The organism is Saccharothrix sp. BKS2 (genome assembly GCF_047689505.1).
GTDB lineage: Bacteria > Actinomycetota > Actinomycetes > Mycobacteriales > Pseudonocardiaceae > Actinosynnema > Actinosynnema lopnurensis.
Genome location: NZ_JAUQOL010000012.1, coordinates 281959 through 338362, shown reverse-complemented (window position 1 = coordinate 338362; position 56404 = coordinate 281959). Strand labels below are relative to the sequence as shown.

55 protein-coding genes and 1 riboswitch (2 of these 56 running past the window's edge) are annotated in these 56404 nt (G+C 74.5%); of the genes, 32 read left to right on the top strand and 23 right to left on the bottom strand.

Going from position 1 to position 56404, the window contains the following annotated elements; genetic code table 11:
• Positions 1-495 carry the 3' portion of a tryptophan--tRNA ligase gene (gene trpS, locus Q5530_RS26325; protein WP_415365437.1) on the top strand. It extends 471 nt beyond the left edge of the window, so only the last 495 of its 966 coding nucleotides appear in the window; its start codon lies beyond the left edge, outside the window; it ends in the stop codon at positions 493-495.
• Positions 496-664: 169 nt separating this feature from the next.
• Here trpS and Q5530_RS26320 read toward each other — a convergent pair whose 3' ends face one another.
• From Q5530_RS26320 to Q5530_RS26310, 3 genes are all read right to left on the bottom strand, one after another.
• Positions 665-1480 carry an NUDIX domain-containing protein gene (locus Q5530_RS26320; protein WP_380643443.1) on the bottom strand — a complete coding sequence of 272 codons (816 nt, stop codon included), beginning with the start codon at positions 1478-1480 and terminating at the stop codon, positions 665-667.
• Between the two features lie 181 nt (positions 1481-1661).
• The gene (locus tag Q5530_RS26315; RefSeq protein WP_415365436.1) at positions 1662-2927 is read right to left on the bottom strand and encodes a sensor histidine kinase; all 1266 of its coding nucleotides are present in this window, start codon (positions 2925-2927) and stop codon (positions 1662-1664) included.
• Positions 2924-3652: a response regulator transcription factor gene (locus tag Q5530_RS26310; RefSeq protein ID WP_380643439.1), complete on the bottom strand. Its 729-nt coding sequence runs from the start codon at positions 3650-3652 to the stop codon at positions 2924-2926. The genes Q5530_RS26315 and Q5530_RS26310 overlap by 4 nt, the downstream gene beginning before the upstream one ends.
• A gap of 132 nt (positions 3653-3784) precedes the next feature.
• On the opposite strand from Q5530_RS26310, the gene Q5530_RS26305 reads away from it, so the two are divergent.
• From Q5530_RS26305 to Q5530_RS26295, 3 genes are read left to right on the top strand one after another with little or no spacing between them, the layout of a single operon-like run.
• On the top strand, positions 3785-4924 hold the full coding sequence (locus Q5530_RS26305) for a LolA family protein (RefSeq protein WP_415365434.1): 1140 nt from the start codon (positions 3785-3787) through the stop codon (positions 4922-4924).
• Entirely contained in the window at positions 4921-5949 is a 1029-nt protein-coding gene (locus Q5530_RS26300) for an ABC transporter ATP-binding protein (protein WP_415365432.1), read from the top strand. Before Q5530_RS26305 ends, Q5530_RS26300 begins: the two co-directional genes overlap by 4 nt.
• Complete coding sequence (locus Q5530_RS26295) at positions 5946-6779, top strand: ABC transporter permease (protein WP_415365430.1); 834 nt, start codon at positions 5946-5948, stop codon at positions 6777-6779. Before Q5530_RS26300 ends, Q5530_RS26295 begins: the two co-directional genes overlap by 4 nt.
• 152 nt (positions 6780-6931) lie before the next feature.
• Here the strand turns inward: Q5530_RS26295 and Q5530_RS26290 are convergent, their stop codons facing one another.
• Positions 6932-7798 (bottom strand): alpha/beta hydrolase, encoded by an 867-nt coding sequence (locus Q5530_RS26290; protein ID WP_415365429.1) that lies wholly within the window; start codon positions 7796-7798, stop codon positions 6932-6934.
• Between the two features lie 329 nt (positions 7799-8127).
• Here Q5530_RS26290 and Q5530_RS26285 point away from each other — a divergent pair, with 329 nt between their 5' ends.
• Positions 8128-10566: a LuxR C-terminal-related transcriptional regulator gene (locus Q5530_RS26285; protein WP_415365427.1), complete on the top strand. Its 2439-nt coding sequence runs from the start codon at positions 8128-8130 to the stop codon at positions 10564-10566.
• 100 nt (positions 10567-10666) lie between these two features.
• On the opposite strand, the gene Q5530_RS26280 is transcribed toward Q5530_RS26285, so the two are convergent.
• The 3 genes from Q5530_RS26280 to Q5530_RS26270 all read right to left on the bottom strand — a co-directional run bounded on the left by Q5530_RS26280 (position 10667) and on the right by Q5530_RS26270 (position 14357).
• A complete protein-coding gene (locus Q5530_RS26280; protein WP_415365425.1) occupies positions 10667-11638 on the bottom strand; it encodes an ABC transporter ATP-binding protein in 972 nt (323 codons plus the stop codon).
• The gene (locus tag Q5530_RS26275) at positions 11638-13197 is read right to left on the bottom strand and encodes an ABC transporter permease (RefSeq protein WP_415365424.1); all 1560 of its coding nucleotides are present in this window, start codon (positions 13195-13197) and stop codon (positions 11638-11640) included. Before Q5530_RS26275 ends, Q5530_RS26280 begins: the two co-directional genes overlap by 1 nt.
• 125 nt (positions 13198-13322) lie before the next feature.
• Entirely contained in the window at positions 13323-14357 is a 1035-nt protein-coding gene (locus Q5530_RS26270; RefSeq protein WP_415365423.1) for a thiamine ABC transporter substrate-binding protein, read from the bottom strand.
• Positions 14347-14461, bottom strand: a riboswitch (TPP riboswitch). It overlaps the preceding gene by 11 nt.
• Positions 14462-14485: 24 nt before the next feature.
• On the opposite strand from Q5530_RS26270, the gene Q5530_RS26265 reads away from it, so the two are divergent.
• Entirely contained in the window at positions 14486-14785 is a 300-nt protein-coding gene (locus Q5530_RS26265) for a 4a-hydroxytetrahydrobiopterin dehydratase (protein WP_415365421.1), read from the top strand.
• On the opposite strand, the gene Q5530_RS26260 is transcribed toward Q5530_RS26265, so the two are convergent.
• Both Q5530_RS26260 and ychF read right to left on the bottom strand, forming a co-directional pair.
• Positions 14741-15937, bottom strand: coding sequence for a mannosyltransferase (locus tag Q5530_RS26260; protein WP_415365419.1), 1197 nt, complete (start codon positions 15935-15937; stop codon positions 14741-14743). The two genes, Q5530_RS26265 and Q5530_RS26260, sit on opposite strands and share 45 nt — an antisense overlap.
• A gap of 481 nt (positions 15938-16418) precedes the next feature.
• Positions 16419-17498, bottom strand: coding sequence for a redox-regulated ATPase YchF (gene ychF, locus Q5530_RS26255; RefSeq protein ID WP_415365417.1), 1080 nt, complete (start codon positions 17496-17498; stop codon positions 16419-16421).
• A gap of 79 nt (positions 17499-17577) precedes the next feature.
• On the opposite strand from ychF, the gene Q5530_RS26250 reads away from it, so the two are divergent.
• Positions 17578-18846 (top strand): DNA-3-methyladenine glycosylase 2 family protein, encoded by a 1269-nt coding sequence (locus Q5530_RS26250; protein WP_415365451.1) that lies wholly within the window; start codon positions 17578-17580, stop codon positions 18844-18846.
• The gene (locus Q5530_RS26245) at positions 18843-19355 is read left to right on the top strand and encodes a methylated-DNA--[protein]-cysteine S-methyltransferase (protein WP_415365415.1); all 513 of its coding nucleotides are present in this window, start codon (positions 18843-18845) and stop codon (positions 19353-19355) included. Before Q5530_RS26250 ends, Q5530_RS26245 begins: the two co-directional genes overlap by 4 nt.
• Before the next feature lie 37 nt (positions 19356-19392).
• Here Q5530_RS26245 and Q5530_RS26240 read toward each other — a convergent pair whose 3' ends face one another.
• Together Q5530_RS26240 and Q5530_RS26235 are read right to left on the bottom strand one after the other, a co-directional pair.
• Positions 19393-20226 carry a DUF6542 domain-containing protein gene (locus Q5530_RS26240; protein ID WP_415365414.1) on the bottom strand — a complete coding sequence of 278 codons (834 nt, stop codon included), beginning with the start codon at positions 20224-20226 and terminating at the stop codon, positions 19393-19395.
• A 48-nt stretch (positions 20227-20274) separates the two neighbouring features.
• Positions 20275-21222, bottom strand: a complete 948-nt coding sequence (locus tag Q5530_RS26235) for a DNA recombination protein RmuC (protein WP_415365450.1) — start codon at positions 21220-21222, stop codon at positions 20275-20277.
• Between the two features lie 89 nt (positions 21223-21311).
• Between Q5530_RS26235 and Q5530_RS26230 the strand changes: the two genes are divergently transcribed.
• The 3 genes from Q5530_RS26230 to Q5530_RS26220 are packed head-to-tail and all read left to right on the top strand — an operon-like array spanning position 21312 to position 26368.
• Positions 21312-22457, top strand: a complete 1146-nt coding sequence (locus tag Q5530_RS26230) for a metallophosphoesterase family protein (RefSeq protein ID WP_415365413.1) — start codon at positions 21312-21314, stop codon at positions 22455-22457.
• Complete coding sequence (locus tag Q5530_RS26225; RefSeq protein WP_415365411.1) at positions 22454-25339, top strand: AAA family ATPase; 2886 nt, start codon at positions 22454-22456, stop codon at positions 25337-25339. The genes Q5530_RS26230 and Q5530_RS26225 overlap by 4 nt, the downstream gene beginning before the upstream one ends.
• 12 nt (positions 25340-25351) lie before the next feature.
• The gene (locus Q5530_RS26220) at positions 25352-26368 is read left to right on the top strand and encodes a pentapeptide repeat-containing protein (RefSeq protein WP_415365410.1); all 1017 of its coding nucleotides are present in this window, start codon (positions 25352-25354) and stop codon (positions 26366-26368) included.
• A 6-nt stretch (positions 26369-26374) separates the two neighbouring features.
• On the opposite strand, the gene Q5530_RS26215 is transcribed toward Q5530_RS26220, so the two are convergent.
• Together Q5530_RS26215 and Q5530_RS26210 are read right to left on the bottom strand one after the other, a co-directional pair.
• The gene (locus Q5530_RS26215; protein ID WP_415365409.1) at positions 26375-27340 is read right to left on the bottom strand and encodes a DUF1883 domain-containing protein; all 966 of its coding nucleotides are present in this window, start codon (positions 27338-27340) and stop codon (positions 26375-26377) included.
• A 109-nt stretch (positions 27341-27449) separates the two neighbouring features.
• Positions 27450-29345 (bottom strand): ABC transporter ATP-binding protein, encoded by a 1896-nt coding sequence (locus Q5530_RS26210; RefSeq protein WP_415365408.1) that lies wholly within the window; start codon positions 29343-29345, stop codon positions 27450-27452.
• Positions 29346-29638: 293 nt separating this feature from the next.
• Here Q5530_RS26210 and Q5530_RS26205 point away from each other — a divergent pair, with 293 nt between their 5' ends.
• Entirely contained in the window at positions 29639-30559 is a 921-nt protein-coding gene (locus Q5530_RS26205; protein ID WP_415365407.1) for a hypothetical protein, read from the top strand.
• A gap of 47 nt (positions 30560-30606) precedes the next feature.
• On the opposite strand, the gene Q5530_RS26200 is transcribed toward Q5530_RS26205, so the two are convergent.
• A complete protein-coding gene (locus Q5530_RS26200) occupies positions 30607-31551 on the bottom strand; it encodes a 4-hydroxy-3-methylbut-2-enyl diphosphate reductase (RefSeq protein ID WP_380642899.1) in 945 nt (314 codons plus the stop codon).
• A gap of 62 nt (positions 31552-31613) precedes the next feature.
• Here Q5530_RS26200 and Q5530_RS26195 point away from each other — a divergent pair, with 62 nt between their 5' ends.
• From Q5530_RS26195 to Q5530_RS26160, 8 genes are all read left to right on the top strand, one after another.
• The gene (locus tag Q5530_RS26195) at positions 31614-32201 is read left to right on the top strand and encodes a lipid droplet-associated protein (protein ID WP_415365406.1); all 588 of its coding nucleotides are present in this window, start codon (positions 31614-31616) and stop codon (positions 32199-32201) included.
• Positions 32194-33495: an exodeoxyribonuclease VII large subunit gene (gene xseA, locus Q5530_RS26190; protein ID WP_415365405.1), complete on the top strand. Its 1302-nt coding sequence runs from the start codon at positions 32194-32196 to the stop codon at positions 33493-33495. Before Q5530_RS26195 ends, xseA begins: the two co-directional genes overlap by 8 nt.
• Complete coding sequence (locus Q5530_RS26185) at positions 33476-33880, top strand: sugar ABC transporter substrate-binding protein (RefSeq protein WP_415365404.1); 405 nt, start codon at positions 33476-33478, stop codon at positions 33878-33880. Before xseA ends, Q5530_RS26185 begins: the two co-directional genes overlap by 20 nt.
• Entirely contained in the window at positions 33877-34116 is a 240-nt protein-coding gene (locus Q5530_RS26180) for an exodeoxyribonuclease VII small subunit (protein WP_415365403.1), read from the top strand. The genes Q5530_RS26185 and Q5530_RS26180 overlap by 4 nt, the downstream gene beginning before the upstream one ends.
• A 94-nt stretch (positions 34117-34210) precedes the next feature.
• Positions 34211-35260, top strand: coding sequence for a class II fructose-bisphosphatase (gene glpX / locus Q5530_RS26175; RefSeq protein ID WP_415365401.1), 1050 nt, complete (start codon positions 34211-34213; stop codon positions 35258-35260).
• Between the two features lie 134 nt (positions 35261-35394).
• Positions 35395-36162: a S1 family peptidase gene (locus Q5530_RS26170; RefSeq protein WP_380642888.1), complete on the top strand. Its 768-nt coding sequence runs from the start codon at positions 35395-35397 to the stop codon at positions 36160-36162.
• A 199-nt stretch (positions 36163-36361) separates the two neighbouring features.
• A complete protein-coding gene (locus tag Q5530_RS26165; protein WP_415365400.1) occupies positions 36362-36685 on the top strand; it encodes a L,D-transpeptidase in 324 nt (107 codons plus the stop codon).
• The gene (locus Q5530_RS26160) at positions 36682-37119 is read left to right on the top strand and encodes a L,D-transpeptidase (RefSeq protein WP_415365398.1); all 438 of its coding nucleotides are present in this window, start codon (positions 36682-36684) and stop codon (positions 37117-37119) included. The genes Q5530_RS26165 and Q5530_RS26160 overlap by 4 nt, the downstream gene beginning before the upstream one ends.
• A 45-nt stretch (positions 37120-37164) precedes the next feature.
• On the opposite strand, the gene Q5530_RS26155 is transcribed toward Q5530_RS26160, so the two are convergent.
• Positions 37165-38136 (bottom strand): NAD(P)/FAD-dependent oxidoreductase, encoded by a 972-nt coding sequence (locus tag Q5530_RS26155; RefSeq protein ID WP_415365397.1) that lies wholly within the window; start codon positions 38134-38136, stop codon positions 37165-37167.
• A 65-nt stretch (positions 38137-38201) separates the two neighbouring features.
• Between Q5530_RS26155 and Q5530_RS26150 the strand changes: the two genes are divergently transcribed.
• From Q5530_RS26150 to Q5530_RS26140, 3 genes are all read left to right on the top strand, one after another.
• A complete protein-coding gene (locus Q5530_RS26150) occupies positions 38202-39596 on the top strand; it encodes a class II fumarate hydratase (RefSeq protein WP_415365396.1) in 1395 nt (464 codons plus the stop codon).
• Positions 39597-39743: 147 nt separating this feature from the next.
• Positions 39744-41309, top strand: a complete 1566-nt coding sequence (locus Q5530_RS26145; protein ID WP_415365395.1) for an ATP-dependent DNA ligase — start codon at positions 39744-39746, stop codon at positions 41307-41309.
• 53 nt (positions 41310-41362) lie between these two features.
• On the top strand, positions 41363-42802 hold the full coding sequence (locus Q5530_RS26140; protein ID WP_415365394.1) for a GuaB1 family IMP dehydrogenase-related protein: 1440 nt from the start codon (positions 41363-41365) through the stop codon (positions 42800-42802).
• Between the two features lie 81 nt (positions 42803-42883).
• On the opposite strand, the gene Q5530_RS26135 is transcribed toward Q5530_RS26140, so the two are convergent.
• Together Q5530_RS26135 and Q5530_RS26130 are read right to left on the bottom strand one after the other, a co-directional pair.
• A complete protein-coding gene (locus Q5530_RS26135; protein ID WP_380642876.1) occupies positions 42884-44173 on the bottom strand; it encodes a PhoH family protein in 1290 nt (429 codons plus the stop codon).
• 497 nt (positions 44174-44670) lie between these two features.
• Complete coding sequence (locus Q5530_RS26130; protein ID WP_415365393.1) at positions 44671-45906, bottom strand: DUF885 domain-containing protein; 1236 nt, start codon at positions 45904-45906, stop codon at positions 44671-44673.
• A gap of 234 nt (positions 45907-46140) precedes the next feature.
• Between Q5530_RS26130 and Q5530_RS26125 the strand changes: the two genes are divergently transcribed.
• A complete protein-coding gene (locus tag Q5530_RS26125) occupies positions 46141-46476 on the top strand; it encodes a hypothetical protein (RefSeq protein ID WP_415365392.1) in 336 nt (111 codons plus the stop codon).
• Between the two features lie 622 nt (positions 46477-47098).
• Positions 47099-47431, top strand: coding sequence for a hypothetical protein (locus Q5530_RS26120; RefSeq protein WP_415365391.1), 333 nt, complete (start codon positions 47099-47101; stop codon positions 47429-47431).
• 204 nt (positions 47432-47635) lie between these two features.
• Here the strand turns inward: Q5530_RS26120 and Q5530_RS26115 are convergent, their stop codons facing one another.
• Positions 47636-48382, bottom strand: a complete 747-nt coding sequence (locus Q5530_RS26115; RefSeq protein ID WP_415365449.1) for an isoprenyl transferase — start codon at positions 48380-48382, stop codon at positions 47636-47638.
• A gap of 168 nt (positions 48383-48550) precedes the next feature.
• On the opposite strand from Q5530_RS26115, the gene trhA reads away from it, so the two are divergent.
• Positions 48551-49177 (top strand): PAQR family membrane homeostasis protein TrhA, encoded by a 627-nt coding sequence (gene trhA / locus Q5530_RS26110; RefSeq protein WP_415365448.1) that lies wholly within the window; start codon positions 48551-48553, stop codon positions 49175-49177.
• A complete protein-coding gene (locus Q5530_RS26105) occupies positions 49174-49512 on the top strand; it encodes a hypothetical protein (RefSeq protein WP_415365390.1) in 339 nt (112 codons plus the stop codon). The genes trhA and Q5530_RS26105 overlap by 4 nt, the downstream gene beginning before the upstream one ends.
• Here the strand turns inward: Q5530_RS26105 and Q5530_RS26100 are convergent.
• The 3 genes from Q5530_RS26100 to mca form a co-directional block, all read right to left on the bottom strand.
• Positions 49509-50507 carry a M1 family aminopeptidase gene (locus Q5530_RS26100; RefSeq protein ID WP_415365389.1) on the bottom strand — a complete coding sequence of 333 codons (999 nt, stop codon included), beginning with the start codon at positions 50505-50507 and terminating at the stop codon, positions 49509-49511. The two genes, Q5530_RS26105 and Q5530_RS26100, sit on opposite strands and share 4 nt — an antisense overlap.
• 298 nt (positions 50508-50805) lie before the next feature.
• On the bottom strand, positions 50806-51096 hold the full coding sequence (locus tag Q5530_RS26095; protein WP_415365388.1) for a hypothetical protein: 291 nt from the start codon (positions 51094-51096) through the stop codon (positions 50806-50808).
• Entirely contained in the window at positions 51093-51974 is an 882-nt protein-coding gene (gene mca / locus Q5530_RS26090; protein ID WP_380642862.1) for a mycothiol conjugate amidase Mca, read from the bottom strand. Before mca ends, Q5530_RS26095 begins: the two co-directional genes overlap by 4 nt.
• A gap of 111 nt (positions 51975-52085) precedes the next feature.
• Between mca and Q5530_RS26085 the strand changes: the two genes are divergently transcribed.
• On the top strand, positions 52086-52496 hold the full coding sequence (locus Q5530_RS26085) for a DUF4307 domain-containing protein (protein ID WP_380642860.1): 411 nt from the start codon (positions 52086-52088) through the stop codon (positions 52494-52496).
• Between the two features lie 186 nt (positions 52497-52682).
• A complete protein-coding gene (greA, locus tag Q5530_RS26080) occupies positions 52683-53177 on the top strand; it encodes a transcription elongation factor GreA (RefSeq protein WP_380642911.1) in 495 nt (164 codons plus the stop codon).
• 72 nt (positions 53178-53249) lie between these two features.
• Here greA and Q5530_RS26075 read toward each other — a convergent pair whose 3' ends face one another.
• Positions 53250-53744, bottom strand: coding sequence for an Lrp/AsnC family transcriptional regulator (locus Q5530_RS26075; RefSeq protein ID WP_415365387.1), 495 nt, complete (start codon positions 53742-53744; stop codon positions 53250-53252).
• 73 nt (positions 53745-53817) lie between these two features.
• Between Q5530_RS26075 and hppD the strand changes: the two genes are divergently transcribed.
• From hppD to Q5530_RS26060, 3 genes are all read left to right on the top strand, one after another.
• Positions 53818-54999: a 4-hydroxyphenylpyruvate dioxygenase gene (gene hppD / locus Q5530_RS26070; protein ID WP_380642857.1), complete on the top strand. Its 1182-nt coding sequence runs from the start codon at positions 53818-53820 to the stop codon at positions 54997-54999.
• A gap of 209 nt (positions 55000-55208) precedes the next feature.
• Positions 55209-55442 carry a hypothetical protein gene (locus tag Q5530_RS26065; protein ID WP_380642855.1) on the top strand — a complete coding sequence of 78 codons (234 nt, stop codon included), beginning with the start codon at positions 55209-55211 and terminating at the stop codon, positions 55440-55442.
• 45 nt (positions 55443-55487) lie between these two features.
• Entirely contained in the window at positions 55488-55760 is a 273-nt protein-coding gene (locus tag Q5530_RS26060; RefSeq protein WP_380642853.1) for a DUF2277 domain-containing protein, read from the top strand.
• A gap of 99 nt (positions 55761-55859) precedes the next feature.
• On the opposite strand, the gene Q5530_RS26055 is transcribed toward Q5530_RS26060, so the two are convergent.
• Positions 55860-56404 carry the 3' end of a cystathionine gamma-synthase gene (locus Q5530_RS26055; protein WP_415365386.1) on the bottom strand. 607 nt of this gene lie beyond the right edge of the window, so 545 of the gene's 1152 nt are visible here — the last part of the coding sequence; its start codon lies off the right edge, out of view; it ends in the stop codon at positions 55860-55862.

Genomic DNA, 56404 nt, shown 5'->3' with positions numbered 1-56404 from the left:
TTCAACGGCACGTACGGGGAGGTGTTCGCGGTGCCGCGCGCGGTGGTGCCGCCGACCGCCGCGCGGGTCCGGGACCTGGCCGACCCGAGCCGCAAGATGGCCAAGTCGGCGACCGACGCGGCGGGCACGGTGTTCGTGCTCGACCCGCCGGACCTGGTGCGGCGCAAGATCCGCCGGGCGGTGACGGACGAGGTGGCGCGGGTGCGCTACGCGCCCGAGGAGCAGCCGGGCCTGGCGAACCTGCTGGAGATCCTGGCCGCGTGCACGGGCGGGGAGCCGGCGGCCCTGGCGGACGGCTTCACCGGCTACCACGACCTGAAGGAGGCGACGGCCGAGGCGGTGGTGGAGGAGCTGCGGCCGGTCCGGGAGCGGACCCGGCAGCTGCTGGACGACCCGGCCGAGCTGGACCGCGTCCGCGCCCACGGCGCCGAGCGCACCCGCGACCGCTGCCGCCACCGCCTGGACGCCGCCCTGCGCCTCTCCGGCCTGGGCTGAAGCCCGTTCACCCCCCGCGAGTCGAACGTTCGGGACCACCGTGTCGAACGCTCGGGACCGGTGAGTTCCGCACTCGCGTTCGCCGGGCGGCGCCGTGAGCGGTCCCGAGTGTTGAACTCGGGGGTCCTGAACGTTCGACACGGTGGTCGTGAGTGTTCGACTCGCGGGGTCAGGGGGTGAGGAGGGGGTGCAGGGCCGGGAGGAGGACCCGGTCGGCGGGGAGCCAGTCGAGGGTGGCCAGTTCGGTGGGGCCGATCCAGCGGACGGCCTGGTGGTCCACCGGGGTGGGGGTGCCGGTGTCCAGGTGGGCGGTGTAGGCGCGGAGGAGGAGGTCGGGGCGCAGGGGGACGTCCGGGCTCAGGGGTGCGTCGGGGGTGACGGTGACACCCAGTTCCTCCCGGCACTCGCGGACGAGGGCGTCGTGGTCGGTCTCGCCGGGTTCGACGCGGCCGCCGGGGAGTTCCCAGCGGCCGGCGGCGTCGGGCGGGTAGGCGCGCTGCTGGGCCAGGAGGAGGCCGTCGCGGATGATGGCGGCGCCCACCACCACGCGGGCGTCGAGGAGTTCGACGGAGCGGTGGGAGAGGGCTCGGGCTCGGGCCTGGAGGACCTTCAGGGCCAGGCCGCGACCCACGACGACGTCGGCCAGGCGGCCTACCGGGCCGCCGGGGCTGGTCCACTCGACCGAGTCGACGACCATGGTGCCGCCGCCGGTGTGCAGGAGGTCGGTGGTCAGGGTCAGTGCCGGCAGGGGGCCGCCCACCAGTTCGGCCGAGACGCCGGTGGTGTCCGCGCGGGTCACGACCAGCACGCCGGTGACCGGGCCCACGGAGCCGGTCAGGGAGGCGCCCCGGTAGAGGACGGGTTCGCCCGAGATCCGGACGCCGAGGCCCCGGACCGCGCGGGCCAGCAGCAGGCCGTCCAGCAGCGCGGCGGCGACGGTGCGCAGGGGCGCGTCGACCAGGGTGGTGTTCCTCAGCTCGGGCACGGCCGGGATCTTCCCACCCCGGAGGGGGATGTAGGGAGGACGTGGGAAGACGTCGGGAGGGATGTGGGAGGACGGCGGGGGGGCGTCGGGAGGGCGTCGGGGGACGTCGAGGGAGGGCGTCGGGAGGCGTCGGGAGGACGGCGGGGATTGCCGGTGGGCGGGTCGGTGGTGGAGCGGGTGGTCAGCGGTAGGCCGGCCAGCGGACCTCCAGGCGGGCGCCGCCCTCGGGTGACTCGGCCGCCCGCACGGTCCCGCGCCGCCGCTCCACCAGGTGCGCGACCAGCGCCAGGCCCAGGCCGGAGCCGCCGGTGGCGCGGCCCCGGTCCGACTCGACGCGGTAGAAGCGGTCGAACACCTTGCGGCGGTGCTCCTCGGGGATGCCGTGCCCGTCGTCGTCCACGACGAGCCGCACCTCGCGCGCGGCGGGCAGCACCGAGATCCGGATGAACGTGCGCGCGTGCCGGGCGGCGTTGCGCAGCAGGTTGTCCACCACCAGTTCGACCTCGGTGCGCGCGGCCGGGATCAGGCAGGCGCTCATCGGGGCGGCGACCTGCACGAGCAGGTCCGTGTCGAGCCGGTCGACGGCCGCCTGGACCTGGAGCACCAGGTCGACCGGTTCGGCGCGCGGCAGTTCGCCGGTGTCGGCGCGGGCGAGGATCAGCAGGGCGTCGACCAGCGCGGACAGCCGCTGGGACTCCTCGACCACGGACTCCAGCACCTCGATGGAGAAGTCCGGGTCGGGGTGGGCGACGGCCACCTCCGCCTGCGCCCGCACGGACGTCACCGGGGACCGCAGCTCGTGCGCGGCGTCGCCGGTGAACCGCCGCAGCCGCTCGGTCGCCTCGTCGCGCCGCGCCAGCAGCGCGTTGAGCGCCACGGCGAGGGCCTGCAACTCGTCGCGGGCGGCGGGCACGGGCAGCCGCCGGCCGCGCGGCAGCTCGGCCGCCGCCACCCGCATCCGCTCCACCGGCCGCAGCGACGAGCGCACCGAGAGCCAGGTGGCGATGCCCACCAGGCCCGCCACCAGCACGGCGGCCAGCAGCAGCCACCGGGTGCCCAGGCGGTTGGCCTCCCGGTAGCCGAGCAGGGTGTGCCCGGCGACGTGCAGCCGGGGCGTGCCGTCGGCGGCGAACACGACCCGCCCGGTCCACCGGTGGGCGCTCGCGCCGTCGACGCGCAGCACCGGCTCCCCCGACTTGAGCGCCCGGATGTCGGCGGTGGTCAGGCCGGTGGGCGGGCCGCCGTCCATGGGTGCGCCCGCACTGTCGAGCACGCGCACCGACCCGGACCGCGCCAGCTCCGCGTCCACCGCGCTGACCTGCACCAACCCGATGAGCCGGGGGGCGAGGAGGGTGAACGCGAGCAGGCACAGCAGCGCCACGCCGGTGGCCACGACGGTGATGCGGAACCGCAGCGTGCGGCGCAGCCACCAGCGGCGCGGGCTCACCTGCGCCTGGCCGAGCCCAGGGCCGCGTCGAGGTCGGGCGTGGACGCCAGGTAGCCGTGGCCGCGCACGGTGCGCACGACCTCGTCCGCGCCCATGGCCTCCAGCTTGCGCCGCAGGTAGCCGACGTAGACCTCCACCGCGTTGCGGGTGGCGGCCAGCTCGTCGCCCCAGACGGTGCGCAGCAGCTCGTCCTTGGTGACCACGGACCCGGCGCGGCCGGCCAGCACGTCGAGCACCGCGTACTCGCGCGGCGACAGCGACACCGGCTCGCCCGCCCAGCTGACCTCGCGGGCGGCCCGGTCCACGACCAGTTCGCCGAGCTTGAGCCGCCGCCGCGCCAGGTCGACCGAGTTGCGCCGCAGCAGGGCCCGCACCTGGGCCACGAGGACCACGAACGAGAACGGTTTGACCAGGTAGCCGTCGGCGCCCAGGTCGAGGCCGTCGGCCTGGTCGACCTCGCCGTCCTTGGCCGACACCATGAGCACGGGGGTGCGCACGCCCTCGGCGCGCATCCGCTGGAGCACGCGGTAGCCGGACAGGCCGGGCAGCATGATGTCCAGCAGCACCACGTCGAACGCGCCGGTCAGCGCCACGCGCAGGGCGTTGGGGCCGTCGGCGGCGGTGACGACCTCCATGCCCTCGGCGGACAGGCCGCGCTCCAGCGCCCGCCGCACGCCCACCTCGTCGTCCACTACCAGCACCCGTGGTCTCACGCCCCACAGCATGCCCGGTCGGTGGGACGATCGGAGTGCGCTCTCAGTGCTCTCTCAGGCTCTCAGCCCCGTCTCAGGCCCGGAGGGGGAAGGTCGGTGCTGTCGGGCCGCACGGAGCGGGCCGGCGCCCAGGAGGAGGGGTTCATGAACCGCAGGAGGGTGACCGTGGCCGTGGCGGCGGCCGGTGTGGTCGCCGGGGCCACGGGGCTGGGGGTGCTGGCGATGCCCGCCGGCGCGGGCCCGGCTCCGGTGCTGCCGGACGTCACGGCCGAGTCCCTGGTCGAGTCCGTGATCACGGCGGAGCCCGCCGCGTTCGGCGGCGCCGTCGAGGTGGACAACGACCTGGGCGTGCCGGCCCTGGCCGGGATGCCGCAGCTGTCCGACGGCGCCAGTTCGCTGCGCATGTGGACCGACGGCGCCGGCCGGGTGCGGGTGCAGCTGCCCGCGGGCGAGTCGGAGAAGACCTTCGTCGACGACGGTCGGACGTCGTGGCTGTGGGACTCGGCCGAGCAGACCGTCCAGAAGGTGTCGCACGGCGGCGTCGCGGCGCACGAGCGCGTGGAGGGCGCGCCGAGCGACCCGGTGACGCTGGCCCGCGACGTCGTGTCCCGGGTGCAGGAGTTCAGCGACGTCACCGTGGACGGCACCGCGCGGGTGGCCGGTCGGGCCGCCTACGAGCTGGTGCTGACGCCGAAGCCGACCGAGCGGACCGTGCTGCGGGAGGTGCGGGTGGCGGTCGACGCGGAGCTGCGCGCGCCGCTGCGGGTGTCCGTGCTGACCAACGGCACGAACGCGCCCGCCGTCCAGGTCGGGTTCTCCGACCTGGAGGTCGGCCCGCAGGACGCGGCGCTGTTCGCGTTCACCCCGCCCGCCGGGGCCGAGGTGACCGAGGTGCGGCCGGAGGACGTGACCGCCGAGGACCGCTCGGCCGTGGACCGGGCGCTGACGGAGGCGGACCCGAGGGTCGTCGGCGAGGGCTGGGACACCGTGCTGGTCGCCCGCGTGCCCGCGGACGCGCTGGCGAACCTCGACCAGCGGCCCTCCGGCGAGGACGGCCAGGACGGCCAGGACGGCGAGAACGGCGAGTGGGAGGGCCACCGGGAGCGCGGCGTCGACGTCCAGGGCCTGCTGCGGCAGCTGGGCAAGCAGGTCAGCGGCCCGTGGGGCTCGGGCACGCTGATCACCGCCCGGGTCGGCGGCGTGCTGATCGCCGACGACGGCCGGGTGGCCGTGGGCGCGGTGCCGGAGCAGGTGCTGACCGAGGCGATCGGCCAGGTGAAGTGACCACCTCGACCAGCGCGCGGGTGGAGCCGGTGACCGCCGGCTCCACCCCGGTCCTCGCCGCCCGGACGCGGGGGCTGCGCAAGGTGTACGGGCGGACGGTCGCGGTGGACCGGGTGGACCTCGACGTGCCCGAGGGGGCGGTGCTGGGGATGCTCGGCCCGAACGGGTCGGGCAAGACCACCACGATCCGGATGCTGCTGGGGCTGGTGCGGCCGACCGGGGGCGAGGTCGAGCTGCTGGGGCAGTCCCTGCCCGACGGCGCGGGCGCCGCGCTGCCGCACGTGGGCGCGCTGGTCGAGGGTCCGGGGTTCCACCCGTTCCTGTCGGGGCGGGAGAACCTGCGGCGGGCGGCGGCGTTCGAGCCGCTGCTGGCCACCGGTTCGCTCCGGCAGGCGGTGGAGGACGCGCTGGAGCGGGTCGGGCTGGCCGCCGCCGCGCACCGCCGCTACCGGGGCTACTCGCTGGGCATGAAGCAGCGGTTGGGCCTGGCCGCGGCGCTGCTGGTGCCGCGCCGGCTGATCGTGCTGGACGAGCCGACCAACGGCCTGGACCCGGCGGGCACCCGCGAGGTGCGCGGCGTGATCGCCGACCTGCACGGGGCGGGCAGCACGGTGCTGGTGTCCTCGCACCTGCTCAGCGAGATCGAGGCGACCTGCACGCACGTGGCCGTGCTGCACCGGGGCACCGTGGTGGCGCAGGGCGGGCTGGCCGAGCTGCTCCAGGCCGACAGCAGCTCGCTGCTGGTCACCACGCCGGACGTGGAGCAGGCGCTGTCCGCGCTGCGCGCGGGCCGGATCTCGGCGCGGCCCCTGGCCGCGGACGGCGACGAGCGGGGCGTGCGGGTGGAGCTGATCGGCACGACCGCGCCCGCGGTGCTGGAGGCGCTGGTGCGCGCGGGGGTCGCGGTGCACGAGGCGCGCCGGCACCGCACGGGGCTGGAGGACCTGTTCGCCCGGCTCACCGAGGCCGAGGAGGCCGAGCACAACCTGTCCGCGGTGGACACGATCGAGGAGGGGACCCGATGAGCGCGCTCGTGGCCGCACGCGCCCCGCTGGGCCGGCAGCTGCGCTCGGAGCTGCGGTGGATCCTGCGCCGGCCGCGGACGGTGATCGGCCTGGCGCTGCTGTGCCTGGTGCCGGTGGTGCCGGGCATCGGCCTGTGGGTCGAGGTGAACGGCGAGGGCTCGTCGATCGCCGGCCTGGCCGGGATCATCTCCGGCAACGGCCTGGTGCTGCCGGTGTTCACGCTGTCCCTGGCGCTGCCGCTGCTGCTGCCGCTGGTGGGCGCGATCTGGGCGGCGGACGGGCTGGCGGGCGAGGCGCAGCACGGCACGCTGCGCGGGCTGGTGGTGGCGCCGGTCGGGCGGATGCGGCTGCTGGCGATCAAGGCGTTCGGCGTGGCCGCGATGACGCTGCTCGCGGTCACCCTGCTGGCGGTGGTCGGCACGATCACCGGCGTGGTGCTGTTCGGCGGCGACGGACTGCTGACGCTGTCGGGCAGCACGCTGCCGTTCGGCGCGGGGCTCGGGCGCGTGGCGCTGGCGGTGCTGCTGGTCACCGTGCAGGTGTGGGGGGTCGCGGCGGTCGCGCTGGCGATCTCGGCGTGCACCGAGCACCCGCTGGTGGTGATGGCGGCGACCATGGCGGGCGTGATCGTGTTCGCGGTGCTGACCGTGTTCCCCGCGCTGGACTGGCTGCACCCGTACCTGATCACCTCGGCGTGGGACGACCTGGGCGACGTGATGCGCGACCCGCTGCCGACCGGGCAGCTGTGGCAGGGCGCGGCCCTGGCCGGCTGCTACGTGCTGATCGGGTTGTCGCTGGCGGCGATCCGCGTGGCGACCAAGGACAACTGAGGGGCGGAGGGGGCTGGGGGACGGGAGCGAGGGGACGGGAGCCGGGGGGACGGGAGCGGGCGCGGGGAGGTGGCCCCGGGCCGGGCCGCACCGGTCCGGGGCCGGGCGGCGGAGCGGTCCCTGCTCGGCCCGCTCCGCCGTGCCCACCCGACCTAGGAGTGGGGGCAGGTCGCCCGGTACTCCTCGATCAGGCTGCTGCGGGCCGGCGCGGGGCACAGGAACTGGTCGTAGCGGGTGTCGTTGTCCACGAACCGCTTCAGCCACGAGATGCTGTACTTCGCCACCGTCGTGTTGGCCGAGGTGGGCGCGGAGTGGCTGCCGTTGTTCAGCTCCAGGTACGCCTTGTCGGGCGCCGAGGTGAGGCTCGCGTAGAACGGCTCCGAGTGCGAGGCCACCGGGGCGACCGTGTCGCTCTCCGCGCCGATGATCATCGTGGGCACGCGGACCGTCGACCACGACTTGGTGCCGTGCCAGGGCGTCAGCGGGATCGCGGCCTGGAGGGCGGGCCGGGTGCGGCTCGCGGCCAGGGAACCGCCGCCGCCCATCGAGTGGCCCATCACCGACAGGCGCGTGGCGTCCACGCGGGCGCGCACCGCGCTGGTCCCGGTCAGGTAGTCCAGGGCGGCGAGCAGCTGCGCGCCCCGGCTGTCCGGCTGGTCCAGGGTCGAGTTCGTGTCGATGGTGATCACCACGAAGCCCTGGGAGGCCAGGCGCGGGCCCAGCCACGCGACCGACGACTGCGAGGCGGTGAAGCCCGGCGAGATCGCCACCCCGCCGAACGTGCCCTCGGCGGTGCTGGTCGGGTAGTGGACGGTGCCGCCGCCGAAGCCGGACACCGAGCCGCGGGCGACGGTGGTGGAGGCGGTGGCGAACGGGCCGCGGGACGCCTCCACGCTCGCCGTCGTCGGCGCGGGGCCGCGCTCGTAGGGGTTGGCGGCCGCGTGGGCCTGGGTCGGGACGGCCGCGGCGGTGGCCAGGGCCAGCGCCAGGACGGCGCGGGTGGTGCTGCGGAGTCGCACTGTCGTACACCTCGCTCGTGCAGGGGGTCACGGGGGTCGGGCCGCCGGGGCTCGGGTCCCGGCGGTCCGGGTCACGGTGGTCGGGCCGCCGGGACCCGGGTCCCGGCGGCCCTGATCGCAGGAGTACCGCCCGACGACCCTGTCGCAGCCGGCAGGCGCGCGGCATCGGCACCACCCACCGGTTGTGCGGTGCGGGCACCGCAACCCGCCGGCGCGCCGCATCGGTAACCGCACCGGCCCGTCCACGGATGGCCGCTCGTAACTGTCAACCCGCCCCGCCGGTCGCCGCGCCCTGTCGGCGCGGGCCGGGGTGTGGCAGAACTGGACCCATGCTGCGGGGACGGGACCGCCAGCGCGTCGCCGTGGACGCGGTGCTCGACCGCGCCAGGTCGGGCCGCGCGGGGGTGCTGGTGCTGCGGGGCGAGGCCGGTTCGGGCAAGACGTCGCTGCTGCGCGCGGCGCGGCGGGCCGCCGCCGACTTCACCCCCGGCTCCCGGCTCACCCTGCTGTGCGTGGACGACGCGCACCGGCTCGACCTGGGGTGGCTGCTCGACGCGCTGCCGGAGCTGGAGGACGAGCCGGTGGCCGTGCTCATCGCCTCCGAGGAGCCGGTGGCCGACCTGCCCACCGCGGAGGTCGAGCCCCTGGACCACGCCACGAGCGTGCGCGTGCTGCGCGACCTGGTGCCGGGGCTGCCCGCCGAGCTGGCCGACGACGTGGCCCGCACCGCGGGCGGCAACCCGCTCGCCCTGGTGGAGCTGGTCCGGTCCCTCACCAGCGCGCAGCTCGGCGGCGTCGAACCGCCGCCCTGGGTGCTGCCGCCCGGCGGTGCCCTGCGGGCCCGGCTGCGGGCGCGGCTGCGCGCCCTGACCCCCGGCGCCCGGCGGGCCCTGGCCCTGGCGCTGGTCGACGACGAGGTGGACGTGGACGCCCTGGTGCGCGTGCCCGCCCTGGCGGTCGCGGACGTGCAGGAGGCCGGCGCCCTGATGGACCCGCGGCCGGTGGTGCGGGCGACGCTGCTGGCCGAGCTGCCGCTGGCCGACCGCTGCGCCGCGCACGCCGCGCTGGCCGAGGCGCTGCCCGACGGGCCGCGCCGGACCTGGCACGAGGCGGTGCTCGCGCCCGGCGCCCGGGACGCCCAGGCCGACCGGCTGGCGACCGCCGCCGCGGCGGCGCGGGTCCGCGGCGACTTCGCCTCCGCCGCCCGCGACCACGGCCGCGCCGCCGCGCTCACCACCGAGGCCGACACCCGGGCCCGCCGCCTGCTCTCCGCCGCCGCCGACCACTGGCGGCGGGGCCTGCCGCACCGGTCGCGCGCGGTGCTGCGGGAGGTCGCGCCGCTGTCCGACCACGCCGAGGTGCGGGCGCTGGCCGACCTCGTGCGCGGCGGCGTGGAGGTCGGCGCGGGCCCGCCGGACGTGGCCGCGCGGCGGCTCGTGCGCGCCGCCGGGGAACTGCTCGACCGGGACCGGGGCCTGGCGGTCACCGCGCTCGGCTTCGCCGGCGAGGCCGCGGCCGTCGCGGGCGACCACGTGCTGCACGACGAGGTCGCCCGGCTGGCCGCGGCGTGGCGGCGGCCCGACGAGCTGCCCGCCGCCCGGCTCGCCCTGGACCACCTGATCGGCACCGCCGCCAGCTACGCGGGCCGGCACGGGGACGCCGCGCCCGCCCTGCGCTCCGTCGTCGACCTGGCCGAACGGCTGCCCGGCGCGACCGCCAAGATCTGGGGCGGGCACGCCGCCTACGTGCTGGGCGACGCCGGCCGCGCCCACGCGCTGGCCGACCGGGGCGTCGGCGCGGCCCGGGAGAGCGGCCTGGTGGCGCTCGTGCCGTGGGCGCTGGGCCACCGCGCGCTGACCGCGCTCATGGTCGACGGGCACGAGGCCGCGCTCACCGCCGCGTTCGAGGGCGTGCACGCCGCGACCGCCACCGGCCAGCACAACGCGGTCGCCGACCACCTGATGATCCTCGCGCTGCTCGCCGCCCTGCGCGGCGACGCCGACACCGCGCTGCACCGCATCGACACGGCCGCCGACCAGGTCCGCCGGCTCGGCCTGGGCCGGTCCGGCACGGTCGGCGCGTGGGCGTCGGCGTGCGTGGACCTGGTCCGCGACCGGCCCGCCGACGCGCTGCGGCGGATGCGCGGCGCCACCGTGCGGGGCGTCCACGAGGGCATCAAGGCCCTGGCCTCGCCCGACATCGTGGAGGCCGCCGTGCGCAGCGGCCGGCCCGACACCGCCGACCGCGCCCTGCACCGGTACGAGGCGTGGGCGCGCAGCACCGGCGCCACCTCGCGGCTGGCCGTGTCGCACCGCTGCCGCGCCCTGGTCTCCGCCGGGGCGGAGGCCGAGGAGCACTTCAGCGAGGCCGTGCGGCTGCACCACGCCGCCGGGACGGCGCTGGAGCTGGCCAAGACCGAGCTGTTCTACGCCACCCGGTTGCGGCGGGGCCGGAAACCGCGCCGGGCGCGGGAGCTGCTGCACGACGCGGTGCAGCACTTCGAGCACTACGAGGCCGACCACTGGGCCGAACGGGCGCGGGCCGAGCTGCGCGCGACCGGTGAGCCGGTGGAGCCGGCCGGCGACCGGGGTGCCGAGTTGACGCCGCAGCAGCGCCAGATCGCCCGGCTGGTGGCGGAGGGGGCGACCAACCGGGAGGTGGCGGCGCGGCTGTTCCTCAGCCGCCGCACGGTGGAGCACCACCTGCGCAACATCTTCACGCGGCTGGACATCCGGTCCCGGGTCGAGCTGGTCAAGTTCCTGGACTGAGGGAGGGCCGGGGCGAGGCGGGCAGGGGCCGGCCGGGTCGGGTTGGGGCAGCGGGGGCGGGCAGGGCAGGGACGGGCGGGGCCGACCCCGCCACACCGGGTCAGCCGATGACCGCGACCCCGTCCGGGTCCACCACCAGGCGGACCCGGTCACCCGGCGCCGGCGGCGCGGCCACCGGCCCCACCGCCTCGAACCCCTCCCCCGCCACGTCCACCAGCAGCCGCACGTGGTCGCGGCGGTGCACGCGCTCCAGCACGGTCGCCTCCACCGGACCGCCCGGGTCGACGCGCAGCGCCGTGGCCCTCAGCCCCACCCGCGCGTCCACCCCCACCAGCTCCCGCGCCGCCTCGGCCGCCAGCACCCGCCCGCACCCCAGGAACCGGGCCGTCTCCACGTCCACCGGCCGCCGCCACACCTCCGCCGGCGCGCCCACCTGCACCACCCGCCCCGCCCGCATCACCGCGACCCGGTCGGCCAGGGTGAACGCCTCGTCGTGGTCGTGCGTCACGACCAGCGCCGTCGCCCCGGTCTCCCGCAGCAGCCGCGCCAGGTCCACCGCCAGCTGCTCGCGCAGCGCCCGGTCCAGCGCGGACAGCGGCTCGTCGAGCAGCAGCAGCTTCGGGCGCGGTGCCAGCGCCCGCGCCAGGGCCACCCGCTGCTGCTCACCGCCGGACAGCTCGGTCACCCGCCTGCGCCCGTAGCCGGCCAGCCCCACCAGCTCCAGCAGGCCGTCGACCCGCTCGTCCCGCTCCGCCCGCCCCACACCCCGCATCCGCAGCCCGAACGCCACGTTGCCCGCCACGTCCCGGTGCGGGAACAGCTGCCCGTCCTGGAACACCAGGCCGAAGCCGCGCCGGTGCACGGGCGTGCCCGCCAGGTCCACGCCGTCCCACGCGACGCGGCCCGCGCCCGGCGGCTCCAGCCCCGCCACCGCCCGCAGCAGCGTCGACTTGCCGCAGCCCGACGGCCCCAGCAGCGCCACCACCTCGCCGTCGGCCACCGCCAGGTCCACCCCCGACACCGCGGTCACCGCGCCGTACCGCACGGCCAGGCCCTCGACGCGCAACGCCACTAGAACTCCCCGCCGCTCGGCACGCGCAACCGCTCGATCGCGAGCACGGCCACCGTGGTCACCACCATCAGCAGCGCGCACGCCGCGTACGCCATCTGGCTGTTCAGCTCGCCCGGCCGCGACATCAGCCGGGCGATCACCACCGGCAGCGTCGGCGCCTCCGGCCGGGCCAGGAAGCTCGTCGCGCCGAACTCGCCCAGCGCCACCACGAACCCGAACCCGGCCGCCGCCACCAGCGACCGCGACGCCAGCGGCAGGTCCACCTCGCGCCACACCCGCCACGGGCCCGCGCCCAGCGTCGCCGCCGCCTGCCGCAGCCGCTCGTCCACGGCCCGCAGCACCGGCAGCACGACCCGCACCACCAGCGGCGTCACCACCAGCGCCTGGGCCAGCGGCACCAGCAGCGGCGAGGTGCGGAAGTCGCCCGGCAGCGCGTCCATGGTGACCAGGTAGCCGAAGCCGACCGTCACCGCGGACACGCCCAGCGGCAGCATCAGCGCCGTGTCCAGGGCCTCGGCGAACCACGAGCCGCGCCGGCGCAGCCCCACCAGCACCACCGCGGACACCACGCCCACCAGCAGCGCGATCAGCGTCGCGTCGGTGGCCGCGCGCAGCGAGTTCAGCGCCGCGTCCAGGCCGGTCACCGCGAGCGTGCCGCGCTCGCCCGTGCCGGCCAGCGCCGCGTACCCGGCCAGGCTCCAGCCGTCCCGGGTGGCCAGCGACCGCACCACCAGCCCGACCACCGGCGTGAGCAGGGCGGCGACCACCAGCCAGGCGGCGGCCACCACCCAGCGCTCGCCGCCCGTCGGCCGGCGCGGCGGCTCCACCCGCAGCGGCAGGCCCCGCTCCCGCCGGCGCCGCGCGGCCCCGCCCAGCACCAGCACCGCGATCACCGCGGCGAACTGGAGCAGCGACAGCGCCGCCGCGCCCGGCAGGTCGAACAGCTCCACCGTGCGCAGGTAGATCTCGGTCTCCAGGGTGCGGTGGCGGGCGCCGCCGAGCACCAGCACCACGCCGAAGCTGGTGGCGCAGAACAGGAACACCACCGACGCGGCCGACCCGATCGCGGGCGCCAGCGCGGGCAGCGCGGCCGAGGCGAACGCGCGCGGGCGCGACGCGCCCAGGGCGCGGGCCGCGTCCTCCGCCCGCCGGTCGACCCGCGCCCACAGGCCACCGACGGTGCGGGCGACCACGGCCACGTTGAAGAACGCGTTGGCCAGCACGATCGGCAGCACCCCGCCGTCGGGCCACAGCGCCCGGAACGCCAGGCCCACCACCACGGTCGGCAGCACGAACGGCACCATCACCGCCGCCCGCACCACCCCCGCACCACGCACCCGGCAGCGGGCCAGCACGAACGCCACCGGCATCCCGGCGACCAGGGCCAGCACCGTCGCGGCGGCGGCCTGGCCCACGGTGAAGCCGACCAGCTCCCAGGTCCGGGCGTCGGACAGGACCGGCAGCACCCCGCCCCCGCCCAGCCCCAGCCCGACGATCGCGGCCACCGGCCAGGCGAAGAACACGCCCAGGAACGCCAGCGGCAGCAGGGCCGCGAGCACCCACCCGACCCCCGGGCGCGGTCGGAACCGGCGAACCGGGCCGGGAGCGGTCGGACCGGGGACAGTCGGGCCGGGAGCGGTCGGGCCCGAACCGGCCGGCGAGCCGGGACCGGTCGACGGGCCGGTCAGCCCTGCACCAGCGCGCGCCACTCGGACACCCAGCGCTCGCGGTTCGCGTCGACGTCGGCGGCGGGCAGCGACCGGGACGAGGTCGGCAGCGGCGCGGCCTTCGCCCACGACTCGGGCAGCGCCACGCCCTCCCGCGACGGGTACACGTACATCTGGCCGGGCACGTCGGCCTGGAACCGCTCGGACAGCAGGAAGTCCACGACCCGCTCGGCGTCCTCGGGGTTCTTCGCGCCGTCGAGCACGCCCGCGTACTCGACCTGGCGGTAGCAGGTGTCCAGCAGGGCCTTGGTGCGCGGCGTGCCGTCGTCGCCGATCTCCGCGGACGGCGAGGACGCGTAGGACACCACGATCGGCCGCGGCCCCTTGCCGCTGGAGCCGGAGAAGTCCTGGGTGTACGCCTCCTCCCAGCCGCTGACGACCTTCACGCCGTTGCCGGCGAGCTGCCCCCAGTAGTTCCGCCAGTTCGGCTCCCCGAAGGTGGCGATGGTGCCCAGCAGGAACGCCAGGCCCGGCGACGAGGTGGCGGGGTCCTCCACCACCAGCATGTCCCGGTACTTCGGGTCGGCCAGGTCGGCGAGCGCGGTCGGCACGCCCACTTCCTCGAGCGCGGCCACGTCGACGTTGAGGCACACGTCCCCGACGTCCACGGCGTGCAGCCGGTTCGCCGGTTCGAGGGCGTAGCGCTGGGCCCCGTGCCGCGCCTCGGGGCTCGCGTACTCGGCGAACACGCCCTCCTTGAGCGCCCGGGAGGCGAACGTGGAGTCCACGCCGAAGGCGACGTCGCCGATGGGGTTGTCCTTGGTCAGGACCAGCTTGTTGGTGACCTCGCCCGCGTCGCCGCCGGCGAGGGGCTTGATCGTGATCCCGCTCTCGGCCTTGAACGCGTCCAGGACCTCCGGGGACACCGCGAACGAGTCGTGGGTCACCAGCGTGACCACCCGCTCCCCCGGCGCCGGCTCGTTCGACGCCGCCACCGAGCAACCGGTGAGCAGCGCGAACGCGGTCGCGGTGGACAGCACGCGTCGGAGCATGATCTCTCCCTACACCGGCATGACCCGGATCAGGTGTGGACGGTCGAAGGCCGGCGCGCCTTCCTCTCAGCCCGGCGCATCACCGGACTCCCGTGGTAGGCGGGCAGTTTAACCGGCAGGATCGGGGGATGCCCAAAGCCGAGTTGCTGACCGACGACCAGGTGGACGCCGCGCTGGTGTCCCTGCCCGAGTGGCGCGCCCGGGGGGCCGCGCTGGTGCGCACCGCGGAGCTGCCGAGCTTCGCCGTGGCGGTGGAGGCGGTGAACCGGGTCGCGGAGATCGCGGAGCGCGACGACCACCACCCCGACATCGACATCCGGTGGCGCACCCTGACCTTCCGCTGCTCGACGCACGTCAGCGGCGGGATCACCGCGCTGGACGCGTCACTGGCGCAGGAGATCGACGCGGTCCTCGACGCGCTCGCGTGACCGCAGCGCCACCGCGACGGTGACCAGGGTGAGCAGGCCCACCGCCGGGTAGACCCAGCCCAGCGCGGCCAGGTGCCAGGGGCGGGGGATGATCCAGATCGACTCCTGGGCCATGAGCAGCACCGAGATCAGGTAGCTGCCGATCGCCGCGAGCCACGCCACCGCGGTCACCTTCGCGAGCCGGTGGGTCGTGCCGTAGACCAGCCAGAGGACGGCCGGCACGGCCCACACCCAGTGGTGGCTCCACGAGATCGGGGACACCAGCAGGCCCAGGAACTGCACGGCGACGATCATCGCCAGCGCGTCCCGCGCCCCGACCGCGGCGTGCAGGGCGAACCCGGCGAGGACGGCGGCCACCACCGCGCCGGCCAGGAACACCGGCCCGGTCTGCACGTCGTGGCCCAGGGTCCGGCTCAGCGCGCCGCGCAGCGACTGGTTGATCGCGGAGCCGACGGGCCCGACGCGCTCCGCGTCGCCGAGCAGGTGGAACCAGTACTGCCGGGACAGCGACGGCGACACCGCCCAGCCGATCCCGACGGTCGCGGCGAACGCGACGACCGACCACACCGCCGCCCGGTACTGGCGGGTGACGAGGAAGTAGAGGCCGGAGATCGCGGGGGTGAGCTTCAGGCCGGCCGCGACGCCGACCCCGGCGCCCTGCGCCCGGGACCGCGCGGAGACCAGCGTGCCCAGCAGCAGGGCGGCCAGCACCAGGTTGATCTGGCCGTAGTTCAGCGTGGTGCGGACGGGTTCGACCCAGATGAACAGGGCGGTCCACAGCAGGGCCCGGCGCGGGTCGCGGCTGCCGACCAGCTCCAGGGACTTCCGGGTGAGGAACCACAGGCAGGCGAGGCTGACCAGCTGCCAGAACCAGCGCGCCACGCCCCACGGCACCCACGAGAGCGGCACGAAGACCAGCGCGGAGAACGGCGGGTAGGTGAAGGGGAGGGCGAACTGGTCGGAGAACTCCTCCAGCCGCCAGTCGTAGAGTTGACCGGTGAACAGCTCCGGGGAGGCGTTCCGGTAGACCATCAGGTCCACCATGGTCATCTTCGTCTGGAAGGCGACCATCGCCAGGTGTCCGAGCAGCGACAGGCCGAACAGCCACGGCGCGACGGCGAGGACACGCCCCTCCAGGGACCGCAGTACCACGCCTACCTCCACGTTCGTGTGAATTGCACGACTACCGGGCCACGAAACCGGGTACTCGGACGTCAAGACGAGTGGGAGATCAACGCAAGGGGATATCGCATGACCGCCGACATCGTCGTGTTCACCGTCTCGGCCCTGGCCATGCTGGCGACCGCGGGTGGCGTCTTCGCCATGGCCCGCCACAGCCGCAACCAGGTGCGCTGACAGCACGCAGACAGTACCTCGGGGCGGCGCACCAGGTGCGCCGCCCCGAGGTCGTCTCCGGGGTGGGTTCGGGTGCCGGAGGGCTTGGCGTGCGGGGGTCGGCCGGGTTCGGCAGGGGTGCCGCAAACGCTTGCGGGCAGGTGGGTGGGACGCCAGGGAGAGGTTCCGGGCCCAGCGGCCCTGACGTGCTCGTGGGCCGCCTGCCGGGCGCCGGGGATTCTACGACCGCACGGTCAAGCCGGTTCGCGGTTGGTCTGAGACCCCTCCCCGGAGCGGGTCACACGTTGAACCGGAACTCCACCACGTCGCCGTCCGCCATGACGTAGTCCTTGCCCTCCATGCGGACCTTGCCCGCCGACCGCGCCGCGGCCATCGAGCCCGCCCCCACCAGGTCGGCGAAGGACACCACCTCGGCCTTGATGAACCCGCGCTCGAAGTCCGTGTGGATCACGCCCGCCGCCTGCGGCGCGGTGGCCCCCTTGGGGATCGTCCACGCCCGCGACTCCTTGGGCCCCGCGGTCAGGTAGGTCTGCAACCCCAGCGTGTGGAACCCGGCCCGCGCCAGCGCGTGCAGGCCCGGCTCGTGCTGGCCGATGGACTCCAGCAGCTCCCGGGCGGACTCGTCGTCCAGCTCCAGCAGCTCCGCCTCGACCTTGGCGTCGAGGAACACCGCGTCCGCCGGGGCCACCAGCTCGCGCAGCTCCTTGAGCTTCGCCTCGTCGGTGAGCACGCCCTCGTCGGCGTTGAACACGTACAGGAACGGCTTGGTGGTGAGCAGGCTCAGCTCGCGCAGCAGCGGACCGTCCACCTCGGACCGCGCGGAGAACAGCGTGCGACCCGAGTCCAGCACCTCGCGCGCCTGCTTCGCGGCCTCCAGCGCCGGCCGCCGGTCCTTGACCGTGCGCGCTTCCTTCTCCAGCCGCGGGATGGCCTTCTCCAGGGTCTGGAGGTCCGCGAGGATCAGCTCGGTGTTGATCGTCCCGATGTCGGAGGCGGGGTCGACGCGGCCGTCGACGTGCACCACGTCGTCGTCGGCGAACACCCGGATGACCTGGCAGATCGCGTTGGCCTCGCGGATGTTGGCCAGGAACTTGTTGCCCAGGCCCGCGCCCTCCGACGCGCCCTTGACGATGCCCGCGATGTCGACGAACGACACCGTCGCCGGCACCTCGCGCTCCGAGGAGAAGATCGCGGCCAGCCGGCCGAGCCGCTCGTCCGGCAGCGCCACCACGCCGACGTTCGGCTCGATGGTCGCGAACGGGTAGTTCGCCGCCAGCACGTCGTTGCGCGTGAGGGCGTTGAACAGGGTGGACTTGCCGACGTTGGGCAGGCCGACGATGCCGAGGGTCAAACTCACGGGAGGGGAGTCTACGCGCCCCACCCCCGTGTCCGATTTCCGCGAGACCTCACCCGAACGCCCTGGCAGAGTGGTCGCCGTGCTCCTGGACGACGAACTCGCCTACCGGGCGGTGGCCGCCCGCGACGCCCGGTTCGACGGGTGCTTCATCCTCGCGGTGCGCACCACCCGCATCTACTGCCGCCCGTCCTGCCCGGCGGTGACGCCGAAGCGCCGCAACGCCGAGTTCCACCGCACGGCCGCCGCCGCGCAGGCGGCCGGCTACCGGGCGTGCCGGCGCTGCCTGCCGGACGCCGTGCCGGGCTCGCCGGAGTGGAACCTGCGCGCCGACCTGGCCGCGCGGGCGGTGCGGCTGATCTCGGACGGCGTGGTGGAGCGCGAGGGCGTGCCCGGCCTGGCGAAGCGCCTCGGCTACTCCGAGCGCCACCTGACCCGCGTGCTGACCGCCGAGCTGGGCGCCGGTCCGCTGGCCCTGGCGCGGGCGCACCGCGCGCACTCCGCCCGCCTGCTGATCGAGACCACCGACCTGTCGTTCTCCGACGTGGCGTTCGCGGCGGGCTTCGCCGGCGTCCGCCAGTTCAACGACACGATCCGGTCGGTGTTCGCCACCACGCCGTCGGCCATGCGCGCCGCCCGCGCGACGACCGGTCCGGCCGGCCGCATCACGCTGCGCCTGCCCTACCGGCCGCCGTTCGACGCGGCCGGCCTGCTGGCCCACTTCCGGGCCGCCGCGATCCCGGGCGTCGAGCACGTCACCGACACCCGCTACGCCCGCTCGCTGCGCCTGCCGCACGGCGAGGCCACGGTCCGCCTGGAGCCCGCCGACGGCCACGTCCGGTGCGCGCTGCGGCTCACCGACCTGCGCGACCTGGGCAGCGCGGTGAACCGGGTGCGGCGGCTGATGGACCTGGACGCCGACCCGGTGGCCGTGGACGGGTTCCTGTCCGCCGACCCGGTGCTGGGGCCCCGCGTGCTGTCCCGGCCGGGCGTGCGCCTGCCGGGCAGCGTGGACGGGGCGGAGACCCTGCTGCGGGCCCTCGGCCACACCGCGCCCGGCGAACCCCTGGCGCACCCGGACGGCGAGGTCACCCACCTGTACCCGCGGCCGGCGGAGGTCGACTCCCCGGTGGCGCGGGCCCTGGCCGACGGCTCGCTGCGGGTGGACGTGGGCCGGGACGCCGACGAGCTGCGCGCCGAGCTGGCCGCGTTCCCCGGCGTGGGTCCCCGGGTCGCCGCCACCGTGGTGATGCGCGTCCTCGGCGCGCCCGACATCCCCCTGACCGAAGACGACGACGCCTGGCGGCCGTGGCGCTCCTACGCCGCCGTGCACCTCGGGAGAACAGCATGACCACCGCGCACGTGTCCACGATCGACACCCACCTGGGCCCCTTCACCGCCGTCGTCGCACCGGACGGCGCGGTGCTGGCCGGCGGCTGGACCGCCGACCCGGACGACCTGCTGCCGCAGGTCTCGCCCTCGCTGCGCCCGACCTCCCTCACCACCCGCCGCGACCTGGGCGAGGTCACCCGGGCCGTGCGCGCCTACCACCGGGGCGACCTGGCCGCGATCGACGACGTGCCGGTGCGGCAGCGGGCGGGCGGGTTCACCGAGCAGGCGTGGACGGCGCTGCGCGCGGTGCCGGCGGGCCGGACCGTCTCCTACGCCGAGTACGCCGGGCTGGCGGGCCGCCCGGCGGCGGTCCGGGCGGCGGCGAGCGCGTGCGCGAAGAACGCCGCCACGCTGTTCGTGCCGTGCCACCGGGTGGTGCGCACGGGCGGGGCGACCGGGAACTTCCGCTGGGGCGTGGAGGTCAAGCGCCGGCTGCTGGCGCACGAGGCGCGGGCCCGGCCCGAGTAGCGGCCGGCCCCGGGAAGCCGCGTCGACCCCGCGCCCGTCAGTCCTCGTCGCGCGGCGGCCGGGGCTTGCGCTGCCCCGGGCGGCCCTCGCGGGACGCCGGGCGGCGCGGCCGGTCGCCGGGGGCGCCCTCGCGCGGCCGGGGGCGCTTGGGCCGGTCCTCGTCGGACGCGGCGGTGGTCGGGCGGCGCTCGCCGTCCGGGCGCGGGCGCTGGGGGCGGTCCTCCGGGTCGACGGCCGGCTTGGCCGCCTTCGCCGGCTTCGCCGCCTTGACCGGCTTCTCGGCGCGCTCGGCCTTCGCGGGCTTCTCCGCCCTGACCGGCTTCTCGGCGCGCTCGCCCTTGGCGGGCCTGGCCGGCTTCCGCCTCGCCTCGCGGACCTCGTCCCTGGTCAGCCGGTTCGGGTCCTTCTGGGTCATCACCCGCACGATCCCGATGACCACCGTGCACACCGTGGTCAGCGCCATCGCCGGGAAGCCGTCGATCAGGGGCTTGCCCAGGTCGATGCCGACGGAGGCCAGCCCGCCCGTGGGCATCCCGTGCGCGACCACCACCAGCAGCGGCACGACGATCGCCAGCACCAGCGGCGGCTGGACGATCGGGCCGAACATCGACCGCCGCTCCACGAACACCACCGCGCCGACGCAGCCGACGAAGAACGCGACGGCGAACGCCCAGCTCACGGTCGTGCCGGAGGACAGGTCCACGTACGCGCCGACGGCGGCCACGACGAACGAGATGAGCACGGCGGCCCACCAGGGCAGACCCCGGAAGGTGCCGAACATCGCCCGGTCGTTCCAGCGCACGGGCCGGTCGACGTCGTCGAAGTCGTCCTCCGGCTCGCTGCGCGAGTCGTCACGCGTTGCAGCGGTCACGCAGCACACTCCTCGGTCGACCGGGGGCGGAAGGTCCGCCACACTCTATTACGCCTCGCGGGCGTCCAGGGGTGCACCGAGGCTCTCGTCCGCCCGACGCACCAGCGGCAACGGCGTGACCCCGGACGACGCGTCGCTCAGCGGCTCCACGGCCGCCCGGAAAGCCTCCAGCGCGTCGAGCTCCCGCCGGCGCGCCGACAGGAACCGCTGGAGGTGCGTGCTGGACAGGTTCACCGCGTCGACCGCCCCGTCCGCGGCCCGGTGGGCGCGCCCGGCCGCCTCCCGCACCCGCTCCACGTCGTCGGCCAGCGCCCGGTCGGTCACCGCGAACATCGCCGCCGACGCGATCACCGCGAACCCGGTCGGCCCGCACAGGAACACCCGCCGGTCGAGCAGCCACCGCAGCAGCTCGGGGTCGGTGTCCAGGGCGGCCGCGACGGCGGCGTCGTTGGGCACGAACATGATCGTCCCGTAGATCGCGTCGGCCCACCGCTGGTAGCCCTTGCCGGCCAGCTCGGCGGCCCGCGCCCGGATGTTGCGCACGTGCACGCGCAGCGCGTCGACGCGCTCGCCCGGGTCGTCGGTCTCGACCGCCTCGGCCCACGTCGCCATGCTCATCTTCGCGTCCACCGGCACCTGCCGGCCACCGCCCACGTTGAGCACCAGGTCCGGTCGCGCGGACCCGCCGCCCGCGACGTCCACCTGCACCTCGAAGTGGATGCCCTGGCGCAGGCCGAGCACCCGCGCGGTCTCCACCAGCACCCGCTCGCCCAGCTCGCCGCGCCCGCTGACCGACGAGAACGCGACCTCGTACCGCTGGAGCGCGGCCCACTGCCGGTCACCGCGCTCCCGCTCGGCGGCGACCGCGGCCAGCGCGGCGTCGGCGCGCCGCACGCCGTCCTGGTAGAGCCGGTACAGGAACACCAGGGCGCCCGCGAGCAGGAACGCCACGACCACCGCCGCCGTGCTGAGGACCTCCGTCACACCGCAGATCATCTCCCACCGCCGTGAGATCACTCGATCGAGCGACACGCCGGGGACCCCCTCCCGGGCTCCGCCGGGGGCCGGCCCTAGCGTGTGCCCGCATGCGGTTCCTGCACACCTCCGACTGGCACGTGGGCCGGACCTTCCACGGTCGGGACCTGCTCCGCGAGCAGGAGGCGGTGCTGGGCGGCCTGGCCGACCTGGTGTCCGACGAACGGGTGGACGTGGTCGTGGTGGCGGGCGACCTGTTCGACCGGGCGGTGCCGAACGCCGAGGCGGTCGCGGTGTGCTCGCGGGTGCTCAAGCGGGTCCGCGCGGCCGGGGCGAGGATCGTGATCACGCCCGGCAACCACGACTCGGCGACGCGGCTGGGCTTCCTCGGCGCGTTCGCCGAGGCGGGCGGGCTGCACCTGCGCACGCGGGTGGCCGAGCTGCACGAGCCGGTGCTGTTCGCCGACGGGCACGGGCCGGTCGCGGTGTACGGCATCCCGTTCCTGGAACCGGAGACGGCGCGGCACGCGCTGGGCGTGCCGGGGGCCAAGGGCCACGCGGGCGTGCTCACCGAGGCCATGCGGCGGGTCCGGGAGGACCTGGACCGGCGCCCCGGCACGAGGTCGGTGGTGCTGGCGCACGCGTTCGTGACCGGCGGCGAGCCGTGCGAGTCGGAGCGCACCATCGCGGTGGGCGGCGTGCAGGACGTGTCGGCCTCGGTGTTCGCCGGGGTCGACTACGCGGCGCTGGGCCACCTGCACGGGCAGCAGACCCTGACCGACCACCTGCGGTACTCGGGCAGCCCGGTGGCGTACTCGTTCTCCGAGGCGCGGCACGACAAGCTGGTGTGGCTGGTCGAGCTGGACGCGGGCGGCCTGGTGGGCGCGGAGAAGCGGACCCTGCCCGTGCCGCGGGCGCTGTCCACCCTCGGCGGCGAGCTGGAGGAGCTGCTGCTGGAACCCGCGCACGAGGCGGTGGTGGACCACTTCCTGTCGGTGACGCTGACCGACCGGGTGCGCCCGCTGGACGCGCTGCGCCGGCTCCAGGCGCGGTTCCCGCACGCGGTGCACGTGGAGTGGCGGCCGGCGACCGGGCGGGCGGGCGAGCTGCGCTTCGCCGAGCGCGTGCGCGGCCGCACCGACGAGGAGGTCGCCTGCTGCTTCGTCGAGGACGTGCGCGGCGACCGGCCGGGCGACCGGGAGCTGGGGCTGCTGCGCGAGGCGTTCGCCGCGGCGGCGCGGGAGGTGGACCGGTGAAGCTGCACCGGCTGGCGGTCAGCGGGTTCGGCCCGTACGCGGCGCGGGAGGAGGTCGACTTCGACCTGCTCGGCGCGGACGGGTTGTTCCTGCTGCACGGCGACACGGGCGCGGGCAAGACGACGCTGCTCGACGCGGTGGCGTTCGCGCTGTTCGGGAAGGTGCCGGGCGCGCGCGGCGACGTGAAGCGGCTGCGCTGCGACTACGCCTCCCCGGACACGCCGACGGTGGTCGAGCTGGAGCTGACCGTGCGGGGGCGGCGCTTCCTGGTCCGGCGCAGCCCCGAGTACGACCGGCCCAAGCGGCGCGGCGACGGCGTCACCCGCCAGCAGGCGCAGGTGTCGCTGACCTGGCTGGCCGGCTGGGAGGGCGAGGGCCACACCCGCATCGACGACGTGGCGCGCGAGATCGACACCCTGCTGGGCATGACCGCCGACCAGTTCTTCCAGGTGGTGCTGCTGCCGCAGGGCGAGTTCGCGCGGTTCCTGCGCGCGGAGACCGCGGAGCGGGAGAAGCTGCTGGAGAAGCTGTTCGGCACCGAGCGCTTCCTGGACGTGGAGAAGTGGTTCCGCGAGCACCGCCGGGAGCGGCGCGCGGAGGTGGAGCGGCTCGGCCTGCTCAACCGCGACCTGGTGCAGCGGGTCGCGGAGGCGGGCGCCGAGGAGCCGCCGGCGGTGGCCGACCCCGAGTGGCTCAGCTCGCTGCTCAAGCGGCTGGACGAGGACGGCCGCGAGGCCGGGCAGCGGGCCGACGAGGCGCTGGCGCTGCGCGCGGAGGCGGAACGGGCCTGGCAGGCGGCGCGGGCGCTGGACGAGCGCGTGCGGCGGGTGCACGAGGCGCGCCGGGCGCTCGACCGGTACGCCGAGGAGGAGCCGGACCTGCGGGCCTGGGCGGCGGAGCGGGACGCCGCCCGGCGGGCCGCCGTGGTCGTGCCCGCGCAGGCCGCCGCGGACCGGCTGGCGACCGCGCTGGCCGGCGCGGAGGCGCGGGAGCGGGCGGCGGCGGACGCGGTGGCGTCCCTCGGCTGCGCGGCCCCCGCGGACGCGGACCTGCGCGGCGACGCCGAGCGGCTGCGCGAGGAGTCCGGCGCGCTGACCGGCCTGGCCGCCGAGGCGCTCAAGCAGGAGGAGGACCGGCGGCGCGTCGCGCACCTGGAGCAGGCGGCCGCGGCCACCTCCCGGGACCTGGCGGTGCTGGTGTCCCAGCTGGACGAGGTGCCCGCGCGGCTGGCGGCGGCGCGGTCGGCGGTCGAGGAGTCGGCGCTGGCCGCCGCGCGGCTGACCCAGGTCGCCGGGCTGGCGGCGGCGGCCGGGGAGCTGCCGCGCGTCGAGGCGTCGTTCCGGGCGGCCGACGAGGCGCGGCGGGACGCCGTGGACGGGCACCAGGGGGCCCGGGACGCGCTGCTGCGGGTGCGGCGCGAGCGGCTGGAGGGCATGGCCGTCGAGCTGGCGGGCGAGCTGCGGTCCGGGCAGGCGTGCCCGGTGTGCGGGTCGGCCGAGCACCCCGCGCCCGCGCGGCCCCTGCTGGAGACCGTGACGGCGGCCGACGAGGACGCCGCCGCCGAGGTGGAGCAGCGGGCGGCCGACCGGCGGGCGCGGGCCGAGCAGGAGGCGCAGAAGCTGGAGGTCCGACTCGCCCACCTGCGGGAGCAGCTGGGCGACCGCTCCCCCGACGAGCTGGACCGCGAGCACCGCGCGGTGGCGGCGCTGGCCGGGCGGGTCGAGGCGCGGCAGGCGGAGCTGGCCGGCCTGGAGGGGCAGGTGGAGGCCGCGCTGGAGCGGCGGGGCCGGCTGGAGCGCGACCTGGAGCGGGCCGGCGCGCAGCGGGACGAGCTGGCCGCGGCGGTCGAGGAGCGCGAGGCGCGGCTGGAGGAGGCCCGCGGCGACTTCCCGGACGTGGTGGCCCGCCGGGCGCACCTGTCCGACCTGGCCGACGCGCTGACCGACCTGCACGCGCGGCGGGTCGCCGCGGCCGAGGACGCCGAGCGGCTGGCCGAGCAGCGGCTGGAGGTGTCGCGGCTGGCGGCCGGGGCCGGTTTCGCCGACGTCGCCGAAGCCCTGGCCGCGGCGCGCCCCGACGCGGCGGTGGCCGCGCTGGAGGAGCGGGTCCGGCGGGCGGAGCACGGCCGCGCGGCCGCCGAGAGCACCCTGGTGGAGCTGGCCGACGTCGACCCGGCCGCCGAGGTGGACGTGGCGGGCGCCGAGGCCCGGTTCCGCGCGGCGACCGAGGCGGCGACGACCGCGACCGGGGCCCGGGACGAGGCCGCCCGGCGCGCCGGGCGGGCCGCCGAGCTGGCCGGGCGGCTGCGCGCGGCGTGGGCGGGGCTGGAACCGGTGCAGGCGGCGTTCGACGAGCTGGACGCGCTGACCGACGTGATCAACGGCCGGGGGCAGAACAGCCGCAGCATGACCCTGCGCACCTACGTGCTGGCCGCGCGCCTGGAGGAGGTCGCGGTCGCCGCGAGCGCCCGCCTGGAGCGCATGAGCCAGGGCCGCTACCGGTTCGTGCACTCGGTGGAGGCCGGGCCGCGCGGCACCAGGGGCGGGCTGGGGCTGGACGTGCTGGACGACTACTCCGGCGTGCAGCGCCCGGCGAAGACGCTGTCGGGCGGCGAGTCGTTCCTGGCGTCGCTGTCGCTGGCGCTGGGGCTGTCCGACGTGGTGGCGGCCGGGGCGGTGCTGGACACGCTGTTCATCGACGAGGGCTTCGGCACGCTGGACGCCGAGACGCTGGAGCTGGTGATGACCACGCTGGACGAGCTGCGCGCGGGCGGCCGGGTGGTCGGCCTGGTGTCCCACGTGGACGAGCTGCGGCAGCGCATCCCGACCCGGCTGCGGGTGCGCAAGGCCCGCGCGGGCTCGACGCTCGAACTGACGGCCTGACGAGGGGTCGGGGTGGCACCGGGTGTCCTGTGGCGCGGCGCGCTGGTGGTGTTCGCGGTCCTGGTGCCGGTGCTCGCCACCCTGGTGCTGGTGCCCGACTGGCTGCACCCGCCGCTCGACGACGAGGCGCTGAGGGGCGTCGCGGACGCCGAGAAGCGCATCCAGCTGCGGCAGGCGCAGGGCCAGTTGCAGAACACCGTCCGCTCGACGCTGCTCCAGGCGGTGGCGGGCCTGCTGGTGCTCGTCGGCGCGGCCGCCACCTGGCGGCAGGTCCAGGTCGCCCGCGAGGGGCAGCTCACCGAGCGGTTCACCCGGGCGATCGACCAGCTCGGCAGCGACAACGCCGACGTGCGCGTCGGCGGCGTCTACGCCCTGGAGCGGATCGCGCGGAACTCGCCCGCCGACCGCGACACCGTGAGGTTCGTCCTGGGCGCCTTCGTGCGCAACCACGTCCCGCGCGAGGCAGGGGCGCGCGGGCCGGACGACGGTCCCGGCGAGCGGCTGCCGTGGTTGCAGCAGCGCCTGCCGGACGTCCAGGCGATCATGCAGGTGCTGTCCCGGCGATCCCCGTCGCCCACCGGCGGGCGGCGGCTCGTGCTCTCCCACGTCGACCTGCGCAGCCTGCTGCTGGACCCGGGCTCGGTGCTGGCCGGCAGCGTGCTGCGGCACACCGACCTGTCCCGGGCCCGGCTGTCCGGGGTGGACCTGCGGCGCGTCGACCTGACCGGCGCCGACCTGCGCCTGGCCAACCTGCGGGAGGCCGACCTGCGGGACGCCGTCCTGCGCCGCGCGGCGCTCGCCGGGGCGAACCTGACCGGAGCGGACCTGACCGGGACCGACCTGGCCGGAGCGGACCTGGCCGGAGCCGACCTGACCGGGGCAAACCTGAGCGGAGCCGACCTGACCGGGGCAAAGCTGACTGGAGCGGACCTGCGGGACGCGGCGCTGGAGCGGACCCGGCTGACCGGCGCCGTCAGCGACGGCACGACGCGGTGGCCGGCCGACCGGCGCCCGCCCGACCACGTCTGACGGCGGTCACCGCCGGGCGGCCCTGACCGGCACGACCTGGCCGGGCAGCGCCGGCGGGTCGTCCTCCTGCTCGACGGCGGGCTCACCGGGCAGCACGACCAGCGCGATCTCCTCCGCGATCTCGTCCACGGTGCGGTCGCTGGTCCCGCGCACCACCAGGTCCGCCAGCCACGGGAGCCCGTCCAGGGCCTCGACCCGGGTGATCCGGTGCAGCACCGGCAGCACCACCTGGTCGCCCTCGACCCGCGGCGTCCCGGTCGCGGTCGGCTCGAAGAACCCCGGCGACAGCACCACCACGCCGAACCGGCTGCACGCGAGGCCGCGCTCCAGCCGCTTCGCCAGCGAGTCACCGATGGCCAGCTCGAACTCGTCCAGCCACACCGACGCGCCGCGCGCCCGCAGCGCGTCCGCGAGCGGCCGGGCGACCTCGGCCCGGTCCTCGACGACGTGCAGCACGAACACGTCGCGCAGGCCGTCCGCCGAACCCCGCTCCCGGACCACGCCCAGGCGCGGTTCGGTGTTCACCGGCTGCACGGTCACCGGCGGCAGCGCCTCCGCGAGCCACCGGACGCGCAGGTCGAGGTGACCGGACGCGCTGCCCAGGTCGCCGACGACGCGCCAGCGCCCCGCCCACGGCACGGTCAGCTCGAAGGGCGACCCGGTCGCCCACCCCCCGACGTAGGCGTAGCGCCTGCCCCGCATCATCCGCGCGTAGTTGGGGCCGTCGACCAGGCGCACGCTGGCCGCGGGACCGTCGAGGTGCACGCGCGCCACCGCGCCCGCGGGCTGCCGGTGCGGCTCGGTGCACCAGAACCGGCCCGGCCGCCCCGCCGCGCGGCGCACGTCGCGCCGGCGGCCGGGGCGCAGGACCAGGCGCCAGTTCGGCGTGGAGGGGCGGACCACCAGCCACAGCAGCAGCGCGGTCTCCGCGCCCAGGACCAGGGGCCAGTTCTCGGCGAGCCATTCGAACATGACCGGAGCCCTCTCGGCGGGATGTCACCAAGGGGCCATCCTGGTGAACCCGGGAGCGCGGGTCAAGGGACCGCGCGGCGCGGCGGGAACCCCGTTCGCGCCGGAAAACCTACTCGTTCGCCGGGGCCGCCAGCAACCCGCCCCGGTAGGCGGCGGCCTGGAGCTCGAACAGCTCGAAGTAGTGGCCGCGCGCGGCCATCAGCTCCTCGTGCGTGCCCTGCTCCACGATGCGGCCCTCGTCGAGCACCACGATCCGGTCGGCGTTGCGGATGTTCGCCAGCCGGTGCGTCACCAGGATCGTGGTGCGCCGCGCGGTCGCCGCGCGCAGCCCCTCGAACACCCGCGCCTCGGCCTTCGCGTCCAGCGCGGCCGTCGGCTCGTCGGCCACCAGCACGGCGGCGTCGCGGTACATGCCGCGGGCGATGCCCATGCGCTGCCACTGGCCGCCGGACAGGTCCTGGCCGTCGTTGAACTGCCGGGACAGCACGGTGTCCGGCCCGGCGGGCAGCGAGGCCAGCACCTCGTCCGCGCCGGACCTGGCCACCGCGTCCCGGTACGCCTCCTCGTCGTCCCGCTCCAGGCGGCCGACCAGCACGTTGTGCCGGGCGGTCATCGGCCACTGCGCCGGGTCCTGCGCGATCACCGCGATCGACGAGTGCACCAGGTTCGGGTCGGCCGCCGCCAGGTCCACGTCGTCCCAGCGGACCGTGCCCGACGAGGCCGGGTAGAGGCCGGTCAGCACCTTGCCCAGGGTGGTCTTGCCCGAGCCGTTCTCGCCCACCAGCGCGACGACCTCGCCCCGCGCCACGGTCAGGTCCACCTCGCGCAGCGCGGGCTTCTTCCCGCCCGGGTAGGTGAACGACACCCGCTCCAGGGTGATCAGCGCCGGGTCGGCGGGCGGCCGGGCGCCGGAGCCCGCCTGGGCCCGTTCCGCGCCCTCGGCGAGCAGCTTGCGGTAGAAGTCGATGTAGAACGAGTCCTCGTAGAGCGCGTTGACCGCGCGGGTGGTGCCGGCCAGCGAGGAGAACCCGGTGCGCATGGCCAGCACCGCCGTGCCCGCCAGCGCCAGCTCCATCGCCCCGGTGTGCAGCAGGAGGCCGAGCACCGCGTAGGCGACGCCGGTGCCGAGGCCCGCGAGCGCCCGGCCGACCAGCCGCACCGCGTTCGTCCGGTGCGCCATCCGGATCTCGTCGACCACCAGGCTGTCGGCGATCCGGCGGTGCTCGGCCAGCAGCCGCTCCTGGAGCGCCAGCGCGTGGCGTTCGAGGGCGAAGTCCCGCTCGGTGGCGACCTGCTCCACCACGCCCTTGCGGGTGTTGCGGGTGACCGAGTCCAGGAAGTGGTCGTAGCGCAGCTTCGAGGCGCGCGCCGCCGCCCACGCGTTGGCCAGGGCGGCGAGCAGCAGCGCGGGCGCGAGCCACGGGTTGAGCAGGCCGACCGTCACCACCGCGGCCAGCAGCGAGACGCCGCCGGAGAGCAGGTCGGCCAGGTACCGGAGGCTGGACTCCATCGAGCGGACGCCGCGCCGGCCGCCCTGGCGGGCCAGCTCGCGGAAGTCGGCGTCCTCGAACGCGAGCAGCTGCGCCCGCACGAGCACCGCCGTGACCTCGTCGTTCGCCGCCCGGGTGAGGCGCGGGCGCAGCGAGCTCTCCACCGCGGACACGGCCGTGTCGAGCAGCGCGCGGACCACCAGCGACCCCACCACCACGGCCAGCGCGGGCAGCGCGCGGGCCACCCGGTCGGGGGTCGGCCCGTCGCGCAGCAGCGCGGTGAACACGTCGGCGGTGGCCAGCAGGCCGAACGCGGTGACCCCGCCCGAGACGACGTGCACCACGCCCGCGAGCACGGTCAGGCGCGGCGAGGTCGCCCACGCCAGGCGCGTCACCGTCGCCACGGCCCTGGGCAGGCTGCGCAGCGCCTTGCCCAGGCTCACCGACATCCCGCCGCGGCGACGGGCCCACTTGGGGGTGGCGACGTTCTCCACCCCGATCAGCACGGTGCTCATCCGCCCAGCAAACGGGAACTCGCGGGGGGTCGCCAACGCTTTCGCCATCGGCGCAGGCAGGGGCCGCGGGGAGCCGGAAGTGTCGTACCCCCGTGGGAGGATCGCCGCGGCGATCCCGAGCCGGCGCCGCAGAATGGAATAAAAACACCCCACGGGGCGCGCAACACGCACCCGGCCGTCGACGACACGCGGGGTGACGCCGGGCGGAAATCATTTCCGATCACCGCCCGAGGAATTTCCCCATCTGTTCCGCACGCATTTTCCGCGTGCGCTCCGACAATGGAGGGACAACCATGCACACCATTACCGGACGAACGCGCCTCGGTGTCGTCGGCGCCGCCGTGGTGCTCGCGTCGGTGGTGACGGCCGCGCCCGCCTCCGCCGCGCCCCCGTTCGACCCCGGTCTCGGGCGCACCCCCTACCAGCCGGACAAGATGCTGGTCGACCCGATCGCCACCGACTCGGGCGACGTCGAGAACCGGTACGGCTTCAACCTGCTCCAGTTCCGCGGGGTGCGCAACCCGGCCTACTACGAGCTGATGGACCACTACACCGTCAAGCTCTACCGCAACCGCCGCGGCCTGCCCGAGGACGACTCGCGCGTGAAGCGGGAGAAGAAGTGGTTGAAGGGCGTCGACGACGTGATGTCGACGATGGTCCTGGAGACCAACAAGTGGGTCGGCGGACGCCTGGAGTACCTGGGCTACGACGAGGAGCCCTACCTGACCACGCCGCGCCCGGCGAACCAGATCAGCATCACCTTCGACCCGCAGCTGACCGGGTCCATCGGGATCGCCTTCCCCGGCACCACCGCCGACCGGCGCGGCCTGGTCTACACCGGCGGCAACATCAGCTTCGCGTTCCTGTCCGCGTGGGACGACCTGGCCGAGCGCAGCCTGGACGGCGAGCGCGAGGCCCGCTACGACATCGCGTTGAAGGTCGTGCACGAACTGGCGCACATGATGGGGCTCAACCACTACCACGAGGAGTTCCACGGTGAGCCCACGCTCATGGGCCCGCGGACCTCGAACCTGGTGTCCAGCTGGAACGACGTGCTCACGCGCGGCGACAAGGCCGGGCTGCTGGCGATGGCCGGGTGGCGCGAGCGGGCGAAGAAGTGCGGCGAGCAGGGCGAGTGCGAGCGGATCTGGTACAAGGACGACGGGGTGGCCTGGCCGCCGAACCCGCCGGACCACCGCTACGACCGGGGCTGATCGGGGTCGCCCGGGGCCGGCCGGTCCCGGCCGGCCCCGGGCGACCGTCAGCGCACCATGTCCTTGCGCAGCTCGCGGGGCAGCGCGAAGGCGATCTTCTCGTTCGCCGTGGTGATCTCCTCCACCTGCCCGTAGCCCCGCTCCGCGAGGTGCTTGAGCAGGTCCATCACCAGGATGTCCGGCACCGACGCGCCCGAGGTCACACCGACCGTGGTCACGCCCTCCAGCCACGCCTCGTCGACCTCGCGGGCGTAGTCGATCAGGTAGGAGGCCCGCGCGCCCGCCTGGAGCGCCACCTCCACCAGCCGCACCGAGTTGGACGAGTTCCTCGACCCGACCACCAGCACCAGGTCGCACTCCGGCGCCATGGTCTTCACCGCGGTCTGCCGGTTGGACGTGGCGTAGCAGATGTCGTCCGACGGCGGCTCCTGGAGGTCCGGGAACCGCTCCTTGAGCTGCCGCACCCGCACCATCGTCTCGTCGACCGACAGCGTGGTCTGGGACAACCAGACCACCTTGGACGGATCGCGCACCTCGACCTTGCCGACGTCCTCGGCGGTGTCGACGAGTTGGATGTGCTCGGGGGCCTCGCCCTGCGTGCCCTCGACCTCCTCGTGCCCCTCGTGGCCGATGAGCAGGATGTCGTAGTCGTCGCGGGCGAAGCGCTTGGCCTCGTTGTGGACCTTGGTCACCAGCGGGCACGTGGCGTCGATGGTGCGCAGCGAGCGCGAGGCCGCCTCCTGGTGCACGGCGGGCGACACGCCGTGCGCGGAGAACACGACCAGGGCGCCCTCGGGCACCTCGTCGGTCTCGTCGACGAAGATCGCGCCCCGGTCGGACAGCGTCTCGACGACGTGCTTGTTGTGGACGATCTCCTTGCGCACGTAGACCGGCGCGCCGTACTGCTCCAGCGCCTTCTCCACGGTCACCACGGCACGGTCCACGCCGGCGCAGTAGCCGCGCGGCTTCGCCAGGAGCACTCGCTTGTCCATGTCCCCAGGGTACGGCGTGCCACGTGTAGGCATCGGGCGGCCGACTGCGGCAGGCTGTAGCCATGAAGCCACTGCCGCTGCCCGTCCGCCTCGCCGCGGGACTCGCGGTCACCGCCGTCGAGCAGGCCCGCAAGCTGCCGCACCAGCTCGTGGGTCTGCCGGTGACCGTCGTCAGCGAGGCTCTCCAGCTGTCCATGCGGGTCCAGCAGCGGGTGACCGAGCTCGCAATCAAGGGCGACGACGTGCTGTCGGTGCTGCGGCCGGCCGACCAGGAGCCCGAGTGGGCGACCTTCGACGAGGACGGGACCGCGGCCACGGACGTCGACGTGGACCCGGCCCCGGTCGCGGTCCCGGACCTGGGCGTGGTCCCGGACCTGGGCGTGGTCCCGGGCGCCGGGCTGGACACCGACGACGGGGGTCCGGGCGCCGAGGACCCGTGGGCCCAGGAGGAACGGGCCCTGGCCGCCGAACCGCCCGCGGTGCTGCCGAACTACGACGAGCTGACGCTGCCGCAGCTGCGGGCGCGGCTGCGCACGCTGTCCGCGCCGGACCTGGAGCAGCTGCTCGCCCACGAGCGCACGCACGCCGCGCGCCCCGAGTTCACCGGGATGCTGACGCGCCGCATCGCGAACCTGGGGTCCGGTGGCTGAGGAGAGGTCCAGTCCGGAGAACCCGTGGCCGGTGCGGACGGTCGCGCGCAAGATCTTCGACTGGATCAACCGCCTCGGCGACGTGTGGGTGGAGGGCCAGGTCACCCAGCTGAGCGCCCGGCCCGGCACGTCGACCGCGTTCCTCACCCTGCGTGACCCCTCGGCGGACATGTCGATGCAGCTCACCGCGCCCGTCGGCGTGGTGCGCGAGCTCCAGCTGACCGAGGGCAGCCGCGTGGTGGTGCACGGCAAACCGCACTTCTACCCCAACCGCGGCACGCTCAGCCTGCGCGTGGACGAGATCCGCCAGGTCGGCATCGGCGAGCTGCTGGCCCGGATCGAGCGGGTGAAGAAGCTGCTGGCCGCGGAGGGGCTGTTCGACCCGCGGCGCAAGCGCAGGCCCCCGTTCCTGCCCAACAAGATCGGCCTCGTCACCGGGCGGACGTCGGCCGCGGAGCGGGACGTGCTGACCAACGCGCACGCCCGGTGGCCGGGCGCGCGGTTCCGGGTGGTGAACGTGGCCGTGCAGGGCGTGTCGGCCGTGCCGCAGATCCTCACCGCACTGTCGACACTGGACCAGGACTCCGAAGTGGACGTCATCGTGCTGGCGCGCGGCGGCGGCAGCGTCGAGGACCTGCTGCCGTTCTCGGACGAGGCGCTGTGCCGGGCGGTGGCGTCCTGCCGCACGCCGGTGCTGTCGGCGATCGGGCACGAGCCGGACTCGCCGCTGGTGGACCACGTCGCGGACGTGCGCTGCTCCACGCCCACCGACGCGGGCAAGCGGGTGGTGCCGGACGTGGCGGAGGAGACCCAGCGGGTCCGCCAGATGCGCGACCGGGGCCGCCGCGCCTTGCACGGCTGGGTGGACCGCGAGCACCGGCTGCTGGCGTCGCTGCGCACCAGGCCGGTGCTGGCCGACCCGCACGGCCCGCTGGACCGGCGCGCCGAGGACGTGGACCGGCTGCGGGAGCGGGCCCGGCGCGCGGTGCGCAACCGGCTCGACTCGGAGGCGGCGGGGCTGACCGCCACGCGGGCCCGCTTGACGACCCTCGGGCCCGCCGCCACGCTGGCCCGGGGGTACGCGGTGGTGCAGCTCGTCACACCGGGGGGCGAGGTGGGCGGGGTGCTCCGGTCGACCTCCCAGGCGCCCCCGGGCGCCTTCCTGCGGGTGCGCGTGGCCGACGGGACCGTGCACGTGGTCGCGATCGGCGGCGGGGACGGTCGTCCGATGATTACCGACGAGCACGGCCACCGGTCGGAGGAAGGAGGCGGTGGTGCCGAACCCGGCACGTGAGCCCACGTTCCTGCCCTTGACGATGGCCGCCGCGGTCGACGACGACGAGGGCGCGCGCACCGTGCGCGACCGGGCGGAGTTAGCCGACCGGGCCGCGGCCGACTGCTGGCTGGCGCTGGTGGCGGGCTGCGCGTCCGGTCGGGCGGCGCTGGTGGAGCGCCTGCACGACCTGTCCGAGGCGACCTCCGGCTACGCCGGGGTGCGGTGGTGGCTGGGCCGCGGCTCGGTGCACCGCACGCGCGTCGCCGCCGCCGCGCACCGCATCGACGACGCGGTCCGCGAGGGCGACGGCGCGGAGTTCGCCGAGGCGTTCATCGGCTACGACCAGGCGGTGGCCTCGGTCGTGGCCCACGTACGGAGCAGAGTGGGGAAGTCGGTCACGTGAACGAGCCCGCAGCCGGTGCGCCGGCCGTCGAGGAACTGGGCTACGAGCAGGCCAGGGACGACCTGGTGGAGGTGGTCCGCAGGCTGGAGGCCGGCGGCCTGTCGCTGGACGAGTCGCTGCGGCTGTGGGAGCGGGGCGAGGCGCTGGCCAAGACCTGCGAGCGGCTGCTCGCGGGCGCCCGCGAGCGGATCGATCAAGCGCTGGGTGTGACCGAGGAGGACGTGGCCGGGACGTGACCACGTGCGAGGATTGGTCTACCGACCGGTAATCGACCTCCGCGGTCCCACCCGGTCGGCGAACCAGTCCGGCAGCCTCACGAGGGAGCGCCACATGACCAGCAGCCCGTCCGAGCGTCGTCGCGAAGCACCCGACCGGAACCTCGCGCTGGAGCTCGTCCGGGTGACCGAGGCGGCCGCGATGGCCGCCGGGCGCTGGGTCGGCCGGGGCGACAAGAACGGCGGCGACGGCGCGGCCGTGGACGCCATGCGCAAGCTCATCGGGACGGTCTCGATGCGGGGCGTGGTGGTGATCGGCGAGGGCGAGAAGGACGAGGCGCCCATGCTGTTCAACGGCGAGGAGGTCGGCGACGGCAACGGGCCGGAGTGCGACGTGGCCGTGGACCCGATCGACGGCACCACGCTGATGGCCAAGGGGATGCCGAACGCGCTGGCGGTGCTCGCGGTGGCCGAGCGCGGCGCGATGTTCGACCCGTCCGCGGTGTTCTACATGGAGAAGCTGGCCACCGGGCCGGAGGCGGCGGACGTCATCGACATCACCGCCCCGATCGGGGAGAACATCCGGCGGGTCGCCAAGGCCAAGCACGGCGACGTCTCCGACGTGGTGGTGTGCATCCTGGACCGGCCTCGGCACGAGTCGATCGTGCGGGACGTGCGCGCGGCGGGCGCCCGCATCCAGTTCATCTCCGACGGCGACGTGGCGGGCGCGATCGCGGCGGCCCGCCCGAACACCGGCATCGACCTGCTGGTGGGCATCGGCGGCACGCCCGAGGGCATCATCGCGGCGGCGGCGCTGAAGTGCGTGGGCGGCTCGATCCAGGGCAGGCTGTGGCCGAAGGACGACGAGGAGCGGGAGCGGGCGCTGGCCGCCGGGCACGACCTCGACCGGGTGCTGACCACCGACGACCTGGTGAGCGGCGACAACGTGTTCTTCTGCGCGACCGGCGTCACGGACGGCGACCTGGTGCGCGGCGTGCGCTACCGGGCGGGCGGCTGCACCACGCAGTCGATCGTGATGCGCTCGAAGTCCGGCACGGTGCGCATGATCGACGGGTTCCACCGGATGGACAAGCTCCGCGAGTACGCCTCGGTGGACTTCGACGTCCCCGCGGGCGACCAGGGGGCCCTGCCCCCGCTGCCGTGACCCCGGCGCCGCCGGGACCGGTTGTCAACTGTCAATCCGCGTTACCGGCCGATCGGCTGTGTTGATCACGCAGCGTTCATCCCTAGTTTCCGATTCGTGCCCGGCAACCCTGCGCCGGGTACGGAGAGGAAACGATGAAGGTTCGTACCCTGTTCACCGCTTTCGCGGTGGCGATCGGCGCGGCTCTCGCGGGCGCGGCCGGGGCGGCGGCGGCCCCGGCGGCGGACGGCGAGGTCACCCCGTTCATCGTGGGCGGCGGCAACGCCACGCAGACCTACTCGTTCATGGTGTCCCTGCAGAGCACCTCGGGCAGCCACTTCTGCGGCGGCTCGCTGATCAAGGCCAACTGGGTGGTCACGGCCAAGCACTGCGTGCAGGGCCGCTCGGCGTCGTCGATCCGGGCCCGCATCGGCACGACCAACCGCACCAGCGGCGGCACGGTCGCGACCGGCGCCCAGGTCGTCGTCCACTCCAGCTACGACATCGCGCTGGTGCGCCTGTCCACCTCGGTGAGCCAGGCGCCGATCTCGGTGGCCTCGTCCTCGGGCGCGACCGGCACCGCCACCCGCATCATCGGCTGGGGCCAGACCTGCGCCCCCGCCGGCGGCTGCGGCGCGCCGGTGACGCTCCAGGAGCTGAACACCTCGATCGTCTCGGACGGCAGCTGCTCGGGCATCTACGGCTCGTACGAGATCTGCACGAACAACCCCGGTGGCCGGGCGGGCGCCTGCTACGGCGACTCGGGCGGTCCGCAGATCAAGTCGGTGGGCGGCGCGTGGCAGCTGATCGGCGCCACCAGCCGCGCGGGCAACAACAGCTCCACCTGCGCCACCGGCCCGTCGATCTACATGGACGTGCCGGCGTTCCGCTCGTGGATCAGCCAGTACGCGGGCACGGTCTGACCGCTCCCCGCACCGGCGTTCGAGGGCCGTCCCACCTCCGGGTGGGGCGGCCCTTCCCGATTCGTCACCGGGCGGGCCGACCGCCGCTCCGCCCGCCGCTCCGTCCACTTCGGACTCGGCGGCGCCGTCCGCGCCCGCCGGCCCCCCACCGCCGCACCCACTCGGAACCGACCGCGGCGCCGACCACGACCACGGCCCGGTGCCGACCACCTCCGGCCGCCCCGGTCACGAGACGCCGGTGGGCACGTTCTCGGTGCTGTGGAAGGCGCGCGACGACCGGAGCCGCCCCTACAACGCGCCCATGCCGTTCTCCACCTACTTCGTGGGCAACGGCATCGCGTTCCACGAGGGCAGCCTGGTCGAGCAGTCGCACGGGTGCGTCCACCTGTCGCGCGAGGCCGCCGCGAAGCACTTCGAGACCCTCCGGGTCGGGGCGCGGGTCCAGGTGACGGTCTGGGAATGTGAGCGGTTTGGGTCACACCTACCCCGGGGTAGCCGAAGGGCGAGGGGTGATTCGAGATGAAGAAGACGCTCGGTACTGCAACGGTTGCAGCGGCCGCGGCGGCCTTGTCCTTCGGCCTCGCGGTCCCCGCCACCGCCTCCACCGGCACGCCGTGCTCGATCCCGAACGGGGCGTGCGTGAAGTTGTCCACCAACCAGGCGTGGCTGATCTACAACGGCAGCGCGAGTTACGGTCCCGTCGCGGCGTCCCACGGGATGCCGGGGTACGAGACCCCGGTCGGCACGTACCCGGTGCTGCGCAAGGTGAAGAACGACTGGAGCGTGCCCTACAACGGACCGATGCCCAACTCGGTGTACTTCACCACCACCGGCATCGCGTTCCACCAGGGCGACACCGCGTCGCAGTCCCACGGCTGCGTGCGGCTGGGCCCGCAGGATTCGTTGACGTTCTACGACAACCTCTTCCCGGGCGAGCAGGTGCAGGTGGTGGCCTGACCGTCCCGGTGGTCCCCCGCCCCCGCCCGGGGGCGGGGGACCCGCTCAGCCCGCGTTGCTGGAGTGGCCGGGGAACAGGTGCGCCCCCGGCTTGAGCAGCACGGCGATGTTGTTGACCGCGGTGGCCGCCTCGCCGAAGCCGGTGGCGATCAGCTTGACCTTGCCGGGGTACTGGGCGACGTCGCCCGCCGCGTAGACGCGGTCGCGGGCGGTGCGCATGGTGGTGTCCACCACGACCGCCCGGTGGTCCAGCTCCAGGCCCCACGACTCGATCGGCCCGAGGTCGGCGGTGAAGCCCAGCGCGGCCACCACCGCCTGCGCGGGCAGCACCGTGCGCCCGCCGCCCTTGAGGCCCAGCTCCACCTCGGCCAGCTCCGGGTCGCCGCGCAGCTCCAGCACCTCGGCGTCGGTGACGACCGGCACCCCCAGGTCGCGCACCTGCCGCACGGTCGGCGGGTGGGCGCGGAAGGTGGCGCGGCGGTGCACCACGGTGACGCTCGCCGCGATCGGGGCCAGCGCCAGCGCCCAGTCGAACGCCGAGTCGCCGCCGCCGACGACCACCACGTGCTGACCGGTGTGCGCGGCGAGCGCGGGCACGAAGTGGACCACGCCCCGGCCCAGCCAGCCGTCCCCGGCGGGCAGCGGCCGCGGCGTGAACTCCCCCATGCCGGCCGTGACCAGCACCGCGCCCGCCTTCACCACCGCGCCGTCGGCCAGGCCGACGTGCAGCCGGTCGTCCACAGTGGACAGCGTGCGGGCCTGGCGGCCGAGCAGGTAGGTCGGCTTCCACTGGTCGGCCTGCCGCACCAGCCCGTCGACCAGCTCGCGCCCGCGCACGGCCGGGAACCCGGCCACGTCGAAGATCATCTTCTCCGGGTACATCGCGGTGACCTGACCACCCGCCTCGGGCAGCGCGTCGACCAGCGCGACGGACAGGTCCCGGAAACCCGCGTAGTAGGCGGCGAACAACCCCGTGGGGCCCGCGCCCACGATGAGCAGGTCGACCTCAAGGTCCATGACGAGGACCATAGGTGTTCCGCGCCACCGTGCCCAGTTAGGCAAGGCGGTCCAAACTCGGTGTCATGGGCGAACAGGAGTACCGCGTCGAGCACGACACCATGGGCGAGGTCCGGGTGCCGGTCGACGCGCTGTGGCGTGCGCAGACGCAGCGCGCGGTGGAGAACTTCCCGATCTCCGGACGGGGTCTGGAGCGCGCGCAGATCCGGGCGCTGGGCCTGCTGAAGGCGGCCGCGGCGCGGGTGAACGAGCGGCTGGGGGTGCTGGAACCCGAAGTGGCGGGCGCCATCGCGGCCGCCGCCGACGAGGTGGCCGGCGGCCGGCACGACGCGCACTTCCCGGTGGACGTGTTCCAGACCGGGTCGGGCACCTCGTCGAACATGAACGCCAACGAGGTGATCGCCACCCTGGCGAGCCGGGCGCTGGGCCGGGACGTGCACCCGAACGACCACGTCAACGCCTCCCAGTCGTCCAACGACACGTTCCCGACGACCCTGCGGGTGGCCGCGACCGAGGCCGTGGCGCGCGAGGTGATCCCGGCGCTGGAGCACCTGGCGGGCGTCCTGGAGGCCCGCGCCGCGGACTGGACCTCGCTGGTCAAGTCGGGTCGCACGCACCTGATGGACGCCGTGCCGGTCACCCTGGGCCAGGAGGTGGGCGCGTGGGCCACCCAGGTGCGCCACGGCGTCGAGCGGCTGACCTCGTCCCTGCCCCGCCTGGCGGAGCTGCCGATCGGCGGCACGGCCGTGGGCAGCGGCCTCAACGCGCCGGCGGGCTTCGGCGCGGCCGTCTCGGCGGAGCTGGCGGCGACCACCGGCCTGCCGCTGACCGAGGCGCGCGACCACTTCGAGGCCCAGGCCACCCAGGACGGCGTGGTCGAGGTCTCCGGCCAGCTCCGGGCGACGGCCGTGGGCCTCTACAAGATCGCCAACGACCTGCGCTGGCTGGGCTCCGGCCCCCGCACCGGCCTGGGCGAGCTGGCCCTGCCGGACCTCCAGCCGGGCTCGTCGATCATGCCGGGCAAGGTCAACCCGGTGATCCCCGAGGCGGCGATGATGGTCGTCGCCCAGGTCATCGGCAACGACGCGGCGGTGGCGTTCGCGGGCTCGCAGGGCAACTTCCAGCTCAACGTGATGCTGCCGGTGATCGCCCGCAACGTGCTGGAGTCGTCCCGCCTGCTGGCCGCCGTCGCCCGCCTGCTGGCCGACAAGGTGCTGACCGGCGCCGAGCCGCAGGTGGAGCGGATGCGCGAGTACGCCGAGTCCTCCCCCTCCATCGTCACCCCGCTGAACCGCTACCTGGGCTACGAGGAGGCGGCGTCGATCGCCAAGCAGTCGCTCAAGGAGCGCAAGACCATCCGCGAGGTGGTCCTGGAGCGCGGCCACGTCCCCGCGAAGCTCACCGAGACCCAGCTGGACGAGGCCCTGGACGTCCTCCGCATGGCCACCGGCCACCCCTGACCCCGCGCGAGTCGTACGCCCAGACCCCGCGAGTCGTACGCCCAGGACCACCGTGTCGTACGTCCAGGACCACCGAGTTCAACGCTCAGGACTTTGGGCCCCGCGCTTGATCAGCCCCTGTCGGTGGTCCGGTGCACCATGGTGGGCGTGCTGTTCACCGAAGTGGTCGAGACGTCCGCCGCCGTCGGGGCGACGCGCTCCCGCCTGGCCAAGGTCGGGGCGCTGGCCGACCTGGTCCGCCGGACGGGCACGCCCGCCGTGGTGTCGTTCCTGGTGGGCGTGCCCAGCCAGGGGCGCATCGGGGCGGGCTGGCGAACGGTGCTCGACCTCGACGTGCCGCCCGCCGCCGAACCCTCGCTCACCGTGTCCGACGTCGACGGGGCGCTGGGGGACTACGCCGCCCTCGGCGGCAAGGGCTCGGCGGCGCGGCGGGTCGAGGCGCTGCGCGCGCTGTTCTCCCGCGCCACCGCCGCCGAGCAGGACTTCCTCAAGCGCCTGCTCACCGGCGAGCTGCGGCAGGGCGCCCTCGAAGGGGTGATGCTGGACGCGATCGCCCAGGCCGCCGAGGTGCCCGGCGAGGTGGTGCGGCGGGCGTTCATGCTCTCCGGCAGCCTGCCCGCCACCGCCGTGGCCGCGCTGGCGGGCGAGGCCACGCTGGCGGCGTTCCGGCTGGAGGTGGGCCGCCCGGTCCGGCCGATGCTCGCCTCCCCCGCCGAGTCGCTGCCGGAGGCCCTGGCCGAGCTGGGCGAGACCGCGGTGGAGCACAAGCTCGACGGTGCGCGCATCCAGGTGCACCGGGACGGCGACGTGGTCCGCGTCTTCACCCGCACGCTGCGCGAGGTCACCTCGACCGTCCCCGAGCTGGTCGACCTGGTCCGCGGCCTGCCGTGCGACTCGGTGGTCCTGGACGGCGAGACGCTGGCCCTCACCGACGACGGCAGGCCCCGCCCGTTCCAGGAGACGATGAGCCGCTTCGGCGCCCTGCTGGACGCCGCGGCCGGGCGACGCGGTTCGGCCGGGAGCACCAGGGACCTGCTGCTCAGCCCGTTCTTCTTCGACTGCCTGCACCTCGACGGCCGCGACCTGCTCGACGAGCCGCTGCGCCACCGGCTGGACGCGCTGCGGCGGGTCGCCGGCGACCACGTCATCCCCGGCCGGGTGCGGCCGACCGCCGACCAGGCCGCCGCCGTGCTCGACGAGGCGCTGGCCGCGGGCAACGAGGGCGTGGTGGTCAAGGCCCTGGACTCGGTCTACGCCGCCGGCCGCCGCGGCCGGGCCTGGCAGAAGGTGAAGCCGGTCCACACCCTCGACCTGGTGGTGATCGGCGTCGAGTGGGGCGGCGGCAGGCGCCGGGGCCTGCTGTCGAACCTGCACCTGGGCGCCCGCGACCCCGACGGCGGTCCGCCGGTCATGGTCGGCAAGACGTTCAAGGGCCTGACCGACGAGCTGCTGGCCTGGCAGACCCGCGAACTCCTGGCCCGCTCGACCTCGGACGAGAACGGCGTGGTCACCGTGCGCCCCGAGCTGGTCGTCGAGATCGAGCTGGACGGCGCGCAGGTCAGCACCCGCTACCCCGGCGGCGTGGCGCTGCGGTTCGCCCGCGTGGTCCGCTACCGGCCGGACAAGGAGCCGGCCGACGCCGACACCCTCGACGCCGTGCGGGCCCTGCTGCCCGGCGCCGGTCCGGCGGGAGGTGGCGCCACGACCCCGTGAAGTCGGCGCACGACCAGGACGGACGGGCCCCGGAGGGGTATCGTCAGGTTCTCGTGCGATTCATCGAAGGGCATCGGCCCAGCTACGACCTGACCTACGACGACGTGTTCCTCGTGCCCGGCCGCTCGGCCGTGGACTCGCGGTTCGGCGTCGACCTGTCGACCGCCGACGGCACGGGCGCCACCATCCCCGTCGTGGTCGCCAACATGACCGCGGTGGCCGGGCGGCGGATGGCCGAGACGGTGGCCCGGCGCGGCGGCCTGGTGGTGCTGCCGCAGGACGTGGCGCCCGAGGCGGTGGCCGAGATCGTCGGGTGGGTCAAGGAGCGCCACCCGGTGTGGGACACCCCGCTGACGTTGGCCCCCGGCGACTCGGTGGCGGACGCGCTGAACCTGCTGCACAAGCGGGCCCACAACGCGGTCGTCGTGGTCGACGGCGACGGTCGGCCGGTGGGCGTGGTCGACGAGGCCTCGTGCGCCGGGGTGGACCGCTTCACCCGCCTGCGCGACGTGGCCGACGAGCGCCTCACCACCCTGCCGATGGACACCGCCCCGCGCGGGGTGTTCGACGCGCTGACCGGCGGCACCCGGCACGTCGCGCTGGGCGTGGACGACCGGGGCCGGCTGCGCGGCGTGCTGACCGCCCTGGGCGCGCTGCGCGCCGACGTCTACCAGCCCGCCCTGGACGGCGCGGGCCGGCTCCGGGTGGTCGCCGCGATCGGCGTGAACGGCGACGTCACCGCCAAGGCCGGGGAGCTGCTGGCGGCCGGGGTGGACGCGCTGGTGGTGGACACCGCGCACGGCCACCAGGAGAAGATGCTCGCCGCGCTCAAGGCCGTCCGCGAGGCCGGGCCGGCCGTGCCGGTGGTCGCGGGCAACGTGGTCACCGCCGAGGGCGTCCGCGACCTGGTCGAGGCGGGCGCGGACATCGTCAAGGTCGGCGTCGGCCCCGGCGCCATGTGCACCACCCGGATGATGACCGGCGTGGGCCGCCCGCAGTTCTCGGCCGTCGCCGAGTGCGCCGCGGAGGCCCGCCGGCTCGGCAGGCACGTGTGGGCCGACGGCGGCGTCCGGCACCCGCGCGACGTGGCCCTGGCCCTGGCCGCCGGCGCCGCCAACGTCATGGTCGGCTCCTGGTTCGCGGGCACCTACGAGTCGCCCGGCGACCTCCAGCGCGACGAGCAGGGCCGGCTCTACAAGGAGTCCTTCGGCATGGCCTCCAAGCGGGCCGTCAGCGCCCGCACGCGCACCGACAACGCGTTCGACCGGGCGAGGAAGGGCCTGTTCGAGGAGGGCATCTCCACCTCGCGGATGCGGCTGGACCCGCTGCGGCCCGGCGTGGAGGACCTGCTCGACTCGATCACCGCGGGCGTCCGCTCGGCCTGCACGTACGCGGGCGCGCAGACCCTGGAGGAGTTCCACGAGCGGGCCACCCTGGGCGTGCAGAGCGCGGCCGGGTTCGCCGAGGGCCGGCCGCTGCCCTCGGGGTGGTGAGCCGCTAGGCGGGTCCGGTGGCCCGCCCGCGCGGGGCGGAGGGGCCCGCGCGGGCGAGCCCCTCCCCCGGTCACCGGCGCGTCAGAGGGTGTAGTCCTCCAGCATCTCGGTCACCAGCGCCGCGATCGGCGAGCGCTCCGACCTGGTCAGCGTGACGTGCGCGAACAGCGGGTGGCCCTTCAGCTTCTCGATCACCGCCAGCACGCCGTCGTGCCGCCCGACCCGCAGGTTGTCGCGCTGCGCCACGTCGTGGGTGAGCACCACCCGCGAGTTGGCGCCCAGCCGCGACAGCACGGTCAGCAGCACGTTGCGCTCCAGCGACTGCGCCTCGTCCACGATCACGAACGAGTCGTGCAGCGACCGACCGCGGATGTGGGTCAGCGGCAGCACCTCCAGCATGCCGCGGTCCATGACCTCCTCCAGCACGTCCTGGCTCACCAGCGCGCCGAGGGTGTCGAACACCGCCTGCGCCCACGGCTGCATCTTCTCGGTCTCCGAACCGGGCAGGTAGCCCAGCTCCTGCCCGCCCACCGCGTACAGCGGGCGGAAGACCACGACCTTGCGGTGCTGGCGGCGCTCCATGACCGCCTCCAGGCCCGCGCACAGCGCGAGCGCCGACTTGCCGGTGCCGGCCCGCCCGCCCAGCGAGACGATGCCGACCTCGGTGTCCAGCAGCAGGTCCAGCGCCACGCGCTGCTCGGCGGAGCGGCCGTGCAGGCCGAACGCCTCGCGGTCGCCGCGCACCAGCCTGACCCGCTTGTCCGGGGTGACCCGGCCCAGCGCGCTCGACGTGCCCGCGAGCAGCCGCAGCCCGCTGTGGCACGGCAGCTCGGCCACGTGCGCGAGGTCGAACGGCACCGGGTCGACCGAGCCCTCGCGGTACAGGGCGTCCACCACCGCCTGGTCGACGTCCAGGTCGGACATGCCCGAGTAGCCCGACAGCGCGACGTCCTGCGCCCGGTACTCGTCGGCGGCGAGGCCGACGGCACCGGCCTTGACGCGCAGCGGCATGTCCTTGGTGACCAGCGTGACGGCGTTGCCCTCGGCCGCGAGGTTGAGCGCGCAGGCCAGGATCCGGGCGTCGTTGGAGTCCGTGCGGAAACCCGCGGGCAGCACCTCCGGGTCGGAGTGGTTGAGCTCGACGCGCAGGGTGCCCCCGAGGTCGCCGATGGGCACCGGGTTGTCCAGCCTGCCGTGCTTGAGCCGGAGGTCGTCGAGCAGGCGCAGCGCCTCCCGGGCGAACCAGCCCAGTTCGGGGTGGTGCCGCTTGCCCTCCAGCTCGCTGATCACCACGAGCGGCAGCACGACCTCGTGCTCCGCGAACCGCGTGGTGGCCAGGGGGTCGGAGAGCAGCACGGAGGTGTCCACCACGTACGTGTGAACCGAGGGCGCACCCCGGCGCCGGGACGTGCTGCGCGATGAGCCTGAGGAACGGCTCGCGGGTCGTCGTGCGTTCACGGCAACTCCTCGCGAACGCGGCACCCGCATCCGCTCCTCGCTGGGCCAGGCAACCACCCCGATCGACCGGTCCGCCTCACTCGCTCAGGCGCACCGGCCACGAAGGCCGGGTGCCGGCCCCCTCGCGCTCGTCGTCGCCGGTCTGGCCGGCGATTCCACAACAGCCACGATCAGGGCCTCCCTGCGCGGTCCGCAGTGGACGCGTCCCGCCAACCGGAAGTTACCTCCGCCGGTCCCTCTTATGCAGGCAGCCACACAGGTGATTCGCCGATTCGTCACCTGGCGGCAAAACCCGCGAAAGACGCCCACCGGGGGTGCTCCTGCCGGAGCGGGGGCGTCACCTCGGCGCAACACCGCCTCGTCCGCGCAGCTCAGGGGCGTTGCGCCGGACGCCGGGGGCGGGGTCGCGCTCAGTCACGGGGCAGCCGGGGCACACCCGCCTCCACCTCCCGCTGGAGGGTGCGCGGCACCAGCGGTTCGTCCAGCAGCCTCAGGTACCGGTCACTCAGCGTGTCGGACGGTGACCGAAGGTCCAACCACGCCCGGACCAGCCGCACGCCCTCGACGTAGGTGGTGGTGTAGGCGCGCCACAGCGGGTCGGCCAGGAAGCGCAGCATGTGCCGCGCCCGCCGCTCGGGCACCAGCAGCCAGCGGCGCAGGAAGTCGACCACGTCGTCCGGGTGGGCGCGCCGGTCGTGCAGCATCAGCGCGGCGTCCTGGCGCACGGTGAGCAGCCCCGCCAGCGCGCCCTCGACGCGCTCGACCAGCTCGCCGTCGACCCGCACGCCCAGGTCGGCCATGATCTCCCCGGTCCAGCGGCCCCAGCCCCGGCCCACCACGGCGTGCAGGCCCAACTCGGCCATGCCCTCGGCCATCAGGCACTGCGGGGTGTTGATCAGGAACAGCGCCTGCTCGGCGTGGCCGCGCTTGCCGACCAGGCCGACCTCCTTGCGGCAGTGCTCGGTGTGGTGGCCGGGGTAGGACTCGTGGGCGACCAGGTGCGGCAGGTTCGACACGCGGTGGCCCAGGTCGGCGTTGACCGCCACCCGCGAGCGGAAGCCGCCCAGGTAGTAGTTGAACCCGCTCCACGGCTTGTCGGTGACGACCTCGTACTCCACCACCTCCTCCGCCGGCAGCTCGTACCGCTCGCGGACGCGGTCGCGCAGCGCGCTGGACAGGGCGTGCACGGCGGGGGCCAGCAGGCGGGGCGGCACCTCGTCCAGCGCGCGGTGGTCGGCCAGCCGCGCGGTCAGGGAGCCGTCGCCGGGCAGCAGCTCGTCCAGCTCCGCGTGGGCGCGGCGGTAGGTGTCGGGGTGGCCGGGCGCGATGTCGACCTGGAAGTAGGCCCGGACCTCGTCCACGAAGCCGACCCGCACCCCGGCGAGCTTGCGCGCGGTGGTCTCGACGGCCGTCAGGTGGGCGTCCAGGAAGCGGCGGCGCTCCGGTTCCAGGTCGTCGACCCGGGCCAGCTCGCGGCGCAGCACCGCGGCGCGGTCGGCCAGGTTGGCCGGGTGGGGGCGCGGTTCGTCGTCGACCCGGCGGCGCAGCGCGCGGTCACCGGTGAAGGAGTCCACCAGGCCGGGCGCCAGCCTGCCGAGCCGCAGCCCCAGCAGCAGGTACTCCCGCACGATCGAGTCGCCGTCCACGGCCTGGAGACGATACGAGATGGCCGCCCGATTTACCACAGGGCTCGGGGACGACGCGAATCGTGCGTGAAAAGAACACTCCTCCGGGGGACAAGTACCCCGGGGGCCATCACACAATGGTGTTAGAGGCATCCGGCCGGGGCCCCGAATTCGATAGTTTGCCCGCGACGAACCCGCACGCGCGATTCGGCGACAGCGGACCACCGGGGAAACCCACGGATACAGGAGAGCGAAGTGCTGAAGAAGACAAGCACCGTCGCCGCGGTCGCGGCCGGCCTCATGATGCTCGGGTCGCCCGCGTTCGCACTGGCCGGCGAGCCCTACGAGCACAGCATGGGCTGGGGCAGCCAGACCGCCATCGGCGAGCTGAACTCCTACTACGCCGAGGGTGAGGGCGACGAGGTCGCCGACCAGTTCGGCCTCATCAACTTCGGCAACGACTCCGACCTGGCGAGCAACATCAACCTCTGCCAGATCGAGGTCAACGTGATCGGCATCCCGGTCGCGTCGCAGAACGACGAGGGCGGCTGCATCAACACCGACAACGACGACAACGACGACAACGGCTGATCCGTTCCGCCTGGTGTCGTAGCCGGGGCGGTGGTCCGCGATGCGGGCCACCGCCCCTTTTCGCGTTCCCGGGCCCGGTGTTCCGGGGTTCGCCGTTCTCGGGCTCGGCGTTCCCGGGCCCTTCGCTTCGGTGCGGCGGTTTCTCCGGTTCGACCTTTCACCCACTCCGCATTCAGGTGAAACCGTGATTGCGGTCACGCGATACCCGCCTTCCCTGGAGGCACGCGATCGGGGCTCACCCCGCCCTCTCACCACCCTGGACTCACCCTTGCCGGGCAGCGGCACCGCTCTCCATGACCGCGACCAGGCATTATCGATTTCCTCCAATACGGAGCGTGCGGAACGCCCGCTCTAATCACCCATTAGTGGGTAGCACAGTCGGGAAATGCGTTGCTGTGGAATAGCGCCGCCCCCGAAGGGCATGGTTCTTACCCGGGGCGACATAGCCAACAAACTGACCAAGAAATAGTTCACACGATGGTGTTGGCGGACTGGCATCAGCGCCGCAGTTGGGTAAATTACCGATGCGAGGGCATCACAGCCTGAGCCGCCAGATTCCCCGGAATGCTCGACAGGGATTACGGGGGTCACCACAAAATCCCACCAGAGGAGTGTGTTCCACATGTTGAAGAAGGCAGGCGTCATCGCCATGGCCGCTGCTGGCCTCGTGATGCTGGGCTCTCCGGCCTTCGCGGCCCCCGGCCACGGCCACGACGGTTGGGGCAGCAGCACCGCGATCGGTGAGCTGAACTCCTACTACGCCGAGGGCGAGGAGGGCGAGGTCGCCGACCAGTTCGGTCTGCTGAACTTCGGCAACGACTCCGACCTGCTCCAGGGCCTCAACGTCTGCGAGGTCGAGGCCAACGTGATCGCGGTCCCGATCCTGTCGCAGAACGACGAGAACCTCTGCCTCAACAGCGACAACGACGACAACGACGGCAACGGCGGCGAGTGATTCGTCGGCCAACCGGCCAGCGTTGAAGTCTCGAAAGGCGGCACTCCCCACCGGGGGTGCCGCCTTTCGGCGTGGCGGGGTTCCCGGCTTCGGGTTCTTCGGGTGCGGGGTTCTTCGGGCGAGGGGCTTCGGCCCACCGGGTTCTGGCTCCTCAGGCGGCCGGGCCCTCAGGCAGCCCGAGCCCTCAAGCGGCCGCCGCGACCCTCAGGACCCGAACCGGCGGTGCCGCAGCGCGTAGTCGCGCAGGGCGCGCAGGAAGTCGGTCCGGCGGAACTCCGGCCAGTACGCCTCGCAGAACCAGAACTCCGAGTGCGCCGACTGCCACAGCATGAACCCGGACAGCCGCTGCTCCCCCGACGTGCGGATGAGCAGGTCGGGGTCGGGCTGACCGGAGGTGTAGAGGTGCTCGGCGATGTGGTCCACGTCGAGGACCTCGGCCAGCTCCTCGATCGTCCCACCGGACTCGGCGTGCTCCAGCAGCAGCTTGCGCACCGCGTCGGCGATCTCCTGCCGGCCGCCGTAGCCGACCGCGACGTTGACCTCCAGACCCGTGCGGGAGCGGGTGCGCAGCGACGCGGCGGACAGCCGGGCGGCGGTCTCGGTGGGCAGCAGGTCGAGCGCGCCGACGTGCCGGACGCGCCACGGGTTGCCCGGTTCGGCCAGCTCGTCGACGATGTCGGCGATGATGGTGAGCAGCGGTTGCAGCTCCTCGGCCGGCCGGTCGAGGTTGTCGGTGGACAGCAGCCACAGCGTGACCACCTCCACCTCGGCCTCGCGGCACCAGGTCAGCAGCTCCAGGATCTTGCGCGCGCCCGCGCGGTGGCCGTGCGCGACGTCGGCGAAGCCCGCCTCCTTGGCCCAGCGGCGGTTGCCGTCGAGCACCACGCCGACGTGACGTGGTCGCTGCTTGCCGTCGAGCCACCGGTTCAGCCGGTACTCGTAGATCGGCAGGAGGAGCTTGTCCTTGATGCGTTCGCGCAGACCCACGCTGGAAGAGCGTACGCCGCGTGGGACCGGTCACTCCGTTGCGTGGTGCCGAGCAACTTACGGTCCCGTAACCTCGAGCGGGTGACCACGTCCACGCTCCCGCAACCCCCGGCTCCCGCACTGCGGCCGCGTATGCGCGGCTGGCTGCACCTCTGGTCCTTCCTCGTCTCCCTGGTGACAGGCGCGGCGCTGATCACCCTGGCCGCGACCACCTCGTCCCCGAAGGCCACGCTGGCGACGTCCGTCTACGGCGTCACGGTGCTCGGCCTGTTCGGTGTGAGCGCGCTCTACCACCGGGTCAACTGGGTCAGCGCACGGGCGCGGACCTGGATGAAGCGCCTCGACCACTCCATGATCTTCGTGTTCATCGCGGGCACGTACACGCCGTTCGCGCTGCTCGCGATGGCCCCGGCCACGGGCAACGTGGTGCTGACCGTGGTGTGGGTCGGCGCGCTGTGCGGCGTCACGCTCAAGCTGGCCTGGCCGCACGCGCCGAGGTGGCTGGGCGTGCCGATCTACATCGCGCTGGGCTGGGTGGCCGTGTTCGTGCTGCCCGACCTGCTGCACCACGTGGGCGTGGGCGCGCTGGTCCTGCTCCTGGCCGGCGGCCTGCTCTACACCGCGGGCGCCGTGTTCTACGCGACGCGCTGGCCGAACCCGTGGCCGCAGGTCTTCGGCTACCACGAGTTCTTCCACGCGGCGACGGTGCTGGCGGCGATCTGCCACTACATCGCGATCTGGTTCGCGATCTACGCGTGACCGCGCCCACGCACACGACCTCCGTCACGGGCCGGGCCGTGCGGTGGGTCGGCGACGAGCCGTTCCCCGGTCTGGTCGAGGTCCAGCTCACCGACGCGCACGGCGTCGTCTGGAGCATGGTCGACAAGGCGCCCGTGTTCGACGACGAGGACCGGCTGCGCGCCAACACCGCCTACCCGGTCGAGGTGCAGGTGGGGTGCGAGGTCGTCGGCCGGGGGCGGTTGGACGACGGCACCGAGGTGGTGACCGTGTCGACCCGGCTGCCGTGGGGCATCGAGGCGGCGGGCGGGCGCACCGAGTTCCTGGTGGACGTCCACCAGGTGGTCACGCACTAGCCCCAGCGCGCCTCGAACTCGGCCGGCTCCGCGTGGCGGTGGGCCAGCTCGGCGAACACCGCCCGCAGCCCGCGCAGCAGCCCCTCCCGGCCCACCCGGGCCTCGACCTCCAGCAGCCGGTCCAGGTACGGCCGGTAGGGGAGGTCGGGCGCCGGCGGGTCGCGCCAGGTGTCGTCGCCGGGCCGCTCGGCCTCGGCGAACAGCCTGCTCAGGTACACCGCCAGACCCTCGACCAGCCAGATGTCGGTGTCGACCAGGTTGCCGGACCACGCGTGCGCGACCTCGTGCGCGATCACGGTCGTCGCGTACCGGAGGTCGTCGAACCGGTCGAGCGCGCCCTCGTCGAACACGATCAGGCCCTGCGTGGACAGCGCCAGCAGCGACAGGTCGTGCACGAACACCAGCTCGCACTTCGGGTACGGGTAGGGCGCGAGCAGCTCGGAGAAGAACGCCAGCGAGCGGTCCACCAGGTCGGTCACCCGGGTCGCGTCGAACCCGGCCCGCGACCTCGGCACGTGCACCGACGGCGCGACCTCGACGAACGGCCCGGCCGCCGCCGCGACCCAGGCCGGCGCGGTCGGGGCCGTGGGCGCGAAGGTGCGGACCTCGCCGCCGTCGACCACGGGCAGCCCGTTGGCCAGGCACTTCCACGCGGGCGGCACGACGGCGGTCAGCGTGACGGGCGCGCGCAGCCGGTGGTCGGCGGAGTGGCCGAGGCTCTGCGGCGCGCGGTGGGGGTTGGGCGCCGCGTACAGGTAGACCTGGCCGTCGACCGGGTCGGTGACGCGGCGGAACCCCGGCCTCGCGTAGGGGAACAGGGCCTCGACGCGCAGCCCGCCGGACTCCCGCCGCGTCGGGACCAGCGCCTCGCCGAACACCTCCACCGGCTCCGGCTCGCCCCGGAACCGCAGCGTGGCGCGGCCGCGCACCCCGTCCGCCGCCGGGTCCAGCCGCCAGGTCAGGTCGTACGCCTCCACCTCGACCAAGGTGATCACCCCTTGATCCACGTTACGCGAAGCCGCACTTGTGCGTGGTCGGTGTCGCGCCAGGTCAGGTCCCTGTCGGGGAAGCGGAGGCGGGTGCCGGGGCGGTCGGTGCGCGGAGGCCGGGCGGGGGCGCCAGGGCCGGGCGGCCAGGTCCGGCGTCGAGCAGCCGCCGGGGCGGGGGCGGCGAACCCGCCCTCGGGCGTGCACCGGTCGCGGAGCGGACCCCGGCCGCCGCCAGGGCGACCCGCGCGGCGCGTACCGGTGCGCCGGGCCCGCGACCCGTCACCCCACCGTGCACCCCAGCGGGCTACGGCCGGTCCTTCCCGGCCACCTCGCCCTCGGCCTTCCCGCTCCCGGCCTTCCCGTCCTCGGCGGGCTCCGGGTCGTCGAACGACGCGGGCACCCGCTTCAAGTGCTTGTTCATCGACTTGACCAGGAAGAACACCGCGATCAGGAACACCACCAGCAGCAGCAGCCCGAGGGGCGAGGACTTGCCGAAGTCCTCCTGCTGCCCGCCGGGGTCCTTCTCGGTCGACGGCTGCTGCGCCAGCACCAGCGCCGTGGTCTGCTCCAGGGGGATCGGAGCGAGGGCGGTCACGCGGTCACCTTCTCGTGGATCCCGGCGAACAGGTCGTCCTCCGGCAGGGTGCTGTCGACCAGCGACCTGGCCAACTCGTACTCCTCGGTCGGCCACACCTCGCGCTGCATCTCCAGCGGCACGGCGAACCAGCGGCTCTCCGGGTCGATCTGCGTCGCGTGCGCCTTCAGGGCCTCGTCGCGCACCGGGAACCAGTCGGCGCACTCGACCCGGGTGGTGACGCGCTCCATCACGTCCGGGCGGTCCGAGCCCCAGCCCGCGAGCCACTCGGCGTACGGGGACTCCAGGTCGGCCGCGAGCAGCGCCTCGTGGAACGCCAGCAGCTTCGCGCGGGAGAAGCCGTGGGAGTAGTAGAGCTTGAGCGGCTGCCACGGCTCGCCCAGCCCGGGGTAGCGGTCCGGGTCGCCCGCCGCGTCGAAGGCGGCGATCGAGACCTCGTGGCAGCGGATGTGGTCGGGGTGCGGGTAGCCGCCGTTCTCGTCGTAGGTGACGATCACGTGCGGGCGGAACTCGCGGATCACCTCGACCAGCGGCGGGGTGGACTCCTCCAGCGGCTTCAGCGCGAAGCAGCCCTCCGGCAGCGGGGGCAGCGGATCGCCCTCGGGCAGGCCCGAGTCGACGAAGCCCAGCCAGCGGTGCCGCACGCCGAGGATCTTCGCGGCCCGCGCCATCTCCTCGCGGCGGATCTCCGCCATGTTCTCCAGCACGTCCGGGCGGTCCATGGCGGGGTTGAGGACGCTGCCCGCCTCCCCGCCCGTGCAGGTGACGACCATCACCTCGTGCCCCTCGGCCACGTACCTGGCCATCGTGGCGGCGCCCTTGCTGGACTCGTCGTCGGGGTGCGCGTGCACCGCCATCAGGCGCAGCTTCTCAACCATGACGGTGGTGCTCCTCCTCGGGACCTGCCGAACGGGGTCGATCGAACCCCTGCGACACTCAACGCGGTCGCGAGCGGCCATTGTTCCCCACGGGCAGGAAGGCGTTGGCAAGTGGCACTGCCGGAAGGTCGGTACGGCAAGCCCCGGCGCCCCGCGTCCCCGTGGATCCGCTGGTCACTCGCCGTGATCGCGGTGCTGATCGGCTCCCTCGTCGCCTGGGTGGGTTACCAGAACCTGGGCACCAAGCCCGTGGAGGGGAAGCAGACGGCGTTCGAGGTGCTCGACGACAGCTCGGTGGAGATCACCTTCGAGGTGGTCCGGCAGACCCCGGAGGACGCCGTCGTGTGCATCGTCCGGGCGCGGTCCCAGGACGGCGACGAGGCGGGCCGCCGTGAGGTCCTGGTGCCCCCCGGCGCCGATTCCGTGCGCGGCACGACGGTGCTGAAGACGTCGAAACCACCCGTGACCGGAGAGGTGTTCGGGTGCTCTTATCAGGTTCCGGAGTACCTGTCCACGAGGTAGCGGCCAAGCGGGTGATCTGCGGGTTTGCCCGCCGGTTCGGGGAACAAAACCGCGTCCTGGCACGTTGACGTCGTGTTACTCTGGCCTTTCAGCACGGCCCCGACGCGGGCCGTGTTTTTCCGTTCCGGGTTGGTGCGCCCGGGAACTGCCAGCCCACCCGTGGGCCTGGAGCAAGACGAGGAGTTGGTGCCCGTGAGCGACACCGAGGTGACCTGGCTGACCCAGGAGGCCCACGACCGGCTCAAGGCTGAGCTGGACGAGATGATCGAGAACCGCCCGGTCATCGCCGCGGAGATCAACGCCCGTCGCGAGGAGGGCGACCTCCGCGAGAACGGCGGGTACCACGCGGCCCGCGAGGAGCAGGGCAAGCAGGAGGCCCGGATCCGGCAGCTCCAGGAGCTGCTGCGCGTCGCCAAGGTGGGTGAAGCGCCTACGGTGAACGGAGTCGCCGCCCCCGGCATGGTGCTCACCGTGCGTTACGAAGGCGATGACGAGACCGAGGAGTTCCTGCTCGCCACGCGTGAAGAGGGCGCCCACGGCGCGCTGGAGGTCTACTCCCCCTCGTCCCCGCTGGGCAAGGCGTTGCTCGGCGCCAAGGAAGGCGAGACGCGGGAGTACGAACTGCCCAACGGCAGCACCATGAAGGTGACGCTCATCAAGGCCGTGCCCTACTCCGGCTGATCGCGCTGAACCGAGGAGGGGCGGCCACCGCGGTGGCCGCCCCTTTTGCCGCGCGCTCCCGCGTCCTCCCGATCAGCGGATGCGTTCGAGCAGGGGCCGCACGCGGGGCGGGACGGGCGTGGACAGCGCGATCGACGTGGACAGCCGCCGCACGCCCGGCACGTCCACGATCGAGTCGATCACCCGCTGGAGGTCGGCGTTCGACCGCGCCACCACCCGGGCGAACAGGTCGCCCTGGCCGGTGGTGGCGTGCACCTCGCACACCTCGTTGATGGCGGCCAGCCCGTCGCACACCTCCTGCCGCCGGCCCTGGGCGATCTCCAGCACGGCGAACGCCGTCAGGCCGTACCCCATCGCGGCCAGGTCCAGCGCGGGCGGGAAGCCGGTCAGCACGCCCCGCGCCATCAGCCGGTCCAACCGGGCCTGCACCGTGCCCCGCGCCACGCCCAGCCGCCGCGAGCACTCCAGCACCCCCAGCCGGGGCTCGTCGGTGAGCAGCAGCAGGAGCCGCGCGTCGAGACCGTCCACGACCTGGTCAGAGTGTTCACCTTGCGGGTCGGAAGCCATGGGCAACTGTACAACCTGACCAGCGAACCAAGAGACTGTTGCTCACCCTGCCCAGCCGACACATCCTGGGGGTATGACGCAGCAGCTTGACGACGTGAGCTACGACCAGCTCCGCCAGCTCGTGGGCCTGGTCGACTACGACGGGACGCGGGACCCGTTCCCCGTCCGCTCGATGGACGCCGTGGTCTTCGTGGTCGGCAACGCGACCCAGACCGCCTGGTTCTACCAGGTCGCCTTCGGCATGCAGCTCGTCGCGTACGCCGGTCCGGAGACGGGGCAGCGGGACCACAAGTCCTTCGTCCTGAAGTCCGGCTCGGCGCGGTTCGTGATCAACGGCGGCGTGGCGCCGGACAGCCCGCTGCTCGACCACCACCGCAGGCACGGCGACGGTGTGGTGGACCTCGCGCTGGAGGTCGACGACGTCGACCGGTGCGTCGAGCACGCGCGGTCGCAGGGCGCCACCGTCCTGGACGAGCCGCACGAGGTGAGCGACGAGCACGGCACCGTGCGGATCGCCGCCATCGCGACCTACGGCGAGACCCGCCACACCCTGGTCGACCGGTCCCGCTACACCGGGCCCTACCTGCCGGGCTACGTGGTCAAGGAGAGCACGGTCGTCCGGCCCGAGGGCGCGCCGAAGCGGCTGTTCCAGGCGGTCGACCACTGCGTGGGCAACGTCGAGATCGGCCGGATGGACTACTGGGTCGAGTGGTACAACCGCGTCATGGGCTTCGTGAACATGGCGGAGTTCATCGGCGACGACATCGCCACCGACTACTCGGCCCTGATGAGCAAGGTCGTCTCCAACGGCAACCACCGGGTGAAGTTCCCGCTCAACGAGCCGGCGATCGCGAAGAAGAAGTCGCAGATCGACGAGTACCTGGAGTTCTACGAGGGCGCGGGCGTGCAGCACATCGCGCTGGCCACCAACGACATCGTCGCCACGCTGAAGGCCATGCGCGCGGCGGGCGTCGAGTTCCTGGAGACGCCGGACTCGTACTACGACGACCCGGAGCTGCGGGCGCGCATCGGCGAGGTGCGCGTGCCGATCGAGGTGCTCAAGGAGCACCGCATCCTGGTCGACCGGGACGAGGACGGCTACCTGCTCCAGATCTTCACCAAGCCGATCGGCGACCGGCCGACCGTGTTCTACGAGCTGATCGAGCGGCACGGGTCGCTGGGCTTCGGCAAGGGCAACTTCAAGGCGCTGTTCGAGGCGATCGAGCGGGAGCAGGAGCGCCGGGGCAACCTGTAGCGGCGAGGCGCGGGCAACCTGTAGCGACAACAGATCCGCGACAACGGGAACCGTCGGGGTGACCTCCGACGTTGATCCGGCAACGGGCCGGTCCGGGCACCCCCGGGCCGGCCCTCGCTGTCGGCGGGCTGACGATGCCCCTGCCGGGTGTGCCGGGACCGGTACCCTCGGTGCGGGGTGTCCCACACGGCATTGACCTGGAGGGTGGCATGGCGCTCGCGGTACGGGTCACCGCGGTGCTCCCGCTCGTCGGAGCGCTGGCCACGGCCGCGGCGCTGACGGGCGCGGCCTTCTTCACCGTGACCCAGGCGGGGTGCGCGGAGACCGGCCGGTTCGTGGAGCGCGGGGGCGTGGTCGAGTTCGAGGGCGGCTGCGTGGACGGGCACGAGCTGCCCGCCGTCCCGCCGCCGGTGGAGAACGCGCGGTACGACGTCAAGCCCTGACCGCCGGACCGTGCTCCACGAACGGTTTTCCGCGATAGTGGAGCCATGTGTCGCAACATCAGGGTGCTCCACAACTTCGAACCGCCGGCCACCGAGGACGAGGTGCGCGCGGCGGCGGTGCAGTACGTGCGCAAGGTCAGCGGTTCGGCCCGCCCGTCGGCGGTGAACCAGGAGGCGTTCGACGCGGCGGTCGAGGCGGTCGCCGAGGCGACCCGCACCCTCCTGGAGACCCTGGTCACCAAGGCCGCGCCACGCGACCGCGAGGTGGAGGCCGCCAAGGCCAAGGAACGCGCCGCCGTCCGCTACGGGACCAACTGACCCGTACCCGCCCGGATCCAGTACCCGCCCAGCTCCAGTACCCGCCGGACCCCGTGCCCGCCCGGACGCCGCGGCGTCCGGGCGGGAGGCGCCCGCAGCTCAGGCCAGGGCGGACTGGAGGTCGGCGACGAGGTCGTCGGCCGACTCGATGCCCACGGAGAGGCGGACCAGGTCGGCCGGCACCTGGAGCAGGGAGCCCGCCGTGCTGGCGTGCGTCATCCGGCCCGGGTGCTCGATCAGGGACTCCACGCCTCCCAGCGACTCGGCCAGGGTGAACAGGCGGGTGCGGGAGCACACCCGCAGGGCCGCCTCCTCGCCGCCCTCGACGGTGAACGAGATCATCCCGCCGAACCGGCGCATCTGCTTGGCCGCCACCTCGTGCCCGGGGTGGTCGGGCAGGCCCGGGTAGAGGACCCGGGTCACCCGCGGGTGCCGCAGCAGGGCCTCGGCGACCTTCTCGGCGTTGTCCGAGTGCTTCTCCATGCGCACCTCGAGCGTCTTGATGCCGCGCAGCGTCAGCCACGCGTCGAACGGCCCCGGCACCGCGCCCGCGCCGTTCTGGAGGAACCCGAACGCCGCGTCCAGCTCGGTGTCCGAGGTGACCAGCGCGCCGCCGATGACGTCGGAGTGGCCGCCCACGTACT

Coding starts and splice junctions, on each gene's coding strand:
- Q5530_RS26310 (WP_380643439.1), bottom strand. CDS start 3,652: ATGCTGTGGGGCGTGAGACCACGGGTGCTGGTAGTGGACGACGAGGTG.
- Q5530_RS26305 (WP_415365434.1), top strand. CDS start 3,785: ATGAACCGCAGGAGGGTGACCGTGGCCGTGGCGGCGGCCGGTGTGGTC.
- Q5530_RS26295 (WP_415365430.1), top strand. CDS start 5,946: ATGAGCGCGCTCGTGGCCGCACGCGCCCCGCTGGGCCGGCAGCTGCGC.
- Q5530_RS26285 (WP_415365427.1), top strand. CDS start 8,128: ATGCTGCGGGGACGGGACCGCCAGCGCGTCGCCGTGGACGCGGTGCTC.
- Q5530_RS26270 (WP_415365423.1), bottom strand. CDS start 14,357: ATGCTCCGACGCGTGCTGTCCACCGCGACCGCGTTCGCGCTGCTCACC.
- Q5530_RS26265 (WP_415365421.1), top strand. CDS start 14,486: ATGCCCAAAGCCGAGTTGCTGACCGACGACCAGGTGGACGCCGCGCTG.
- Q5530_RS26245 (WP_415365415.1), top strand. CDS start 18,843: ATGACCACCGCGCACGTGTCCACGATCGACACCCACCTGGGCCCCTTC.
- Q5530_RS26235 (WP_415365450.1), bottom strand. CDS start 21,222: ATGATCTGCGGTGTGACGGAGGTCCTCAGCACGGCGGCGGTGGTCGTG.
- Q5530_RS26230 (WP_415365413.1), top strand. CDS start 21,312: ATGCGGTTCCTGCACACCTCCGACTGGCACGTGGGCCGGACCTTCCAC.
- Q5530_RS26215 (WP_415365409.1), bottom strand. CDS start 27,340: ATGTTCGAATGGCTCGCCGAGAACTGGCCCCTGGTCCTGGGCGCGGAG.
- Q5530_RS26210 (WP_415365408.1), bottom strand. CDS start 29,345: ATGAGCACCGTGCTGATCGGGGTGGAGAACGTCGCCACCCCCAAGTGG.
- Q5530_RS26205 (WP_415365407.1), top strand. CDS start 29,639: ATGCACACCATTACCGGACGAACGCGCCTCGGTGTCGTCGGCGCCGCC.
- Q5530_RS26200 (WP_380642899.1), bottom strand. CDS start 31,551: ATGGACAAGCGAGTGCTCCTGGCGAAGCCGCGCGGCTACTGCGCCGGC.
- Q5530_RS26195 (WP_415365406.1), top strand. CDS start 31,614: ATGAAGCCACTGCCGCTGCCCGTCCGCCTCGCCGCGGGACTCGCGGTC.
- glpX (WP_415365401.1), top strand. CDS start 34,211: ATGACCAGCAGCCCGTCCGAGCGTCGTCGCGAAGCACCCGACCGGAAC.
- Q5530_RS26170 (WP_380642888.1), top strand. CDS start 35,395: ATGAAGGTTCGTACCCTGTTCACCGCTTTCGCGGTGGCGATCGGCGCG.
- Q5530_RS26160 (WP_415365398.1), top strand. CDS start 36,682: ATGAAGAAGACGCTCGGTACTGCAACGGTTGCAGCGGCCGCGGCGGCC.
- Q5530_RS26155 (WP_415365397.1), bottom strand. CDS start 38,136: ATGGACCTTGAGGTCGACCTGCTCATCGTGGGCGCGGGCCCCACGGGG.
- Q5530_RS26150 (WP_415365396.1), top strand. CDS start 38,202: ATGGGCGAACAGGAGTACCGCGTCGAGCACGACACCATGGGCGAGGTC.
- Q5530_RS26120 (WP_415365391.1), top strand. CDS start 47,099: ATGTTGAAGAAGGCAGGCGTCATCGCCATGGCCGCTGCTGGCCTCGTG.
- trhA (WP_415365448.1), top strand. CDS start 48,551: ATGCGCGGCTGGCTGCACCTCTGGTCCTTCCTCGTCTCCCTGGTGACA.
- mca (WP_380642862.1), bottom strand. CDS start 51,974: ATGGTTGAGAAGCTGCGCCTGATGGCGGTGCACGCGCACCCCGACGAC.
- Q5530_RS26075 (WP_415365387.1), bottom strand. CDS start 53,744: ATGGCTTCCGACCCGCAAGGTGAACACTCTGACCAGGTCGTGGACGGT.
- hppD (WP_380642857.1), top strand. CDS start 53,818: ATGACGCAGCAGCTTGACGACGTGAGCTACGACCAGCTCCGCCAGCTC.
- Q5530_RS26065 (WP_380642855.1), top strand. CDS start 55,209: ATGGCGCTCGCGGTACGGGTCACCGCGGTGCTCCCGCTCGTCGGAGCG.
- Q5530_RS26060 (WP_380642853.1), top strand. CDS start 55,488: ATGTGTCGCAACATCAGGGTGCTCCACAACTTCGAACCGCCGGCCACC.